Below are 57671 nucleotides of genomic sequence, written 5' to 3' on the forward strand. Positions count from 1 at the left end.
GGGGAGGATCCTGGTGTACTCGGAGATGTCGTAGCCGCCGTCTTTGAGCGGTGACTGGTAGATGGGCAGCAGCCACAGGCAGTCGACGCCGAGCCATTCCAGATGGTCGAGTTTGGAGATGAGACCGCGCAGGTCGCCGTAGCCGTCGTTGTTGGAGTCGCAGAACCCGCGCACCGACACCTCGTAGAACACCGCCGTCTTGAACCAGTGCGGGTCGCGGGGCGTCTCGGGGCTGAATGCGTCGGGGACGGGCTCTGACGGCGAATGGATGGCGTCGGGCGGGATCTCGGTGACGGGTTCGTCCCGGGGCACCGGCCCAGGAGTGGGGCCGGGCGTCGGGGAGGGTGCCTGGGGCTCGTTCGGTCCGCTCAACTCTCGCTGCTCCGGAACGTGAAGATGTGCGCCGGTCGTGTATGCGGGTCCAGGTAGACGTAATTGGACTTGCGCCAGGTGTAGGTCGCGTCGTCCAGTTCGTCATGGACGGTGAAGGGTCGGTCGGGGTCGTTGGGAAGGCCGAGCGCGGCGAGGTCCAGATGGACGGTCGCCTCGCGCGCCTGGTGCGGATTGAGATTGACGACCGCGAGCACCACGTCGTCCATATGGCGTTTGGAGAACGCGAGCAGCTCGGGCTGGTCGATGGGATGGAAGTGCAGATTCCGTAGTAGCTGGAGTGCGGGGTGGGCGTTGCGAAGTGTGTTGAGCCGGGTGATCAGCGGGGCGATGGTGGTGTTGTCGCGGTCGGCGGCCTCCCAGTCGCGGGGGCGGTACTGGTATTTCTCGGAGTCGCGGTACTCCTCGCTGCCGGGCCGCACGGGGGTGTTCTCGCACAGCTCGTAGCCGGAGTAGATCCCCCAGGTGGGCGACAGCAGCGCGGCGAGGATGGCGCGGATCTCGAAGGCGGGACGGCCGCCGTGCTGGAGGTATTCGTTCAGGATGTCGGGGGTGTTGGTGAAGGCGTTGGGCCGCATGTAGGCGGCGGCGTCGCCGGCGAGTTCGGTGAAGTAGGCGGCGAGTTCGTCGGCGGAGTTGCGCCAGGTGAAGTACGTGTAGGACTGGTGGAACCCGATCTTGGCCAGGGTGTGCATCATCGCCGGGCGGGTGAACGCCTCGGCCAGGAACAGCACGTCGGGGTCGGTGGCGTGGATGTCGGCGAGCAGCCGTTCCCAGAAGTCGACGGGTTTGGTGTGGGGGTTGTCGACGCGGAAGATCCGAACCCCGTGGTCCATCCAGTGGTGGACGATCCGTTTGACCTCGGCGTACAGCCCCTCGGGGTCGTTGTCGAAATTCAGGGGGTAGATGTCCTGGTACTTCTTGGGCGGGTTCTCGGCGTAGGCGATCGTGCCGTCCGCGCGGGTGGTGAACCATTCGGGATGCTCGGTGACCCAGGGGTGGTCGGGGGAGCATTGCAGGGCCAGGTCCAGGGCGACTTCCAGGCCGTGGTCGGCGGCGTAGGCGACGAAGGCGTCGAAGTCGGCCAGGGTGCCGAGGTCGGGGTGGACGGCGTCGTGACCGCCCTCGGGCGAGCCGATCGCCCACGGGGAGCCGGGGTCGTACGGGCCGGCGTCCAGGGTGTTGTTGGGGCCCTTGCGGAACGTGGTCCCGATCGGATGGACCGGGGGCAGGTAGACCACGTCGAAGCCCATGTCGGCGATCGCCGGGAGCCGCTTCATCGCGGTTCGGAACGTTCCCGAAATCGGGCCGCGGCGGCCCAGCGGGTCGAAGGTGGCGCCCTCGGAGCGGGGGAAGAACTCGTACCAGGCGCCGTACAGCGCGCGTTGCCGGTGCACCACCAGCGGGTACCACTCCGAGACCGTCAGCAGGTCCCGCAGCGGATGCCGCTCCAGCACGTCGGCCACGTCGGGATCGGCCGCCGCCTCCATCCGGTCGCCGGCGGGGACCGTCTCGTCGCCGAGGCACTTGGCCAGCCGGGTCAGGGTCGGGCGGTCCTTGCTCGGCACCGCCTCGGCGGCGCGGGCGAACAGCCGCGCCCCCTCGGTGAGCATGAGCTCGACGTCCTGGCCGCGCGGGATCTTGATCTCCGCGTCGTGCCGCCAGTGCGCGATCGGGTCGCCCCACGCCTCGACGCGGAACGACCACTCGCCCATCTGCGTCGGGGTGACCCGGGCCGCCCAGCGGTCCAGGCCCGTGCCGACCTCGGCCATCGGCTCGCCGGGCTGCTCGGTGCCCTCCGGCGACCGCAGCACCACCGCCGCGCCCAGCATCTCGTGCCCCTCGCGGAACACCGTGGCCGACACCTCGACCGTCTCGCCCACCACCGCCTTCGCCGCCCACCGGCCGCCGGACACCACCGGCGCCACGTCCAGGATCGGGATCCGCCCGAGCCTCGGAATATCGGTCTTCTTGGACGTTCCGGACTCGACTTGCATGTGCCCACCCCTACCCGATCGAGACCTCCGAAACGTCCATGCCCGGGATGCGGCGTCACCCGTCATCCTCTTTCCGATAACTTTGCGCGACCTTCCGGACAACGCTCCGCGACCGTGAAGCGATCTTCCTGGGGCTTCGGGCCCGGCGCCTGACCGGGGAACCGGAGGGCGCGAACCCGGCGCGGCGGCGAATCGTTGAACCGGCGTGCCCGATCATGTCCCCATGGAGGTGGTGCGCCCGTTGGCGCTCTGGGTCGTGATCGCGCTGTCGGTGGCCCTGCTGTGGCGGCCGGTCGCGCGGCGGACCGGGTGGGCGCCGCTGCCGGCGCTGGCGCTGCTCGCGTGGACGGGCCTCGTGCTGGCGATCACGCTGCCGGCCGACGTCGCGCCGGGCGCGGGCGCGCGGCTGGAGCACTGCGTCGCGACCCCGGTGTCCGACATCGCCTGGTCGCTGCGCATCTTCGGATCGCGCGGCTTGGAGGATGTCATGAATGTCGCCTTATGGGTGCCTCTGGGGTTTCTCGGGGTCCTGCTGACGCGCCGCCCCGTCGCCGCGCCCGCCGTCTTCTCGGCGGGGTTCGTTCTGGTCGAGTTCTTGCAAACTCTCGATCCGGGCCGCGAATGCGATCCCGGCGACATGGCCTACAACACGCTGGGCGTGGCCGCGGGAGCCCTTACCGCATCGGGGTTCCTGCGCCTGCGGGCGCTCGCGGCCGACCGGTCCGCGAGGTGACGAAACCCCTCCCGGCTGTCGCGTCATCGCATCGCATTGCATAGCGTGACGTTGCGTGAAGGCAATCCGACGATTCACGGTTCGCACCGTCCTCCCGGAGCCGCTCCGGCAGCTCGAGGAGCTCGTCCTCAATCTGCGCTGGTCATGGCACCACGAGACGCTCGACCTGTTCCGCGCCGTGGACCCGGCGCTGTGGGAGGCCGTCCACCACGACCCCGTCCGGCTGCTCGGCGAGGTCGCGCCGGAACGGCTGGCGCAGCTCGCCGGCGACCGGCGCTTCCTGCGCCGGCTCCAGGACACGGCAGAGGACCTGCACGAGTACCTGACCGCACCGCGCTGGTACCAGTCGCTGACCGGCGCCCCATCGTCCATCGCCTACTTCTCGCCGGAGTACGGCATCACCGCGGCGCTGCCGCAGTACTCCGGGGGCCTCGGCATCCTGGCCGGCGACCACCTCAAGACCGCAAGCGACCTCGGCGTGCCGATCATCGCGGTCGGCCTGCTGTACCGGCACGGCTACTTCTCCCAGTCGCTGTCGCCGGACGGCTGGCAGCTGGAGCGCTACCCGCCCATCGACCCCAACGGCCTGCCGCTGACCCTGCTGCGCGAGGCCGACGGGACGCCGGTCCGCGTCGCGATCGGCCTGCCCCCCGCGGCCGGACGCGGCAACGGCAGCGGCGAGCAGGGCGCCGGACCCCCCGAGTTGCGCGCGCAGGTGTGGCTGGCCAGAGTCGGCCGCGTCCCGCAACTGCTGCTCGACTCCGACGTCGAGGACAACGACCCGGCCGCGCGCGACGTCACCGACCGGCTGTACGGCGGCGGCGGCGACCACCGGCTGCTGCAGGAGATGCTGCTCGGCGTCGGCGGCGTGCGCGCCATCCGCGCGTACTGCCGCATCGCCGGGCACCCGGCGCCCGAGGTGTTCCACACCAACGAGGGCCACGCCGGGTTCCTCGGCCTGGAACGCATCCGCGAACTGGTGTCCGAGCACGCGCTGACCTTCGACGAGGCGCTGGAGGCGACGCGGGCGGGCACCGTGTTCACCACCCACACCCCGGTCCCGGCCGGCATCGACCGGTTCCCGCGCGACCTGATCGCCCGGTACTTCGGCGGCCCCAACGAGGACCCGCACGTCCCCGTCGAACGGGTCCTCGCGCTCGGCGCCGAGGACTATCCCGGCGGCGACCGCACGGTGTTCAACATGGCCGTCATGGGGATGCGGCTGGCGCAGCGCGTCAACGGCGTCAGCGAGCTGCACGGCGAGGTCAGCCGCGAGATGTTCGGCGGCCTGTGGGGCGGCTTCGACACCGCCGAGGTGCCCATCGGGTCCATCACCAACGGCGTCCACGCCGGCACCTGGGTGGCCCGCGAGATCCTGGAACTGGCCGCCCGCGAGATGCCCGCCCTGATGACGTCCGGGCGCGGCTGGGAAGGGGTCCGCGACGTCCCCGACGGAGAGATCTGGCGGATCCGCGGGCTGCTGCGCGAGCGGCTCGTGCTGGACGCGCGGCGCCGGCTGCGCGAGTCGTGGCTGCAGCGCGGCGCCAGCGAGGCCGAGGTCTCCTGGATCGACGACGCCCTCGACCCGAACGCGCTGACCATCGGGTTCGCGCGGCGCGTCCCGTCCTACAAGCGGCTCACGCTGATGATGAGCGACCCGGACCGGCTGCGCCGGATCCTGCTCGACCCGGACCGCCCGGTGCAGATCGTCATCGCCGGGAAGGCGCACCCGGCCGACGAGGGCGGCAAGCGGCTCATCCAGGAGATCGTCCGGTTCGCCGACGAGGAGGACGTCCGGCACCGCATCGTGTTCCTGCCCGACTACGACATGGCGCTCGGGCGGCTCATGGTGCAGGGCTGCGACGTGTGGATGAACAACCCGCTACGGCCGCTGGAGGCCTGCGGCACGTCCGGGATGAAGGCGGCCCTGAACGGCGGGCTGAACCTGTCCATCCGGGACGGCTGGTGGGACGAGTGGTACGACGGCCAGAACGGCTGGGCGATCCCGTCCGCCGACGGCCTGGCCGCCCCCGAGCGGCGGGACGCGCTGGAGGCCGCCGCGCTGTACGAGCTCATCGAGGACCACGTCTCGGTCACCTTCTACGACCGCGACTCGGCAGGCCTGCCGCGCCGCTGGCTGGAGATGGTCAAGCACACCATCGCCACGCTCGGCCCGAAGGTGCTCGCCGGCCGGATGGTCCGCGACTACGTGCAGGACCTGTACACCCCGGCCGCCGCGTCCGAGCGCGAGATGGTCGCCGACAAGTACGCCGGCGCCCGCGCGCTGGCCGGCTGGAAGCAGCGGGTCGCCAAGGCGTGGCCCGGTGTCGCCATCGAGCACGTCGAGTCCAACGGCGAGGAGAGCCCGCAGGTCGGGGCGCGGCTGACGGTGAAGGCCGTCGTCGCGCTCGGCGGCCTCGACCCCGACGACGTCGCCGTCGAGGTCGCCTACGGCCGCGTCGACGACGCCGACGCGCTGATCGACCCGTCGTACGCCGAGCTGGGCGGCGCCGAGCCGGCGGGTGACGGGCGGCTGCGCTACACCGGGGAGGTCCCGCTCGGGCGCAGCGGCGCGTTCGGGTACGGCGTCCGGGTGGTGCCGAGCCATCCGATGCTGTCCGGCCGGGCCGAGATGGGCCTGGTCGCGCTGCCGCCCGCGCCGCACGGGATGACGAACGGCGACCTGCGCTAGGCGCCGTCCTCCTCGTCCTCGTCGTCGGGCGGCGGATCGGGCAGCCGCCACCCGGCGACGAGGACGGGCAGCAGCATGTGCGTCTCGAACAGCGCGACCACGCCCACGACGACGGCCGCCATCGGGACGCGGTCGGTGCCGCTCGCCATCACCGCGACCACCACGGCGACGAGCACCCCGAGCATGATCCGGTGCGCGGCCGTGAAGGCGCGCAGCCGGTCGGCGACCTGCCGCTCGTCCAGCCGGTGCTCGGCCAGCGACATCGTCCCGCGGGTGGCGATGTTCAGCAGCGACACCACCGGCAGCGTGACCGCCACCGACACGGCCAGCAGCGTGACCGTCACGACCATGGCGGTGTCGCTCGGCGCCAGGTGCCACGACACGACCGTGCCCGCCCAGATCATGGCGAGCCCGGCCAGGCCGGCGGCCGCCAGCCCGCGCCGCCGGCGCCGGGTCGCGTACCAGGACGGCAGCAGGTCCGACTCCAGGACCTCCTCCCGGTGCCGCGACCACCGTTCCCACATTCCGCGAGCTCCCCTCTCCGGCACGGGCATCAGGCGCTCCCCAGGCGGGGGAACGGAGTCAGCGAGAACACGACCTCGACCGGCACCTCGAAGAAGGCGGCGATCCGCAGCGCGAGGTGCAGGCTCGGGCTGTACTCGCCGCGCTCCAGGTAGCCGATCGTCTGGTAGTGGACGCCCAGCGCCGTCGCCAGCTCGCGCCGCGACACCCCGCGCTCGGCGCGCAGCACCGCGATCCGGTTGTGGACGTGCTCCTTGTCGGCCTTGCCGCCCGTCCTGCCGTCCGCCACCGGCCCAGTCTCCCGCACCCGCGGGTCAGAACGCGCCCTGGGCGGCGCGGCGCTCCCGGCGCTCGGCCAGCCGCGTCCCGGACTCGCGCCGCGTCGCGCGCAGCAGCAGCCACGGCGCGGTCAGCAGGCCCGCGACGGCCCACGCGCCGAGCACCGCCGCGGTCTCCAGCGGGCGCCAGCTCCCGCCGATCTCTCCGGCGAGCATCGCGTCCGGCAGGAACGCCGACCGCAGCCCGAGGCCCTCCCAGTACAGCGGGAACGCCTGGGCGATCCACTGCACCTGCTCCGGCAGCGAGGTCACCGGGAACAGCACCCCGGAGACGACCATCAGCCCCATCACCGGCAGCGACAGGATGCTCGCGGCGTTGCGCGGCCCCGGCAGCAGCGCGCCGAGCGCCGCGCCGAACGGGACGACCGCGAGGGTCCCGAGCGCCGACACCCACAGCAGCGTCAGCCACCGGCCAGGGTCCGAGGGCAGGTCCAGGCCCGCGAACGCCATGCCCGCCACCAGCATCAACGCGATGTACGTGACGATCTGCAGCAGCACCGAGACGGCCCGTCCGACCAGGTAGGCGGGGACGCCGCCGGGCACGGTGCGCAGGCGCAGCAGCGTGCCCTCCTCCCGGTCCGCCGCGATCATCATCGCGAGGTTCATCAGCCCGGTCGAGAACACGCAGAACGCGACGAACCCGGCGGCGAGCAGCAGGCCCTGCGGCACCCGCGTCCCCTCCGCGTCGTGGCCGCCCTGCCAGCGCACCATCAGCACGAAGACGCCGACCGTCCCGACTAGCCCGGAGAGCAGCTCCCGCCGGTTCCGCAGGGTGTGCACGTGCTCGGCCCAGCCGCGCCGCGCCCCGATCCCGATCGCCCTGGTGTTCACGCCGCCGTCCTCTCCTCGGCCACGGCCGCGCCGGCGACCAGGTTCAGGTAGCTCTGCTCCAGCGTCGGACGCCGGATCTCCAGGCCCGGGACCGGGCCGCCGAACCGCGCGTGCAGCTCGTACGCCAGCCGCGACGGATCCGGCGTCCGCTCGGTGCGGGGCGCGCCGTCCTCCAGCCACCGCACCTCCGACGCGGCCTGCACGACCGACGCCAGCCCGGACGGGGTGCCGCTCACCGTGACCTCGCCCCGCACCAGGATCGCGATCCGGTCCGCGAGCCGCTCGGCCTCCGCGAGGTCGTGCGTGGTCAGCAGGATCGTCATGCCGTCGTCGCGGGCGAGCCGCGCGACCAGCTCGTGGAAGTCGCGGCGCGCCTGCGGGTCGAACCCGGCCGTCGGCTCGTCCAGGAACAGCACCTCGGGGCGTCCTACGATGCCGAGCGCGACGTCCAGCCGGCGGCGCTGCCCGCCCGACAGCCGCGCGACCGCCTGCCCGGCCTGCGCCGTCAGGCCCATGACCTCCAGCAGCTCGTCGGGGTCGCGCGGCCGGTCGTAGAACCCGGCGATGTGCGCCAGCAGCTGCCGGACGCCCCAGCGCGGGTGGTCCTGCCAGTTCTGCAGGACGATCCCGAGCCGCGCCCGCCACGCCGCGCCGCCGGTGCCGGGGTCGGCGTCGAGCACGCTCACCTCGCCGGACGACCGGCGCCTGAACCCCTCCAGGATCTCGATCGTGGTCGTCTTGCCCGCGCCGTTCGGGCCGAGCAGCGCGGCCACCTCGCCCGCCCCGACCTCCAGGTCCACGCCGCGCAGCACCTCGGTGCGGCCGTAGCGCATCCGCAGGTCGCGCGTCCGGATCACCGGCTCGTCCATGCGCCCCCCATCCGTATCGGAGCTTCGTTCATTGATAGTAGAAGTACTACATCTCATCGCAGAGTCGCAAGGCTGGCAGGATGGGGTCGTGCGCGCACCAGCCCTCGCCCGGGACCGTGCCGCGACCGCGCTCCGGTGGCCGCGCGGCCGCCTCGCCGACGCCCTCCTCGGCGCCGCCTGCTTCGCCGTCCTGGCCGCGATCGCCCTGATCGCGACCTACGCGCTGCATCGCGGCACCCTCGCGTACTACGGCTGGGCGCTGCTGCTGGTCGCGTGCGGCGCGCTGGCCTTCCGCCGCAGCCACCCGCGCACCGCCGCGCTCGTCACCTTCGCCGCCTGCGCCGTCTACTACCCGGTCAGCTCACCTGACGGCCCGATCATCATGACCTTCGTCATCGCGCTCTACACCGCGGCGGCCGAGGGCCACATCGCGACGGCGTCCGCGCTCGCCGCGGCGGCGATGGCCGCCACGCTCTACGGCAACGACAGCGACAAGATCAACCACCTGGCCGACGCCGCCACCTTCCTGCTCGCCGGCTGGTTCGTCGCCGTCATCGCCATCGGCGGCCTCGCCCGCAACCGCCGCGCCTACCTGCGCGAGGCCGAGCGGCGCCTCGCCGCAGCCGAACGCTCCCGCGAGGAGGAGGCCCGCCGCCGCGCCATCGAGGAGCGCCTCCGCATCGCCCGCGAACTGCACGACGCGCTCGGCCACAACATCTCGCTGATCCACGTCCAGGCCACCGCCGCTCTGCACGTCCTGCCCCGCGAGCCCGGCCGGGCCGAGGACGCGCTCACCGCGATCAAGGACGCCAGCAAGGACACCCTCCGCGAACTGCGCGCCACCCTCGGCGTGCTCCGCCAGGTCGACGCCCCCGCCCGGCCCGGCCTCGCCCGCCTCGACGACCTGACCGGCGGCATCGCCGCCTCCGGCCTCACCGTCCGCACCGAGACCGAGGGCGCCCCCCGCCCGCTGCCCCCCGACGCCGACCACGCCGCGTACCGCATCGTCCAGGAGGCCCTCACCAACGTCACCCGGCACTCCGGCGCGTCCTCGGCCGTCGTCCGCGTCCGCTACACCGGCGACGCGGTCACGATCACCGTGGACGACGACGGCCGCGGCACCGCGCCCGCCGCCGGGGACGGCAGCGGCATCCGCGGCATGCGCGACCGCGCCGAAGCCCTCGGCGGCACCCTGGAAGCCGGCCCCCGCCCCACCGGCTTCCGCGTCCGCGCCACCCTCCCCACCTGAAACCATGACCCCATGAAGGTCTTCGTCTCCGTCGACATGGAGGGCTCACTCATCCCGGGCGTGCAGCTCACGGCCTCCCGCACCACCGAGTTCACCTCCACCGACTACGCGGAGATCGTCGGCCTCCTCGGCATCTGCGCCACCCTTTCCGGAGAGATCGGCTGCACCGGCCGCCACTACGGCTGACGGCCGTACTGCTCCCGCAACCCGAGGGACTCCATGAGCAACTCTTCGAGCCGGGCTGCCGCCGCCCGGTAGGCGTGCACCCGTCCCACGCAGACCCCGGCAAGCTCTGACGAAGCATCCATGGCCGAGCCGGCGATCCGGAGGTCTAGGGCGTGTTTCGGAAGTCCGGGTTGCCGTGGCCGGTGGTTGATGGCGGCGATGTGGTGCGTGGCCGATGGGCCCGGACGTCCACAGGGCGGCCATCGGGATCGCGCACCGTCATCGTCCATTGAGTGGGGAGTGTCTCGATCTGTCCGACCGGCCACCCGGCGGCCTGTATTTGTTCGCGAAGCTCACATAGCTGCGCGTGGGTGCCAACGCGCAGTCCCCAGCCCGCCCGGCCCAGGGGGTCGAGATCAGTGGTGGGAGTGGTGGCGGTTTCGACGATCATCAGGTGGTCGGCCCCGCCGACATCGATGACCGCGACCCGAGGATCAGCAGGGGTTGCAGCGCGCTCGAACGCGAGCGTGGCTCCGAGCAACTCCGTGTAGTACGCCACGAGCCGGTCGAGGTCGGTCGTAGACAGTGTCAAATGGTTGATTCCGTGCAGTTCGAGCATGGTCATCCGAGCGTAGTCGAAGAGTACGGGGTGGAGGAGCTCGGCTGGGGTGAGGACGGGGTTGTCGGTGACGTGGATGCGTAGGAAATCGGCGCCGTTGGTGTTGAGTGGCGCTGGGTCACTCGGATGGCTTGGTGGCTAGGGCTTCGTAGGCGGGGAGTAGGGCGTCGGGGAGGGGGCGGCGGCGGATTTTCACTGGGGGCGGGGTTGCCACCTGGAGGATGAAGCCGGGTGGGACGGGAGGTGCGGGTGGGCGGTCGCGGAGGCGGGCGAGGCCGGACGGGGTCGTCCAGAAATCGGTGGCCGACAGGGGCTCGTCTTCCATTTCCAGGGGGTCGGGGGCCGTGGTGGAGCCGCGGCGCAGGGCAGTGAGGAGCTGGTCGCGGCTGCGGCCGTTCCATTCGAGAATGAGGAACGGGTCGTCGTCGAACGCCTCGGCGAGGAGGTAGAGGACGGCGGCGGTGTGCTTGCAGGGGTCGCCCCAGTCGGGGCAATCGCACATCAGGTGCAGGTCGGAGGCCGTGTTGGGGAAGAGGGCGAGGCCGAGTTCGGCGAAGACCCATTCGATTTCCGGGGGCATTTCACCGGCGAGGAGGCGGGCGCGGAAGACGGCGCGGGACGCCAGCTCCTTTTCGGCGCGGCGCCAGTTCGCTGTGTCGATTCCTTCGATGCCGAGGGCCACGTCGTAGGGGTCGGGACGTGAGCCCCTGACTTTCGCGGTGACCTCGTACGGGGTGACGCGCAGGTCGTAGACCTGGCCTTTGCGGGCGTAGGTGCGGCCGCGGGAGAGGCGGCCCTTGTCGGCGAAGGACTCCAGGAGGTCGATGAAGCGGCGCGACCACCATTGCGCGCCGATCGAGCCGCGTTTGGTGCGGGCCTTGAGGCCTTCCTCGTCCATTTAGTCGCTCACCGCCTCGGGGGACAGCCGCAGGACGTCGCGGAGTTCGGCGACGGAAAGTTCCGTCAGCCATTCCTCGCCGGTGCCGACGATCGATTCGGCGAGCGCCTTCTTGCGCTCGATCATCTCGTCGACGCGCTCCTCCATCGTGCCGACGCAGATGAACTTGCGGACCTGCACGTTGCGGGTCTGGCCGATGCGGAACGCCCGGTCGGTGGCCTGGTCCTCGACGGCGGGGTTCCACCATCGGTCGACGTGCACGACGTGGTTGGCGGCGGTCAGCGTGAGGCCGGTGCCGGCGGCCTTGAGGGACAGCAGGAAGATCGCCGGTCCGGCGTCCCGCTGGAAGTGCTGGACGAGGTCGTCGCGGGCCTGCTTGGACGTGCCGCCGTGCAGCCAGAGCACGGGCCGTTCGAGCCGGGCCGCGAGGTACGGCTGGAGCATCGAGCCGAACTCGGCGTACTGGGTGAAGACGAGCGCCTTCTCGCCCTGGTCGAGGACCTCGGCGCAGATCTCTTCGAGGCGCTCGAGCTTGCCGGAGCGGCCCGGCAGGCGGGAGCCGTCCTTCAGCAGGTGCGCGGGATGGTTGCAGACCTGCTTGAGCTTGGCCATCGTCGCCAGGACGAGCCCGCGCCGCTGCTTGTCGTCGGCCTCGGCGATCTGCTCCAGCATGTCGTCCACGGTGGCCCGGTAGAGCGACGCCTGCTCGGTGGTCAGGTTGCAGTAGACCTTGATCTCCTGCTTCTCCGGCAGGTCCGAGATGATCGACTTGTCGGTCTTGAGGCGGCGCAGGATGAACGGCTGCGTCGCGCGCTTGAGGGCGAGCGCCGCCTGCTCGTCGCCCTCCTTCTCGATCGGGACGGCGAACCGCTGCCGGAACGCGGATCGCGGCCCGAGCAGCCCCGGGTTCGCGAACTCCATGATCGACCACAGCTCGGTGAGGTGGTTCTCGACCGGCGTACCGGTGAGCGCGATCCGGCTGCGCGCCGGGATGCTCCGCACCGCCCTGGCCTGTCGCGTCCCGCTGTTCTTGAGGGCTTGTGCCTCGTCGCAGATGATCCGTTCCCACTCGACGGGCGAGAGCATTTCCGCATCGCGGGTGGCCGTCCCGTAGGTGGTCAGGACGAGGTCGGCCGCCGCGGCGGCCTTGAGCAGCTCCTCGCCGCGGTGGCGGCCCGTCCCGTGGTGGACGTACACGCGCAGCTTCGGCGTGAACCGCGCCGCCTCCCGCTGCCAGTTCCCGACCAGCGACATCGGCAGGATCGCCAGCGTGGGGCCGGGCCGGGCGCCATCTTCGCGTTCGTGGACGAGAAGGGACAAAACCGAAATCGTCTTACCAAGCCCCATATCGTCCGCGAGCAGGGCGCCGAGACCGAGGTCGTTCATGAAGGTCAGCCAGGCCAGGCCGCGTTCCTGGTAGGGGCGCAGCTCGGCGTCCAGGTCGTCGGGCGTGCGCATGGGGGTGAGGCGGCGGTCGGCTTCGCCGGACAGGAGGTCGCCGAAGGTGCCGTCGGCGTCGACGGAGGTCAGCGGGAGGGCGTCGTCGCCCGCGTGGACGATCGCGCGGATCGCCTCGGCGGCGGCCATCCGGCCCTGGCGCGGATGGCGCAGGAAGTCGAGCGCGGCCTCCAGCTGCTCCTCGTCCAGCTCGACCCACTGGCCGCGCAGCCGGACCAGCGGCGTCTTCAGCCGGGCCAGCTCCTCCAGCTCGGCCTCGTCGATGGTCTCGTCGCCGATGGCGAGGTCCCATCGGAAGTTGATCATGCCCTTGAGGTCGAAGCCGGACGGCGATGCGGCGCCCGACGACGCCTCGGGGTCGTCGCTCCGGGTCGTCAGCTTCATGCCGAGCTTGGCCTTGCCCGCCCACTGGGGGAGCAGGACGCCGAACCCGGCGGCGGCCAGCATCGGCGCGGCCCGCCGCAGGAAGCGGAACGCGCCGGCGGTGTCGAGGGGCAGCCCGGCGGGGGCCGGGCCGTCGAGCGCGGGCGCCATGTCGGGGAACAGGCGCAGCGCCCGGCCGAGGCCGGCGAGGAGCGTCTCCTCGGCGTCGGGGATCGAGGTCGCCTCGCCGTCCCACACCATCGCGGCGGGCACGTAGAGGCTGGGGTCGTCGGTGCCCTGGAGGGCGAACTCGACGCGCCAGGCGTCCCCGGATTCCTCGGGTTCTTCGGGGTCCTCGGATTCGGCGGCGGGGTCGGCGGCGAACTCCTCGGCGCCCGGTTCGGCGAGGCGGAAGCAGACGCGCAGCGGCCCGGACGGGCGGCGCGCGGCGGCGGCCCACGCGTCCAGCTCCGCGATCAACTCGTCCGGGTCGTCGCCGGGTTCCCGCGCGACCTCGGCGGACGGCCCGGTCAGCGCCTCCGCCCAGCGCTCGGCGAGCGGCAGCCGGTCGGGGACCTTGCCGCGCCGCGGCGGCAGCAGCGGATGCGGGACGACGCCCCGGACCGCGGTGTCGACCAGCCCCGACAGCGCCTCCCGCAGCACCTGCGCGGCGGGACGCCCCCCGTCGGCGGCGCGGCACGCGGCGGGCATCGCGCGGGCCAGCGCGCGGAACCGGACCGGGTCGTCCAGGACGGGGCGCCAGCGCGCGACGAGGTCGCCGTCCTCGCGCAGCAGCGCCGGCAGCACCTGGCCGCGCCCGGCGAGGTGCACGGCCTCGTCCGCGAGGACGCACAGGAACCGCAGGTCGGAGCCGGGGACGACGTCGCCGCTGTGCTCGGCGGACTGCAGCAGCGCCATCGCGGGGAACGGCTCCAGCACCAGCGCCGGGACCCGCCACGGCCGCAGGCCGGGCTCCCCGGGCACCGGTTCGGGGCCGAGTTCGGCGGACGGCAGCGGATGGTCGCCGTGCGTCGGCAGCGACAGGGTCAGCTCGACCCGGAACGCGCCCCGCAGCAGCGGCTCGTAGGACGTCCCGGTGAAGTCGCGGGTCGCGAACGGGTGCGCGTCGCCGCCGGGCGGGTCGTGGGGGCCGGTGCGCTCGGCCCACACGCACAGCGCCCCGCCATGCCATGCGGCATGGGCGACCAGCATCCGAAACCCCCGGGTGACGTGCGATGTGACTGCCGGGCCCGAAGCTACCAGTGGGGTCCGACAGCCGGGCGGCCGTGCCGGGGCGCCGGGACGGGTTGTTAGGTTCGGGGGCGTCGGTCGACCGGAGGATCTTGGAGGCGTTCGTGGGCGAGTTCGTGCGGGTGGAGACGGAGGACGGCGTCGCGACGATCAGGCTGGACCGTCCGAAGATGAACGCCCTGAACGCGCAGATGCAGCGGGAGCTGATCGACGCGGCGCGGCAGGTCACCGAGGACGACGAGGTCGGCGCGGTGGTGCTGTACGGCGGGGAGCGGGTGTTCGCGGCGGGCGCCGACATCAAGGAGATGGCGCCGATGGCGTACGCGGAGATGGCGGCGGGCCACTCGCGGCTCCTTCAGGACTTCACCCGGGCGCTCGCCGCGATCCCGAAGCCGGTGATCGCGGCGATCACCGGGTACGCGCTCGGCGGCGGGCTGGAGGTCGCGCTCACCGCCGACCTGCGGGTCGCGGGAGAGGGTGCGAAGGTCGGGCAGCCGGAGATCCAGCTCGGCATCATCCCGGGCGCGGGCGGCACGCAGCGGCTCGCGCGGCTGGTCGGCCCGTCCAGGGCCAAGGACCTGATCTTCTCCGGACGGCACGTCAAGGCCGATGAGGCGCTCGCCATGGGGCTGGTGGACCGGGTCGTTCCCGACGCCGACGTCTACTCGGCGGCCAAGGAGTGGGCGGCGACGTTCGTGGGCGGGCCCGCCATCGCGCTGCGCGCCGCCAAGCAGGCGATCGACTCCGGGCTGGAGGTGGACCTCGCCACCGGGCTGGAGATCGAGCGGACGCAGTTCGCCGCACTGTTCGCCACCGAGGACCAGAAGAACGGCATGAAGTCCTTCGTGGAGGAGGGGCCGGGGAAGGCGAAGTTCACGGGCCGCTGAGCGCGCCGTCCGACACCGCGCGTTCCTGCGCGTCCAGGACGTCGGCGGCGTAGCGCTCGGTCCAGCGGCCCAGGGCATTCAGGGGTTCGAGCATCCCGCGCCCCGGGCCGGTCAGCTCGTACTCGACGCGCGGCGGCGCCTCGGCATAGCGGCGGCGGACGACCAGGCCGTTGTGCTCGAGGCGCCGGAGCGTCTCGGTCAGCACCTTGTGGCTGATGCCGCCGATGCGGTCCTGGAGTTCGCGGGGACGCAGCGGGCCGTGTTGCAGCGTCCACAGCACGACGCCCGTCCAGGTGCCGGACAGGAGGTCGAGGCCGAGCCGTGTCTGGCAGTCGGCGATGAACTCCAGATCGTCCATTCTGCCCCTCCCGATACGCACCGGATGGTGCGGAACGAACCGCTTAGCGTCCCGTCCGACGGTAATCGACACGGGAGGCAGATATGCGGATCGGTGTGCTGGGTGCAGGGAACATGGCGGACGCGCTCGCCACGCAATGGGCGGGCAAGGGGCACGAGGTGCGGATCGGGGCGCGGACGCCGGAGAAGGCGATCGCGCTAGCTGGACGCATCGGCCACGGAGCGGAAGGCGGGACGCTCCGGAAGGCGGCCGAGTTCGGCGATGCGGTCCTGCTGGCGGTCGCCCATGAGGGCGTCGAAGACGCGCTGCGCGAGGCGGGGCCCCTCACAGGACGCGTCCTCATCGACTGCACGAACCCGATGGAACCGCCGTTCGAGCGGATGAAGACCGGCGGCGGCCCTTCGGCGGCGCGCCGCATCGCCGACCTGACCGGCGCGCGGGTGGTGAAGGCGTTCAACACCTGCCCGGACCCGGTGTGGCGGATGACGCCGCCGGCCTTCGGCGGGCGCCCGCTCGGCGTCCCGCTGTGCGGCGACGACCCCGACGCGCTGGCCGTGGTGCGCCGCCTGGTGACCGACCTCGGCTGCGTCCCGATGGACGGCGGCGGCCTGGAGCGGGCGGCGCTGCTGGAGGCGGCGACCGCGTTCCTGGTCGGGCTGTGGACGGCCGGCGAGGACCCGCTGACGATGCTGCCCCCGGCCGGCGTCGTCATGGCCCGGGCGCCGCAGCGGACGTCCGAACCCGCCCGCTGACGGGGCGCGCGGCGGGCCCGGGGCCGCCGCGCACCCCGCGAGGCACCCCCGTGATGGTCCTCTTCGTGCCATTTGTGAAGCGTTTTCGGCGAGTGCCGCCGGGCGCGGCCAAGATCACCGCTAGCATCTGCCGCCATGCGACACGCGTACCGAACCGCGCTGGTGACCGGCGCGTCCAGCGGGATCGGCGAGAGCTTCGCCCGCATCCTGGCCGCCCGCGGCACCGACCTGGTGATCGTGGCCCGCCGCGGCGACCTGCTGGACGGGCTCGCCCGCGAGCTGGTCGAGCGGTACCGGGTCGCGGTCGAGGTGCTGGCCGCCGACCTCACCGACCCGGGCCAGCGCGCCGAGATCGAGCGCCGGCTGCGCGCCGAGCCCGTCGAGCTCCTGATCAACAACGCCGGCCACGGCGCCTTTGGAGCGTTCGCGGAGCTGCCCGTCGAGGACCACCTCCGGCAGCTGGAGCTGAACGTCACCGCGCTGGTGCGGCTCACCCACGCCGCCCTCCCCGGGATGCTCCTGCGCGGACGCGGCGGAGTGCTGAACGTCGCGTCCATGGCCGGGTTCACCCCCTCGCCCGGCAGCGCGACCTACGGCGCGACCAAGGCCTACGTCGCGTCCTTCTCCGAGAGCCTTCACGCGGAGGTCGCGTCCAAGGGCGTGCACGTCACCGCGCTGTGCCCCGGCTTCACCCGCACCGAGGACGACGCGCCGACCAGCCTGCTGTGGCTGCGCCGCGACGACGTGGCCAGGGCGGGACTGGACGCGGTGTCGGCCGGACGCGCGCTCTCCGTGCCCGGCGTCCAGTACAAGGCGGCGCTGCCCGCGCTGAAGCTCGTCCCGCGCCCCCTGCTCAGGGCCGCGGTGAACCGGATGTGGCACCAGGCGGCCGACACGCAGTGACAAAAACGGACCACCGGTTTCGCTCAGATCTACAAAACACTCCCGGGGCGGATTGTCACGGGGGTGACTTGACGCGGGTCGTGCCGACTGGCGACCATCGAACCTACGCTTGAGTAGGTTAGAACGGCCTGCTGGGCGCCCCACTCCGTGCCGCGGGCGCGGCGGCACCGTCCGGCATCCCGACACGTCCAGCGAAGGAAGCGCATGTCCGTGACCCCCGAAGAGAAGTTCCAGACCGAACTCCTGCTCGACCTCGAGCCGGTGGTCGAGAAGGAGCTCGACCGGCACATGTCCATGGCCAAGGAGTGGTTCCCGCACCAGTACGTGCCGTGGAGCGAGGGCCGCGACTTCGACGGTCCGCTGGACGGCGAGCCGTGGTCGATCGAGCAGTCGAAGGTGACCCCGGAGGCGCGCGAGGCGCTCATCGTCAACCTGCTCACCGAGGACAACCTGCCCGGCTACCACCGGGCCATCGCCACCGTCTTCGGCCGCGAGGGCGCCTGGGGCACCTGGGTCAACCGGTGGACGGCCGAGGAGAACCGGCACGGCATCGTCATCCGCGACTACCTCACCGTCACCCGCGCCGTCGACCCGGTCGCGCTCGAGCGGGCCCGGATGCGGCACATGGAGGCCGGCTACGAGGCCGACCACGGCGACTCGTTCCTGCACGGAACCGCGTACGTGGCGTTCCAGGAGCTCGCCACCCGCGTGTCGCACCGCAACACCGGCCGGGCGTCCGGCGACCCGCTCTGCGAGCAGATGATGGCGCGCGTTGCGGCCGACGAGAACCTGCACATGATCTTCTACCGGAACCTGATGGCCGCCGCGCTGGAGGCCGCGCCGAACGAGACGATGCGGGCCGTCACCGACGTCGTCAAGTCCTTCCAGATGCCCGGCCACAGCATCGACGGGTTCCTGCGCAAGTCCGTCGTCATCGCCAACGCCGGCATCTACGACCTGCGCCTGCACCACGACGACGTGCTCAACCCGGTGCTGCGCAAGTGGGGCGTGTTCGACCGCACCGACCTGACCGGCGACGGCGACAAGGCCCGCGAGGAGCTCGCCGAGTTCCTGGAGCAGCTCGACGCCGCCGCCACCAAGTTCGAGACCCGCCGCGAAGAGCGCCGCGCCCGCCAGGAGGCCCGCAAGGGGTGACTCGCCCCCCCGGGGCGAGGTTCGTGGGGGGTCGCCAGGAACGAGTGGGTGATTCCCGGCGTCTCAGTGTTCATGGGGACTCATCGGCGGCTGGGCGAGTATCGGTTGCTGGACGAGATCGGCCGGGGGAGCACCGCGGTGGTGCATCTGGCCCTGGACTCCCAGGGCCGCGAGGTCGCGGTGAAGGAGCTGTGCCCGCAGGTCGCGGGCGAGCCGGAGGCGCTGGCGCGGCTGGCCCGCGAGCTGGCCGTGCAGGCGCGCGTGAACAGCGCCTACGTGGCGCGCCTGCTGGACGGGCGGGTCTCGGCGGAGCGGCCGTACGTGGTGATGCAGTACGTCCCGGGTTGCCCGCTGAACGACCTGGTCCGGGCGTACGGGCCGCTCGGCGGGGGGCGGCTCGTCCGGTTCGCGCGGCGGCTGGCGCTGGCGCTCGGCGACGTGCACGACGCGGGGGTGCTGCACCGCGACGTCGCGCCGGGCAACGTGATCGTGCTGGGCGACCGGCCCACGCTGATCGACTTCGGCATCTCCCACCAGGCGGGGATGGAGCAGATCACCCGGCGCGGGATGGTCGTGGGGACGCCCGCCTACCTGGCGCCGGAGCTGATCGAGGGGGAGCGCGCCACCACCGCGTCGGACGTGTTCTCGTGGGGCGCGAGCGCGGCGTTCGCGGCGACGGGCCGCCCGCCGTTCGGGCGCGGCTCGCTGCACGGGGTGTGCTTCCGGATCCTGCGCGGCGAGGCCGACCTGGACGGGGTGCCGGAGCCGCTGCTCGGCGTGGTGCGCCGGGCGCTCGCGCGGGACCCGGCGGCGCGCCCGTCCGCGCGCTGGATCGCGGGCGCGCTCGCGCAAAGTGACGACCCTACCACGGTCCACGGCCGGTTCGCGGCGGCCTGAGATGACCGTTGGATCCTTCCGCCGGGGGCGGCGAAGGTAGGGTTTCGGAAACGATGGAGGGAGCAGTCACGTCCGGGGACCGTATCGGCCACTACAGCGTGCTCCAGACCCTCGGGGAAGGGGGCATGGGCGTCGTCTACCTCGGCGCCGACCCCGAGGGGCGCAACGTGGCCATCAAGGTGCTGCGGCCCGCGGTGGCGGGCGACGCCACGGCGCGCCGCCGGCTGGCCCGCGAGGTCGACTCGATGCGGCGCGTGCACAGCCCCCACGTCGCGGAGATCCTCGACGCCGACGTCACCGCCGACCAGCCGTACATCGTCACCCAGTACGTGCCCGGCCGCACGCTGGAGGAGGTCGTCGAGGAGAACGGCCCCATCTACGGGCAGGGCCTGCAGCGGCTGACGGTCGGGCTGGCGTCGGCGCTGTCGGCGATCCACGGCGCCGGGATCGTGCACCGCGACCTCAAGCCCGGCAACGTGATGATCGTGGACGGCGAGCCGGTCGTCATCGACTTCGGCATCGCGCAGGGCGCGGACGCGACCCGGCTGACCGCCACCGGCATGGTCATCGGCACCCCCGGCTACCTCGCCCCGGAGATCATCGAGGGCGAGGACGCGGGCCCGCCGTCCGACGTGCACGCGCTCGCCGGCACCGTCGCCTACGCCGCGACCGGGCGCCCGCCGTTCGGCTCCGGCACCTTCGAGTCGATCTTCTACAAGATCATGCAGGGCACGCCCGACCTGGACGGCGTGCCGGAGGCGCTGCTGCCGCTGCTGCGCTCGGCGATGGCCCGCAACCCGGCCGAGCGGCCCACCGCGGTCACGCTCGTGCAGCTGGCGCGGCGCATCCACCTCGAGGCGACGATCACCGACCAGACGCGGGTCGACCAGCACTACACCCGCCCGGACGGGACGGCCCAGCCGGTCGCCGAGCGGCCGGCCCCCGACCACGCCCGGCAGTTCGCCATGCCGCCGAGCGAGACCACCGGCCGCACGGAGGGCCGCACCGGCGGGCGCACCGCGACGCCCGCTCCGGCGCCGCTTCCGGCGCCCGCGCCCGTCCCGGCGCAGCCGAAGGACTTCGTCGGGCAGCTGCCCCCGGCCGCGCCGCCGCCCGTCCCGCCGCCCGCGCCCGGCCCCTACGACGCCGCGCCGCGGTACGGGGCGCAGAACTACGGGCAGCAGGGCACCTACCCGCCGTCCGCCTACGGCCCCTACAACCAGCCCACCCAGCCGCCGACCCAGCCGCCGCCGAACGCGTTGCAGCGCGGCCCGCAGCAGGGCGGCCCCTACGACCCGCGGCAGGACGCGCAGCGCCGCCGTCCCGAGCCCGCCCGCGACGACCGCGACAAGAAGGAGGCCCGCAAGCCCTACGGCTGGTACCGGGTCCTCGGCTTCATCGTGCTGGTGGCGCTGCTCGGCTTCGCCAACATCGCGCCGCTGCTCGCGGTCGGCGTCACGATCGTGGGCGTGCTGGTGCTGCGCAGCGCCGACAAGGCCGCGCAGGGCATGGAGGGCAAGCGGACCCGGCGCGGCCCGCGCTCCGGCGACGTCGTCGCGGCGGCGTTCCGCACCCCGCTGCACCTGCCGGGCGCGGTGATGGTCACCGCGCTGCTGTCGGCGCTCAGCGTGTTCGCCGGCCTGGTCCTGCTCGGCGTGCTGATCTTCACCAAGTCCGACATGACCGCGTCCCGGGCGATCGCGTACTCGGCGATGGCGGTGATCGGGCTGCTGTGCCTGGCGCCGGGCAGCGGCGCGCCGCGCCGGCAGCTGGCCCGGATCTGGGGCGCGCTGCTCCCGCGCACCGAGGCCGCCCTCGTCGCCGCCCTCATCCTGGGGATCTTCGCGGCCGTGCTGGTCGGCCTCTCCCAGAAGCAGCCACCCGACACCACCCCGCTGGACGGCATGAGCCAGAACCTGGAGAGCCTGCGCAGCGATGTCCACGACCTCGTCACCGGGTTCCCGTTCGCCTGACGGAGCCTGGGTCCCCCCGCCGCCAGGGCCGACCGGGCCGCCCGACGGCCCGCCGCCGTTCGCGGCCGCCCCCGCCCCCGCGCCGCCGCTCCCGCAGGACGCCCTCCCGGCCGACGACCCGCGGCGCGCCGACCCGCCGGTGGACGGGGAGCGGGCCGAGATGATCGGCCCGTACCGGCCGGTGGAGCTGATCGGCTCCGGCGGCATGGGGCAGGTGTTCCGCGCCCGCGACCCGCGCGGCGGGACGTTCGCCGTCAAGACCCTGCACCCGCACCTGGTCGACGCCGGCGACTCGCGGGCCCGGCTGCGCCGCGAGGTCGAGACGATGGGCCGCGTCACCAGCCCCCGCGTCGCCGAGGTCGTCGAGTTCGACGTCGACGCCCGCGTCCCCTACATCGTCACCCGGTACGTCGAGGGGCGGCCGCTCCTGGACGAGGTCCGCGGCGGCGGCGCGATCACCGGCGCGGCGCTGTGGCGGATCGCGGTCGGCACGGCCGAGGCGCTGGAAGCGGTGCACCGGGCGGGGGTCGTGCACCGCGACATCAAGCCCGGCAACGTGCTGCTGGAGGCCGGCGAACCGGTCGTGATCGACTTCGGCATCTCGCAGGGCGTCGACGACACCCGGCTCACCCACACCGGCGGCGGGCGGTCCGGTACCTGGCGGTATCTCGCGCCCGAGCTGCTGGAGGGCGCGGACGCGGGCCCGCCCGCCGACGTGTTCGCCTGGGCCGCGACCATCGCGTTCGCGGCGACCGGCGTCGACCTGTACGACGCGCCGAACGACGCGGCGGTCTGCGTCCGGATCATCCGCGGCGACCACGACCTGAGCGGCGTCCCCGACGAGTTGCGCCCCCTGCTGGCCGACGCGCTCGCCGCCGATCCGTCCGCCCGCCCGTCCGCGGAGGCGCTGGTGCGGCGGCTGCGGGCGCTGCGCCCCGACTCGGCCGGGCTGCGGGTGTCCAGCGGCAGCGGCCCCGCCGTGTCCACCGGGGGACGCATGCCGGACGGGCGGCCCCGCCCGCTCGCGCCGATCGGCCCGTACCGTCCGCTGCAGCGGCTCGGGCGCGGCGGCATGGGCGACGTCTTCCTCGCCCGCGCCGACGACGGCCGGATGATCGCGATCAAGACGCTGCACCCGTTCCTGCCCGCCGAGTTCCAGGCCAAGGACCGGCTGCGCCGCGAGGTCGAGGCGATGCGCCGGATCCGCAGCCGCAACGTCGTCGAGCTCGTCGACCACGACGTGGACGGCGAACCGCCCTACATCGTCACCCACTACGTCGAGGGCACCTCGCTGCTGGAGACGGTCAAGGGCCGCGGCCCGCTGCCCCGCGACGGGCTGCTCCGGCTGGCCGGCGGCCTGGCCAACGCGCTCGCCGCCGTGCACGAGGCCGAGAGCGTCCACCGCGACGTCAACCCGGGCAACGTGATGCTGGTGGCGGGCGAGCCGATCCTGATCGACTTCGGCATCGCCTATCTCTCCGGCGCGTCGCGGCTGACCCAGGGCCCCGTCGGCACGCCCGGCTACGTCTCGCCCGAGGTGCTGGAGGGCAAACCCGCCGGCCCGCCCACCGACGTGTTCGGCTGGGCCGCGACGATCGCCTACGCCGCGACCGGGCGCCGCACCTACGAGGCGACGAGCCCGGCGGCGTTCGTCCGGCGCGTCCTGACCGGATGGCCGGACCTCGCCGGGATCGACCCCGACCTGCGCGAGGTGCTGGAGGACGCGCTCGCCCGCGACCCGGACCTGCGACCGGACGCCGCCGAACTGGCCGCGCGGTTCGCCAACCCCGGCTCGATCGCGCCCCGGCTGAAGCTCAAGCCCGAGCCGAAACCGGAGCCGCCTCCGCCGCCGCCCGAGCCCGAGCCGCCCGCCGACCGGGTCGTGGCAGGCCGCGCCGCGTTCGCGCAGGCCGGGTTCGCGCTGACCGTCTCGGTGATCGAGGTGTCGCTCGCCGAGGCCAAGCGGGAGCTCGTCGCCGCCGAACGCAGCCACGCCATCGGCGGGACCTGGTCGGAGCACACCGCCGGCTACGCCCGCAAGTCGCTCGCCGCCGCCACCCGCGCCGCCCGCGACGCGCAGACCGGCACCGGCGTCCCCGCCAACGGCCCCCGCCTCGCCGAGATCTACCGCGCCGCGGGCCTGTACGCCCGGCACGCGCAGGGCCTCCTGCAGGGCCATCCGGTGATGCCGGGGCAGCTCGCCGACGTCCGCCGCGTCGTCGCCCTGCTCGGCACCGCCCGCTTCACCCGCGCCCGGTTCAAGGAGGGCTACGACCCCGCCGAGGTCGACGGCTTCGTCGGCCGCGTCCGCGCCTGGCTGGTCGGCGACCGCCGCGCCCTCGCCGAGGTGATCGGCGCCGACGACGTCCGCGCCCGCTCCTTCACCCTGCGCCGCCTCCGCGAGACCTACGACAAGGACGAGGTCGACGCCTTCCTCGCCGCCCTGGAGACCGAACTCCGCCGCACCGGTTACGTGTGAGCCCGGAGCGCTGCGGGAGGGCGGGGGCGGTCGGTAGGGTGGCGGGCCATATGAGCGGCGAGACGAGCCACCAGGAGCACATCGGTCCGTACCGGCTGCTGACCCGGCTGGGCGGCGGGACCGGCGTGCACCGCGCCACCGGGCCGGACGGCCGCGACGTGGCGATCAGGCTGCTGCCGCCGGGCGCCGCGCCCGACATCGAGCGGATGCGCGCGGTGCTCAGCCCGTACGTGGTGGACGTCCTGGACGGCGAGTCCGGTGTGCGGCGGCCGTACGTGGTGTCGCGGTTCGTGCCGGGGCGTCCGTTGGCGGAGGTCGTCGCGGAGCAGGGGCCCATGTCCGGCGACGCGCTGCGGCGGATGGCGGTCGGGCTGGCGAAGGCGCTGGCCGCCGTGCACCGGGCGGGGCTCGCCCACGGGGAGCTGGGGCCCGAGACGGTGCTGGTGGTCGACGGCGCTCCCATCGTGGTGGATTTCGGCCTGTCCGCCGGGGCGCACGGGCCCGGTGACGTGCGCGCGTGGGCGGCGACGGTGACGTTCGCGGCGACCGGACGGCACGAGGTGCCCTTGGACGCGCTGCCCGCCGATCTGCGTCCGCTGGTGGCGGCGGCCGCGGACGCCGATCCGGCGGCCCGGCCCGATGCGGAGCGGTTGGCGGAGGCGGCGTCCCGGCTGGAGGTGCGTCCGGTGCGGGCCGTCCCGGCGCCCGCGCCGCCGGTGGAGGAGGAGGCCGGGCGGGCGGCGGTGCCCGCGCCGGTCCGGGAGCCGGTGGAGACGACCGCGCGGGCGGCGGACGCGCAGGACCTGGCGGTGGCGCAGGGGTGGGCGCGGCTGCTCGCGGCGATGGTGGTGGTCATCGGCGTCGGCATCGCGGTGATGATGCCGATCGTCGGGCTGCTGCTGACGCTGGTGGCGGTGACGCTGCTGCGGGCGGCCATGTCCCGCACGGTGACGGGCTGGGCCGGGGCGCTCGGCCGGACCGCCCTGACCGTTCCCTACGCGGCGGCGCTGACGGCGGCGGTGCCGCTCGCGCTTGCGGCGGCGTCGGTGATCGGCGGGGAGATCGACTCGCTGGGGGCCTGCGCGTTCGGCGCGGGGGCGGGCGCGGCGGTGCTGTGGACGGCGCCGGGCGTCAGCGCGCCGCGCCGTCAGCTGGAACGGATGTTCCTGGCGGTCGCCGGCAACCCCCGGCACATCGCGGTCGCGGGCGTGGTGCTCGGGGTCCTGGCGCTGCTCGCGGTGGTCGGGGCGATGTCGCTGAGGCCGAGCTTCGCGCCGATGTACGGGCTGCAGAGTTCTCTGGAGCGCTCGATCGACCGGCTGCAGAACGCCATGGACCGGATGTGAGTATGAACTGCGTCACGCGGCCCGCTGGACGGGATCGGACCCGTAAACCCGGCGGTCGCGTGGGTAAGGTCTCACGAACTGGGATTTGCCAGTAGGCTACCGATGAGTAACATTTGTCGTGCACGGCCGAACCGGGGACCCGGCTCCGAAGCACGTTCGGGTGTTTGGCAGGCTGTGACTGCGAAAGCGCATGTCCGCGCCGACCCGTCAGGGGCGGCGCCCCTCTGTCCGCTTACCCCAGCGGCCAACTGAGTGCAGGGAGGTCGGCCACCGGCCATGAACATCGTCGTCCTGGTGAAGCAGGTTCCCGATACGGAGAGCCCGCGCAAGCTGAAGTCCGATGACAGCACGCTCGACCGCGCTGCCGCGGACGGTGTCATCAACGAGCTCGATGAGTACGCCATCGAAGAGGCGCTGCGCATCAAGGAGGCCCAGGGCGGCGAGGTGACCGTTCTGACCATGGGCCCCGACAAGGCCACCGACTCCATCCGCAAGTCGCTGGCGATGGGCGCCGACAAGGCCGTCCACCTCGTCGACGACGCCCTCGCCGGCTCCGACGCGCTGCAGACCTCCTACGCGATCCAGCAGGCCCTCGGCCGCACCGGCTTCGACCTGGTCATCCTCGGCTCGGAGTCCACCGACGCGCGCACCGGCGTGCTCGCCGCGATGCTCGCCGAGCGGCTCGGCGTGCCGCAGGTGTCGCTGGCCAACAAGGTCGAGATCGACGGCTCGTCCATCAAGGCGCAGCGGGTCACCGACTACGGCTTCGACCGCGTCGAGGCGACCCTGCCCGCGGTGGTCTCCGTGGTCGAGAAGATCAACGAGCCGCGCTACCCCTCGTTCAAGGGGATCATGGCGGCCAAGAAGAAGCCGGTCGAGACGCTCGGCATCGCCGACGCCGGCATCGACGCCGCGCAGGTCGGCCTGGCGAACGCGGCCACCGAGGTGGTCGACTTCGCCGAGGCGCCGCCGCGCGCGCAGGGTCAGATCGTCACCGACGAGGGCGACGGCGGCGCGAAGATCGCCGAGTTCCTCGCGTCGAAGAAGTTCGTCTGACCGAGGAAGGGGATTAGAGAACAATGGCTGAGATTCTCGTCCTCGTCGACCACGTCGACGGTGAGGTCAAGAAGGTCACCCTCGAGCTGCTGACGCTGGCGAACAAGCTGGGCGAGGCCGCCGCGGTATGGGTCGGCCCCGGCGCCGACGGCGCCAAGGACAAGCTCGGCGAGTACGGCGCCGCCAAGCTCTACGTCGCCGCCGACGAGGAGCTCACCTCCTACGTCGTCGCGCCGAAGGCCGCGCTGCTGGCGCAGCTGGTCGCCGACAAGTCCCCGGCGGCGGTGCTCGTCTCCGCGACCGCCGAGGGCAAGGAGGTCGCGGGCCGCCTGGCCGTCAAGACCGGCTCCGGCGTGCTCACCGACGTGGTGGACGTCGCCGACGGCTTCGTCGCCGAGCACTCCATCTTCGGCGGCGGGATCATCTCGCACGCCAAGGTGAAGACCGGCACGCCGATCATCGCGGTGCGGCCGAACTCCGTCGCGCCCGAGGCGTCCGCGGCCACCCCGGCCGAGGAGGCGGTGCAGGTGACGCTGTCGGACACCGACAAGGGCACGAAGATCGTGGAGAAGGTCGTCCAGGAGAAGGGCGAGCGCCCGGACCTGACCGAGGCCGCGATCGTGGTCTCCGGCGGCCGCGGCGTCGGCGGCGCCGACAACTTCAAGATCATCGAGGACCTGGCCGACTCGCTCGGCGCGGCCGTCGGCGCCTCCCGCGCCGCGACCGACGCCGGCTGGTACCCGCACTCGTTCCAGGTCGGCCAGACCGGCAAGACCGTGTCGCCGCAGCTGTACGTCGCGGTCGGCATCTCCGGCGCCATCCAGCACCGGGCCGGCATGCAGACCTCGAAGACCATCGTCGCCATCAACAAGGACCCCGAGGCGCCGATCTTCGAGCTCGTCGACTACGGCATCGTGGGCGACCTGTTCCAGGTCGCGCCGCAGCTCACCGAAGAGATCAACAAGCGCAAGTGACCTCTCGCCGGACGCCCCGTCCCCGGAACGCTCCGGAGGCGGGGCGTCCGGCGTCTCACGACCGCGCGGGCGACGGGTACGGGACGGCCTTCAGCAGTTGCGGCTTGAGCATGTCCGCGACCTCCGCGTAGGGGACCGTCGTGTCCTCCTCGCCGCACGCGGAGGCGTAGCCCAGAACTGAGCCGTAGAAGGCCACGCGGAGCCCGGTCGGTGTCAGGGCCATGCTGACGTCCCCGGACTTGACGAACTTGGACGGGTTGTCGGTGCCGTGCGGCTGGATGGGGCCGGTCCCGGGGTCGACGTCGCTGTAGCAGTACGTGCCGTGCGGCAGGTGCGCCTTGATCTTCTTGTCCAGCGGTTCGAGGCCCTGCTCGGTCGGGACGCGGAACAGGTCGAGCGGCTGATAGGCCGCGCCGGTCTGCAGATCGACGGTCACGGCCTGCGAGTGGTCCCAGCCCGTTCCGCGCTCTCCCTGCAGGCTGACGGTGTACCAGACCGACAGCAACCGGTCGTTGCGCAGGAGAATCGCCGGTTTCACGACGTCGGTGTAGCCGCCCCTGCCGATGTCGGCCAGGCCCTTGCGGGTCTTGGCCCAGCGGTCCTCGAGCGGCGCCCGCAGCGCCTGGTCGATCTTCCGGACGAGCGCGGGCCGCCCGCCCGTGACCGTGACGACCTGGCCCCGCGCCTGGAAGGTCATCCCGCGGCCGAGGTCCCGCTGCGGTTCGTTCAGCGCGGCGAGCGAGGCCACGATCGGCTTCGGCTGGGGCTTGTCCTTCGCCTCGGCGACGTACACGGCCGCGCCTGCGCCCGCCGCGACCACGGCCGCGCCGCCCACGGCTGCCGCGGCCCCCTTCGCGCCGAGCGCGCCGATGACGCCCTTGCCCGCCGTGGCCGTCCCGGCGGTTCCGGCGCCGCCCGCTGCGCCGGCGCTTCCTGCCGCCCCCGCGCCTGCGCCTGCGCCGCCTGCCGCCGCGCCGGCTCCGATGCCGCTCGAGCCGAGGCCGAGCGCCGTGAGCGGGAAGAGCATCGAAAGCGCCGCTGCGGCACCGGCCAGTGTGCGGACGCCCATCGTCTCCCAGTTGGCGCCGTAGGCACCGGACGCGGCGGACTCCAGCTCGGACACGAACGCGGCGGCGCCCAGCGGCCGATCCCAGGCGCTCTTGGCCAGGCCGCGTTCCATCAGCGGCCGCAGCGGCTCGGGGACGTCCTGTACGGGGATCGGTGCGGTCAGGTGGCGGCCCATCAGCCCGGCCTGGTCTTCCGCGGTGTAGGGGCGCCTGCCGGTCACGCATTCGTAGAACACGCACGTGGCGGCGTACACGTCGGTGGCGGGGGAGGCGGGTTCGCCGCGCCACTGCTCGGGCGCCATGTAGACCGGCGTGCCCGACCGGTCCGCCTCGCCCGCCTCGGCCGCGATCCCGAAGTCGATGAGCTTGCTCAGGCCGTCGGCGCGCACGATCACGTTGGCGGGCTTGTAGTCGCGGTGGACGATGCCGAGGTCGTGCGCGGCGGCCAGGCCCAGCAGCGAGCCCTTGAGCACCGCCAGCGCGGCCTCGGGCTGCAGGGGGCCGCGTTCCGCCAGGACGGCCTTGAGCGACGCCCCGTCCACCGCCTCCATGACGATCGCGGCGCCCTCCGGCGTCTCGACCAGCCCGTACAGGCGGGCGACGAACGGATTGTGCAGCCGCCGCAGCAGGTCGGCCTCGCCGCGGAACCGCTCGCGGAACTCCGCGTCGGCGATGAGCGACCCGGCGAGGTACTTGATCGCGGCCGGTCGGCCCGTCCCGTCGTGCGCGGCCAGGACGACCCGGCCCTGCGCGCCCTCGCCGAGCACCCGCAACTCGCTGTACCCCGGCACTCGCCAGCCGCTCATGCACTGCCCCGTTCGTAGGTCCAAGGGCGTTATATACCGGACGGACCGCCGCACGTCAGGACGCCACGGCGGGAGTTATCCACAGTTGCGCGAACTGCTTTCGGAGGCTGATCCGGGCGTCGCAGACTGTGTCCATGCCACGACTGACAGCATGCATCGACCACCGTTCCGCCCGTCGATCCCGCGCTCTCGGCCGTGAGCCGAGAGCGCGGGACGGGGTGGCGTCCGTGTTGGGCGCCACCTTCCGCACGCGGCGGCGGGAGCACGTTCCGCCGCCCCCGTTCGGGCGGAGCGGTCCCGGCTCAGGCCGCGACGGGCTGGGGACGCGTGTCGTTCGGGTCGTCGCGGGACGGGCCGCCCGGCGTCTCGGCGGCGGCGACCGGCGCCTCGGGGGAGTGCGCCGAGATGTCGGACGACGTCCGGAGCGGGACGAACCGGGCACCGGCCGCGATCAGCAGCGCCAGCACGACCACCACGCCGACGCCGAGCCGCAGCGACGTCGCGTCCGACAGGAAGCCGACCACGACCGGGCCGAGCAGCAGACCGCCGTAGCCCATCGCGCCGACCTGCGCGACCGCGGCGGCCGGACGCCCCGGCGCGGCGGTGCCCGCCAGCGAGATCGTCGTCGGGACGACCGTGCAGACCACCAGCCCGGTCACGAAGAACCCGGCGATCGCGACGGGCGCGGTCGGCGCCAGCACGACGACCGTCATGCCGAGCGCGGTGCCGATCCCGGCGCCGGTCAGCAGCCGGCGCGTGCCGACCCGCATCCGGACCCGGTCGCCCACCAGCCGGCCGAACAGCATCGCCAGCTCGAACATCGGGTAGCCGAGGGCCGCCAGCGCCTGCGAGGCGTGCAGCTCGTCGTGCAGCAGCAGCCCGCTCCAGTCCGCGATCGACCCCTCGGTCATGAACGCGATGAACGCCAGCACGCCGATCAGGTAGACGGCGAGCGGCAGTCGCCGCGCCGCCCGCCCCGTCCCGGAGCCGGCGGGCAGCTCGGCGGCGGGGACGGCGCCGATGTCGATCGGGTAGGTGTCGGGCAGGTAGGTGCGGCCGAGCAGCAGGCCGAGCGGCACCGCGGCCAGCGCGGCGATCAGCACCGTGGCGGTGAACCCGAGCCCGGCCGCCGCGGTCGCGACGCCGTACAGGCCGCCGCTCATCGCGCCGACGCACCAGCCGGCGTGCATCCCGCTCATGATCGACCGGCGGTATCCCTGCTCGACCACGCTGCCCTGGGCGTTCATCGCGATGTCGGTGATCCCGAAGGTCATGCCGAACAGCGCGACGGCGCCGAGCAGCAGCCCGTAGGTGGGGGCGAGCGCCACGGCGGCGTACGACAGCGCGGTCAGCGGCAGCGCGACGCGCAGCACGTTGCGGCTGCCGGCCCGGGCCATGACCCCGCGGAGCACCTGCATGGCGACGATCGCGCCGAGACCCCAGACGAGGACGACGATGCCGATCTCGCCCTCGTTCGTCCCGAACTTTCCGGCCAGCGCCGGCATCCTGGCCACCCACACTCCGGTGAGCAGGCCCGCCAGAGCGAAGGTCAGGAACGTTCCCGAACGGGCGCGGAACAGCATGGTTCACCTCTTTCTCGGCTCGGTGGGACCCGTGCCGGACCGGCCGGGCACGGGCCCCGATGTGAAGAACAGGTCGTGCGCACGCGAGTGCGCGGTGGTTCGTCCGTGACGGAGATCCGGGCGTCGCCGAGCGCTCCAGGCCCGGGCCGGGCCCCGAGGGGTTCAGACGATGCCGGTGGCGGCGCCCGTGTCAGCGGGGCGCGGCCGCGCGTCGTCGGCGCATTCGGCGCCGCGGGACGCTTATGGCAGCAGCGCCAGCAGCCGCCGTTTCAGCGCCTCGAGCTGCTCCCCGTCGTACAGCTCGGGCGCATGGCTCACCACTTCCCACAGGCCCTCGGCCGCCAGCCGGACGACCTGCGCGGCGCCCGGGTCCGGGTCGTCGGCGGGAGCCCGGCCGTGCCAGCGCCGCATCGCCTCGTTCAGCGGCTCGGCCTGCTCCGGATCCGCCGCCGCGGCCGTGATGGCCGACCATCGTCGGTACGCGCGGGCCTCCCCGCCGAGGATCTCGAACGTGGCCTCGACGTAGGCCCGCGTATAGGACCCGGGCGTGCCGTCGTCGTGGGAGGCGATCAGGCCGTCGAACTCCTCGATGACCCGCGCCACCATCGCCTTGACGAGCGCTTCCTTGGTGGGGAAGTGGTAGAGCAGCCCGCCCTTGCTGACCCCGGCGCGGTCGGCGACCGCGGCGAGCGTCAGCGCCTGCGTGCCGTGCTCGAACAGCACGGACTCCGCGGCGTCCAGGAGGGCTTCTCGTTTCATGACCATTCCACTGTACCGGCCGGACGGTATACCCACCAAACCGCAGCTCCAGCCGCCCTATTCCCACCCCGCCCCACCCCTCACCGCCAGGCCCGCTCGAGCTCGGGGTGCCCGGCGGCGGGCACGGGTGATGGCGGCTGCGGGCGCATTGCCTGGGTGATGCGCTGGGGTGCGGCGGGGGTAGGCCGATTCGCCTGTGGCGGCGGGCGTGGGAGGCGGGCGGGGGTGGGGAACAGGGGGCGCGCGGATACTGTTGACCGCGTGGTGACCTACCTCGACCATGCGGCGACGACCCCGATGCTGCCCGAGGCGATCGAGGCGATGACCGCGGAGCTGCACGAGCTCGGCAACCCCTCGTCGCTGCACGCGGCGGGCCGGCGCGCCCGCCGGGTCGTCGAGGAGTCCCGCGAGATCATCGCCGAGGCGTTCGACGCCCGGCCGAGCGAGGTCGTGTTCACCTCCGGCGGCACCGAGGCCGACAACCTCGCGGTCAAGGGCCTCTACTGGGCGCGGCGCGCCGCCGGCCCGGCCCGCGTCCGGGTGCTCGCCGGCGCCGTCGAGCACCACGCCGTCCTCGACGCCGTGACCTGGCTCGGCGACCACGAGGGCGCCACCGTCGAATGGATCCCGGTGGACGGCCTCGGCCGCGTCCGGCCCGACGCCCTCCGCGAGGCCCTCGGCACCGGGGACGACGTGGCGCTCGTCACCGTGATGTGGGCCAACAACGAGGTCGGCACCGTCCAGCCCGTACCGGAACTGGCCGCCATCGCCCGCGAGTGCGGCGTCCCGCTGCACACCGACGCGGTGCAGGCCGCCGGCCACCTGCCCGTCCGGTTCGCGGCGAGCGGCGCACAGGCCCTCACGATCACCGGCCACAAGCTCGGCGGTCCTGTCGGCGTCGGCGCGCTCCTGCTCGCCAAGCCGAAGGAGCCGCTGTACCTCGATCCGGTGCCGTTGCTGCACGGCGGCGGCCAGGAGCGCGACGTCCGGTCCGGGACCCTCGACACCCCCGCGATCGCCGGGTTCGCCGCCGCCGTCCAGGCGTCGGTGGCCCGCCGCGACGCCGAGGCCCACCGCCTCGCCGAGCTGCGCGACCGGCTGATCGAGGCCGTCCGCGCCGCCGTGCCCGACGCGATCCTCAACGGCGACCCGGACGACCGGCTCCCCGGCAACGCCCACTTCTCCTTCCCCGGCTGCGAGGGCGACGCCCTGCTGATGCTCCTCGACGCGCGGGGCATCGCCTGCTCCACCGGGTCGGCGTGCTCGGCCGGGGTGTCCCAGCCGAGCCACGTCCTGACAGCGATGGACACCGGCCCCGAGCGCGCCCGCGGCTCGCTGCGCTTCACCCTCGGCCACACCTCCACCGAGGCCGACGTCAAGGCGCTCGCCGACGCGATCGGCCCCGTCGTCGAGCGCGCCCGCCGCGCCGGGCTGTCCTAGAGACGCCCCGCAATGGTCGGCCTCCGCGGCATGGGCCGCTCCCTCAGGGGCACCCTGGTTTGGCCATTCCTTGAGCGGGGACAGGCCAGCCGGTTAAGGAAGGCGACGATGGCAGCGAGGGACGCGGCGCGCGACATCGGGCGGCGCGCGGCCGGACATCCCTGGTTCCGCCACCTCTCCCGCGCCGGGCTGGGTGCGCGCGGCTTGCTCTACCTGCTGATCGGCTGGCTGGCATTGCTGATCGCACTGGGGCACGGCAAGGAGGAGGCCGACCGGAAGGGCGCGCTGCGGACCGTCGCGGCCACCCCGGGCGGGTGGATCGTTCTCCTCCTGCTCGCAGTGGGTTTCGCCGGGCTGGCCCTGTGGCAGTTCGCCGAGGCCCTGTACGGTCGGCCCCTGCCGAAGGGGAGGCGCAAACGGATGCGTTTCCCCGCCCTGTTCCGCGCGCTCACCTACGTCGCGGGATGCGTGGGGACGATCGCTTTCCTGTTCGGGCAGAGCGGCGCCTCCAGCGACCAGCAGTCCAGGGCCCTGTCCGCGCGCGCGATGGCCGAGCCCGGAGGACGGTGGGTGGTCCTCGCCGCCGGTGTCGGCTTCCTCGTCTGGGGCGGTATCACGCTCGTCAACGCGGCCCGGCGCGCTTTCCGGGACGAGCTGAAGACCGGCGAGATGGGGACGGCGGTGCACTGGATCGTCCAGCCGCTCGGCGTGATCGGCAATATCGCGCGCGGACTGATCGGCGGGGCCGTCGGCGCCTTCCTGGTCTATGCGGCGATCTCCTTCGCGCCGGATCGGGCGGAGGGTCTGGACGGCGTGCTGCGCGAGTTCGCCGCGACCCCGGTCGGCGGTTGGGGGCTGGTGGCGATCGCCGCGGGGCTGGTGACCTTCGGGCTCTACTCCTTCTGCGAGATCCGGTGGCGCAAGATCAAGGACGTCGAGCCGCTCGAGGGTCGCGACGGCGGCGCTTGAGCTGCGCTTTGCCGGAGTTTGACCCGTTCGCTGTGGGGCACAGCTCTGCCGTCCACGACGAGAAGGGGCGGCAATGACCTCCAATGTGGCCGAGGGCGGTGTGCGCCGCGCGGGGCGCCGGGCGGCGGGAAACTCGGCCTTCCACATGTTGTGCCGGTCCGGCCTGGCGGCCCGGGGCGTGCTGTACCTGCTGATCGGCTGGCTGGCCGTGCAGATCGGGATCGGCGAAGGCGGCCAGGAGGCCGACAAGAAGGGCGCGCTCCAGACCGTCGCGGAGAAGCCCGGCGGCACGGTGATGCTGTGGGTCCTGGCCGCTGGCTTCGCCGGGCTGGCCCTCTGGCGCTTCTCGGAGGCGGCCTTCGGGCAGCCCGTCGCCGACGGCCGCAAGGCCCGCAAGCGACTCGCGTCGTTCGGCCGCGGCGTGTTCTACACCGGCGGTTTCATCACCATGCTGAACTTCGTGCTGGGCCAGGGCGGCAGTTCCAGCAACGAGCAGTCGAAGACCTACACGGCGCGGGCGATGGAGCATCCCGGCGGGCGCTGGCTCATCCTGGCGATCGGCCTCGGCTTCGTGGCCTGGGGGATCGGCAACGTCGTCGGCGCCGTCCGGCGCAAGTTCCTCGAACGGCTGAACACCGGCCAGATGGGGCGGCGCACCCGCAGCGTCGTCCAGACGCTCGGGGTCGTCGGACGCGCCGCCCGCGGCATCGTCTTCGGCGGCGTCGGGGTCTTCCTCGTGTACGCGGCCGTCACCTTCGACGCCGACAAGGCCAAGGGACTGGACGGCACGCTGCGCGAGTTCGCCGGGACCCCGGCCGGGCCGTGGCTGCTGGTCGTCGTCGCAATCGGGCTGCTGGTCTTCGGCGCCTACTCCTTCTGCGAGGCGCGCTGGCGGAAGGTGGAGGCCGTCCGGGGCGGCTCGCGCGGCCGGACGGGCCGCGGCGGCATGCGGCGGCTGCTGCCCCAGGGCCGGTAGCCCTCAGGGCCGCCTCAGGGCCGGTGCCTCGGCCGGTGCCTCGGAGCTGGTAGGTCTGCCTCAGGGCTGGTAGGGGGCGAGGGCCTTCCAGCCCGGGTCGGCGGTGGAGGCGACCTTGGCCTTGCCCTCGCTCCAGCCCGCGGCGAGCTGGTCGAGCTCGGCGATCACCCCGGAGTCGGGGTCGGCGTACAGGTGGAACACCCGCAGGCCGTCGCCGGTCTCGCGGACCGCGAGGACCGCGCGGTCGCCGAGCTTGGTGAGCTTTCTCTCGAACGCGCGCAGCGCCCCCGCCGAGGGCTCGACCGGGAGCCGGTCGGGGTTGGAGTTGGCGTACGGCACGGTGATCGCCACGTGCAGGTCGCAGAGCGGGTAGTCCTGCCGGTGCAGCGGGAACCGGGCGCCCAGCCGGGCGGGGTGGCCGCGGGGCGTGCGGCCCTCGCCGGTCAGCCAGGCGGGCTCGCCGAACGGCTCGGCGACCTGCTCGACGACGGCGGACAGCATCGAGGGCGGCAGCGAGTCGATCGGCGTCTCGGTCGCGATCGTGACGTCGCCGATCCAGCGGGCGACGTCGTCCTCGCCGAGGGCCCAGTCCAGCACGTGCAGCGCCACCGCGACCTGCTGCTCCTCCGACACGAACAGGAAGTCGGGGTGGTAGGCGGTGATGTGCACCCGGGCACGGTCGGTGTCGGCGCGCATGCCGAGCCGGACGTACTCCAGGTCGAACTCGTGGTCGCCGAGCACGAGGTCCTGCGAGAGCATCTCCAGGTCGGCCTGGCGGGCGGGGTGGAACTTCCAGCCGCCGGCCGCGGCGCCGGACGGCGCGGCCCGGAACCAGCGCTCGGCCAGCCCGCGCAGCTCGGGGTCGCCGGCGCCGGTGACCGTCAGCGACGGCGTCCCGTCGGCGCCGCCGATCTCCCATTGCAGGTCCGCGTGGATCTTGTGGACGCGCCGGGACAGCTCCTCGATCGCGTCCGCCGACAGCCCCTCGCCGGGCACCGGCCCGCCGGACTCCTCCGGCTCGGCCCCGGAGGCGGCCAGCGACGCCTCGATCGTCGGGCGCGCCTGCGCCCACCATTCCCAGAACTCGCTGATCGCGGGCGGTGTCGCGGCGGAGGTCTCGCGAGGGCGGCGGAAGATTCCCATAACCCGCCTCATCGTACGCGGAATTGACAACGGCCGACCCTGCGACGGCGCGTACGCTCGGAGGCACTATGACTTTGCGCGTACTCGCCGCCATGTCGGGCGGCGTCGACTCCGCGGTGGCCGCGGCCCGCGCCGCCGAGGCGGGGCACGACGTCACCGGCGTCCACATGGCCCTGTCCAGCAACCCCCAGTCGTACCGGACCGGCGCGCGCGGCTGCTGCACCCTGGAGGACTCCCGGGACGCGCGCCGCGCCGCCGACGTGATCGGCATCCCGTTCTACGTGTGGGACCTCGCCGAGCGCTTCCACCGGGACGTGGTGGAGGACTTCGTCAGCGAGTACGCGGCGGGCCGCACCCCGAACCCGTGCCTGCGCTGCAACGAGAAGATCAAGTTCGCGGCGCTGCTGGACCGGGCGATGGCGCTCGGCTTCGACGCGGTCTGCACCGGGCACTACGCGCGGCTGGACGGCGGCGTCCTGCGGCGCGGCGTCGACGAGGGCAAGGACCAGTCGTACGTGCTGGCGGTCTGCACGCCCGAGCAGCTCGCGCACGCGATGTTCCCGCTCGGCGACACCACCAAGGCCGACATCCGGCGCGAGGCGGAGCGGCGCGGCCTCCAGGTCGCGGACAAGCCCGACAGCCACGACATCTGCTTCATCGCGGACGGCGACACCCGCGGGTTCCTCGCCGAGCGGCTCGGCTCGGCGCCGGGCCCGATCGTCGACGCCGACGGGACGCGCGTCGGCGAGCACGACGGCGCGTACGCGTACACGATCGGGCAGCGCAAGGGCCTGCGGCTCGGCGTCCCCGCGCCGGACGGCAAGCCCCGCTACGTCCTGGACATCTCGCCGGTCACCAACACCGTCACCGTGGGCCCGCGCGAGGCGCTGGACGTCCACGAGATCGTCGGCGAGCGCCCGGTGTGGCTGGGCGAGGCGCCGGACGGGCCGTTCGCCTGCCACGTCCAGCTCCGCGCGCACGGCGAGGTGTACGCCTGCACCGCCGAGCCGGACGGCGACGCGCTGCGCATCCGCCTCGCCACCCCCGCACGCGGTGTCGCGGCCGGCCAGGCCGCCGTCCTGTACGAGGGAGACCGCGTCCTCGCGTCCGCCACGATCGCCGAGACCGCCCGCGTCCCCGCCTGACCCGCCCTGACCTGTGTTGGCGCGGGCCATGCCATGAGCGCGCGTTCATTTGCGGCGAGTCGTCGTCATCCCGCCCGCCATAACGACGACTCGCCGCAAGTCGACGTCCTGCGGTGGGGTTAGGGTCGTCGGTGATCTGCGCTTGGAGGGTGCTGTGGAATTCGGTGTGTCGACGTTCGTGACGGACGACGGGATCGGGCCGGCCGCGTTGGGGCGCGGGCTGGAGGAGCGCGGGTTCGGGTCGCTGTTCGTGGCCGAGCACACGCACATCCCGGTCAAGCGGGAGTCGCCGTGGCCGGGCGGGGACGAGCTGCCCCGGCACTACTACCGGACGCTCGACCCGTTCGTGACGCTGACCGCCGCAGCGACGGCGACCGAGCGGCTGCGGGTGGGCACCGGCATCGCGCTGATCGTCCAGCGCGACCCGATCGTGCTGGCCAACGAGGTCGCCTCGCTCGACCTGGTCTCCGGCGGACGGGCCGTGCTGGGCGTCGGCGCGGGATGGAACCGGGAGGAGATGCGCAATCACGGCACCGAGCCGAAGACCCGGATGCGGCTGCTGCGCGAGCGGGTGCTGGCGGTGAAGGAGCTGTGGACCAAGGAGCAGGCCGAGTTCCACGGGGAGTTCGTCGACTTCGACCCGGTGTTCTCCTACCCGAAGCCGGTGCAGGACCCGCATCCGCCGGTGCTGGTCGGCGGGTCGGGGCCGACGACGTTCGACCGGGTGGTCGAGTTCGGGGACGGCTGGATGCCGATCTTCGGGCGGGGCACCGACGCGCTGGCGGCGCAGATCGCCGAGCTGCGGGAGCGGGCCGGGCGCCGCGTCCCGGTGACGCTGTTCGCCGTCCCGCCCAAGCCCGAGGTGATCGAGAAGCTGGAGGGCGCCGGCGTCGACGAGATCCTGTTCAACCTGCCGACCGAGCCGGAGGACGGGACGCTGCGGCGCCTCGACCGGCTGGCGGAGCTCCTCTGAGTCCGGGGAGCGCCGCCGCCGGGATTCGGGCGGTCGTTTCGTCGGTAGGGTTCCGTCCGTGACGAGCGAGCATCCGTGGCAGGCGGGGACGGCGACCGGGATCGGGTCGTATCCGGGGGACGACCCGGAGGAGGCGCTGCGGGTCGTGCTGGGCGAGCTGCCCGAACTGCCGCATCTGCCGGAGCTGCCCGCGCGCGGGCCCGGCGCCGACCTGACCGGGCGGACGGCCGGGCTGCTGGTGGACCTGCCGGTGCGGGTGGAGCCGTCCGGCTGGCGGTTCTCCGACCGGCCGGGCCGCGACACGCTGCGCTCCCACGACCATCTCACGCGGGACCTCGACGTCCTGGAGGAGGTCGCGGGCGGGCACGACGGACCGTTCAAGATCCAGGTGTGCGGGCCGTGGACGCTGGCGGCGACGATCGAGCTGCGGCACGGCGACCGCGCGCTGAAGGACCCGGGCGCCGTCCGCGACCTGGTCGCGTCGCTGGCCGAGGGGGTCGCCGCGCACGTCGCGGACGTCCGGCGGCGGCTGCCGGCGGCGGAGATCGTCCTGCAGCTCGACGAGCCGGGCCTGCCCGCCGCGCTCGCCGGGACCGTCCCGACGGCCAGCGGGTTCTCGCGGCTGCGGGCCGTCGAGGCGCCGGTCGCCGAGGACGCGCTGCGACAGGTGATCGAGGCCGCGGACGCGTTTCCGGTGGTGCACTGCTGCGCCCGGAACGTCCCGTACGGTCTGCTCCGCGCGGCGGGCGCCAAGGCGATCTCGGTCGACCTGAGCCTCGTCCCGAGGCGCGACGACGACGCAGTAGGGGAGACGATCGACGCGGGTGTCGGGCTCTTCCTGGGCGCGGTGCCCGGAACGGACGCCGCGCTGCCGTCCCTCCAGGCGACCGCGGCACCGGTCAAGGAGCTGTGGCGCCGGTTCGGGTTCCCGCCCGCGCGCCTGGCGGAGCAGGTCGTGATCACCCCGGCGTGCGGGATGGCGGGCGCGTCGCCGCGCTACGTCCGCGACGCCCTGAAACGCTGCCGCGACACGGCGAGAATGCTGTACGAAGCCGCCGACTGACGTCCGCAACGGAGCGCCAGCGGAGTGGAGGACGGCAGTCGGCCGCTTTGCCGGGGGGTGTGGGGGGTCGTTCCCCCACAAGGTGACCGACTGACGTCCGCAACGGAGCGCCAGCGGAGTGGAGGACGGCAGTCGGCCGCTTTTGCCGGGGGGTGTGGGGGGTCGTCCCCCCGCAAGGTGACCGACTGACGTCCGTAACGGAGCGCCGGCGGAGTGGAGGACGGCAGTCGGCCTCTTTGCCTGCGGGCGGCGGAGTGGCTGGTGGGCGGGCGTGCCGGGCGTCGGATTGTCGGTGGCAGCGGCGAGAATAGGCGCATGACCACCAGCGAGGGCGTTCCGACGGAGGCCGCTCAGCGGCACCTGGAGCTGAGCGAGCAGATCGACGAGGCCAACTACCGCTACTACGTGCTCGACCAGCCGACGGTCACCGACGCCGAGTACGACGGGATGATGCGCGAGCTCCAAGCGCTGGAGGCCGAGCATCCGGAGCTGGTCACGCCGAACTCGCCGACGCAGCGGGTGGGCGCGCCGATCACGACCGACTTCGCGACCGTCGAGCATCTGGAGCGGATGCAGAGCCTCGACAACGCGATGAGCGCCGACGAGCTGCTGGCATGGGACGAGCGGGTGGTCCGGGAGGTCGGCGAGGTCGCCGGCTACCTGTGCGAGCTGAAGATCGACGGGCTGGCCATCGCGGTGACCTACGAGAAGGGGCGCCTGGTGCGCGGGGTGACCCGCGGCGACGGCCGTACCGGCGAGGACGTCACCAACAACGTCCGCACCATCGACGCGCTGCCCGACCGGCTGGCCGGCGAGGGCTGGCCCGACCTGCTGGAGGTGCGCGGCGAGGTCTTCCTGCCCGTCGAGGGGTTCGAGCAGGTCAACACGGCCCAGGTGGAGGCCGGCAAGGACCCGTTCGCCAACCCGCGCAACGCGGCGGCGGGGTCGCTGCGGCAGAAGGACCCGCGCGTCACGGCGCACCGCCCGCTGAGCATGCTCGTCCACGGGTTCGGCGCGTGGGAGGGCGGCAAGCGGCCGGAGAGCCAGTCCGGGGCGTACGAAACGATGCGCGGGTGGGGGCTGCCGGTCAGCGACCGCTACAAGGTCGTCGACGGGCTGGACGCCGTCCGCGAGTACATCGACTTCTACGGCGAGAACCGGCACGACCCGGCGTACGAGATCGACGGCGTGGTGGTGAAGGTCGACCAGTTCTCGCTGCAGCGACGGCTCGGGTCGACGAGCCGCGCGCCGCGCTGGGCGATCGCGTGGAAGTACCCACCGGAGGAGGTCAACACCAAGCTCCTCGACATCAAGGTCGGCGTCGGCCGGACCGGGCGCGTCACGCCGTACGGCGTGATGGAGCCGATCAAGGTCGCCGGGTCGACGGTGGAGCGGGCGACCCTGCACAACGCGGGCGAGGTGAAGCGCAAGGGCGTGCTGATCGGCGACACGGTCGTGCTGCGCAAGGCCGGCGACGTGATCCCGGAGATCGTCGCGCCGGTGACCGCGCTGCGCGACGGCTCGGAGCGCGAGTTCGAGATGCCGACGCGCTGCCCCGAGTGCGGGACGGAGTTGGCGTACGAGAAGGAGGGCGACGCCGACATCCGCTGCCCGAACGCGCAGTACTGCCCGGGCCAGCTGCGGGAACGGGTGTTCTTCGTGGCCAGCCGCAACGCCCTCGACATCGAGGCGCTCGGCTACGTGGCGGCGACGGCGCTGACGCAGCCGCTGGAGCCGAGCGACCCGCCGGTGAGGAACGAGGGCGATCTGTTCCACCTGACGGTCGAGCAGCTGCTGCCGATCCGGAGCCATGTCCTCGACCAGCGGACCGGGACGACCAAGACCGATCCGAAGACCGGCGAGCCCAAGGTCGTGTCGTTCTTCGCCAACAAGGAGGGCGAGCCGAAGAAGACGGTCGAGATCCTCTTCCAGGAGCTGGAGAAGGCCAAGCGGCAGCCGTTGTGGCGGGTGCTGGTGGCGCTGTCGATCCGGCACGTCGGACCGTCCGCCGCGCGCGACCTCGCCCGCGAGATGCGGTCGATGGACGCGATCGCGAACGCGACGGAGGAGGAGCTGGCGGCGGTCGACGGCGTGGGCCCGACGATCGCCGCGTCGATCAAGCGGTGGTTCGAGGTCGACTGGCACCGCGAGATCGTGGAGAAGTGGCGGGCCGCGGGCGTGCGGATGGAGGACGAGGGCGCGGCGGGCCCGCGCCCGCTGGAGGGCGTCACCGTGGTGATCACCGGGTCGCTGGAGGGATTCAGCCGGGACTCGGCGACGGAGGCGGTGCAGCGGCTCGGCGGGAAGGTGTCGGGGTCGGTGTCGAAGAAAACGGGCTTCGTGGTGGTGGGCGACAGCCCGGGGTCGAAGTACGACAAAGCCGTCAAACTCGGCGTACCGGTCCTGGCGGAGGAGGGCTTCCGGGTGCTCCTGGCCGACGGGCCAGATGCGGCCAAAAATGTAACTTTGCGCGCGGACGGATGACCGGGCGTGGTTAAGCGCCCCCTCACCAGTGTCGCGTTACTCAGGGGTACACTTCAGCTACCGTCGGGTGAGGGGCCGGTATGGAAAGGGCATAACGGAACGTACGCAACCGGTTTCGCGAAGTTGAGCAAAGGCCGTACTCTCCCTGACATCACGACCCACCTGAATCTCCGGACGCACCACCCGGGAGGAGTCCCCCGAGGTCCGGCACGTCCGGTGCCGGGGGACGGCCCCCCGAACCCCCCGAGGATGTGATGAAGGACCCGAACAACACGCGGAACACGGCCCCGCGCCGCGGCTCCCCGTTGTGGATCTACTTCGTCGTCGTCATCCTGCTCGGCGTCACCGCGTGCGCCGTCGCGTTCGCCGGGCTCAGCGGCGCCGACCTGGACGCGCTCGCCGGCAATCCGGTGTTCTGGATCCTCGGCTGCTTCATCGTCTTCGGCGAGCTGCGCCCCATCATCACGCCCGGCTCCACCGAGAACAACGGCGCGACCACCTCCACCACGTTCGCCTTCGCCGCGCTGCTGTACGCCGGGCTCCCCGTCGCCGCCGCGCTCCAGGCGATCGCCGTGGTCACCTGCGGGGTGTTCCGCGGCCGCACCCCGCACCGCATCGCCTTCAACGCCGCCCAGTACACCCTCAGCCTCGGCGCCGCGCAGCTCGTCCTCGCCCTCTTCGGCGACCTCGCCACCCCGTCCGGCACCTGGGTGCCCGACGGCTCCGACCTGCCCGCCATCGCGCTCGCCGGCGCCGTCTACTTCGTCTGCAACGACACCCTCGTCGGCTCGGCCGTCGCGCTGCACGAGCGGGTCTCCCTGGTCAAGGCGCTGCGCTGGGACCTCGCCTACCAGGTGCTGGTGCACCTGGCGCTGCTCGGGCTCGCCCCGATGATGGTCATCGCGATGGACCGCTCCGCGCTGTTCGTCCCGCTGATCCTGCTGCCGTTCATCGCCGTCTACCTGAACGCCTCCGTCGCCGTCCGGCGCGAGCACCAGGCCCTGCACGACGGCCTGACCGGCCTTCCCAACCGCAAGCTGCTGATCGTCCGGACCGAGGAAGCGCTCGCTGAGGCGCGCGGCGCGGAGAAGCGCAGCGCGGCCCTGCGGCGCGGCGCGGCCTCGATCAAACCGCCGCGGCGCCGCGCCGCGGTGGAGGAGCGCGATCAGCGCGCCGGGCTGTTCCTGCTCGACCTCGACCGGTTCAAGGAGGTCAACGACACCCTCGGGCACCCGACCGGCGACCGCCTGCTGCAGCTGGTCGCGCACCGGCTCACCCACAGCGTCCGCCCCGGCGACCTGGTCGCCCGGCTCGGCGGCGACGAGTTCGCGGTGCTGCTGCCGTCCGTGCGCGACGAGGCCGCCGCCCGCGAGGTCGCCGCCCGGCTGCGCGCCGCGCTCGGCGAGCCCGTCCGCCTCGACGGCATGTCGTTCGACCTGGAGGCCAGCGTCGGGATCGCGCTGTTCCCCGACCACGCCCCCGACTTCGAGCTGCTCCTGCAGCGCGCCGACGTGGCGATGTACAACGCCAAGGAGGGCCGCACCGGCGTCGAGGTCTACTCGCCCGCCAACGACCGCAACTCACCGGAGCGGCTCACCATGCTCGGCGACCTGCGCCGCGCCATCGACCGCTCCGAGCTGGAGCTGTTCTACCAGCCGAAGGTCTCGCTGCGGGACGGCCAGCTCGTCGGCATGGAGGCGCTGCTGCGCTGGCGCCACCCCGACAAGGGCCTCCTCGAACCCGAGGCGTTCCTGTCGATCGCCGAGCAGACCTACCTGATGCGCTCGATCACCCATCACGTCGTCGAGGCCGCCCTCGCCCAGACCGCCGCCTGGTGGCGCGAGGACCTCGCCGTCCAGGTCGCGGTGAACGCCTCCGGACGCGACCTGCTCGACACCGGCCTCACCGAGACCATCGAGGAGGGACTGCTCGCGCGCGGGCTGCCCGCCGCCGCGCTCCAGCTCGAGATCACCGAGCGGATCCTGATGAGCGAGCCGGCCTACGCCTCCGACACCGTCGCCAAGCTCGCCGAACTCGGCATCCCGCTCAGCCTGGACGACTTCGGCACCGGCTACTCCTCGCTCGTCCGGCTCAAGCGGCTCCCGGTCGAGGAGATCAAGATCGACTCCTCGTTCGTGGGGCGGCTCACCGACTCCACCGACGACGCGGTGATCGTCCGCTCGATCGTCGACCTCGTCCGCACCCTCGGCCTGCGCTCGGTCGCCGAGGGCGTCGAGAACCCGCAGACCGCCCGCATGCTCCGCGAGATGGGCTGCGACGCCGCCCAGGGCTGGCACTTCGGCCGCCCCATGGACGCCGACACCGCCACCGACTGGCTCCGCCGCCACGTCCAACGAGCCCCCGAACCGGCGGCGTAGTTCATTGCAGTGCCCTAGGCGTCAGGCGCTGGAGCGCCTTCCTTCGGCGGGCACTGCGTGCGATCGCTGCATCGCTCCGACTCGGCCCTGGGGGCCTCGCTGCGCGATCGGATTCTCGCAAGCTCGAATCCGGCTTCGCTCGCGATCGCGACGGTCGAGGCGGTCGCGTGGCCGGGCCGGTGGCTGAGCCATGCGCGGGGATGCCTTCCGCGCCGGGGAAACCGCGTGGGCTTCCGCGTCGGTGTTCGGACGCAATCAGATCAGTAGCGGCGGCGGGGCTCGTAGGGGTCGTCGTCGTAGTAGTGCTCTTCGCGGATCGCCGCGGGCGGGCGGCGCGCGACGGTACGGCGCGCGGAGACGATCCGGACGATGCCGACCACCAGCCCGATCAGGCCGCCGACCATCAAGATGACGCCGACCAGCCGGATGTCGATGCCGCTGAACTGGTAGTTGACCGCGTATGCCAGGATCGCGCCGATGATGATCAGGGCGATGCTGCCGCCGATGGTCACGGCGGACTCCTCTCGTCGTCCCGGGGGTGGACGACAACAGCCTTCCCCGCATGCGGATCTGAAACGGCGCGCCGCCCGAGCGGGCGGGGGCGGGTGCTCTTCCCCGGCCACGTGCGGGCCTGAACCGTCGCGATCGCGAGCGAAGCCGAGTTCGAGCTTGCGAGAACTCGATCGCGCAGCGAGGCCCCCAGGGCCGAGTCGGAGCGATGCAGCGATCGCACGCAGCGCCCGTTGAAGGGAGGGCGCCCAGCGCCCGACCGCCGAGGGCGGTGCAATGAGCTCGGCGCGGGGGGAAACCGTTCGGGTGGTGGGGGCGCGGCCAATAGGATGGCGGGTAACCCATTCTCACCGCAGGAACGGTTTCTCATCATGTCCGCCATCACCCGTGACGAGGTCTCGCACCTCGCCCGGCTGTCCCGGCTGGCGCTCGGCGACGATGAGCTCGACCATCTCGCCGCCCAGCTCGACCAGATCATTTCCGCGGTCGCGCGGGTGCAGGAGGTCGCCGCGGAGGACATCCCGCCCACCTCGCACGCGCTGCCGCTGACCAACGTCTACCGGCCGGACGAGGTGCGGCCGTGCCTCGCGCCGGAGCAGGCGCTCGCCTGCGCCCCGGCCAGCGAGCAGCAGCGCTTCCGCGTACCGCGGATCCTGGACGAGGAGGCGTGATGGGCGAGCTGTTCCGCAGGAAGGCCGCGGAGCTCGGGGAGCTGCTGGCGGCCGGGGAGGTGTCCGCGGTCGAGGTCGCGCAGGCGCACCTGGACCGGATCGCCGCCGTCGACGGGCAGGTGAACGCGTTCCTGCACGTGGACGCGGAGACGACGCTTGCGCAGGCGCGGAAGGTGGACGAGCGCCGCGCGGCGGGGGAGGAGCTCGGCCCGCTGGCCGGCGTCCCCATCGCGCACAAGGACGTGTTCACCACCACGGACATGCCGACCACGGCCGGATCGAAGATCCTCGAGGGCTGGCGGCCGCCGTACGACGCGACGGTGACCAAGCGGCTGCGCGAGGCCGGCCTGGTGATCCTCGGCAAGACGAACATGGACGAGTTCGCGATGGGCTCGTCCACGGAGAACAGCGCGTTCGGGACCACGCACAACCCGTGGGACCTGACGCGCATCCCGGGCGGGTCGTCCGGCGGGTCGTCGGCGGCGGTCGCCGCGTACGAGGCGCCGCTGTCCACCGGCACCGACACCGGCGGCTCGATCCGGCAGCCCGCGGCGGTCACCGGCATCGTCGGCACCAAGCCGACCTACGGCGGTTCGTCCCGGTACGGGATCATCGCGTTCGCGTCGTCGCTGGACACGCCGGGCCCGTTCGCCCGCAACGTGCTGGACGCGGCGCTGCTGCACGAGGCGTTCAGCGGCCATGACCCGATGGACTCGACGTCGATCGACCGTCCCGTCCCGTCCGTCGTCGAGGCCGCGCGCAGCGGTGACGTGGACGGCCTGCGGGTCGGCGTCGTCAAGGAGTTCGCCGGCGACGGGTACGAGTCCGGCGTGTCGGCCCGCTTCACCGAGGCAGTCGAGCTGCTGGAGTCGCTGGGCGCGAAGGTCGTCGAGGTTTCGTGCCCGCACTTCGCCTACGCGCTGCCCGCCTACTACCTGATCGCGCCGTCGGAGGCGTCGTCGAACCTGGCCCGGTTCGACGCGATGCGGTACGGGCTGCGCGTCGGCGACGACGGCTCCCGCAGCGCCGAGGAGGTCATGGCGCTGACGCGCGCGGAGGGCTTCGGCCCCGAGGTCAAGCGCCGCATCATGCTCGGCACCTACGCGCTGTCGTCGGGCTACTACGACGCCTACTACGGCAAGGCGCAGCAGGTCCGCACTCTGGTCAAGCGCGACTTCGACACCGCGTTCGAGCAGGTGGACGTGCTGGTGTCGCCGACCACGCCGACCACCGCGTTCCCGATCGGGGAGCGCGCCGACGACCCGATGGCGATGTACCTGGCCGACCTGTGCACGATCCCGGCGAACCTCACCGGCAACGCCGCGATCTCGGTGCCGTGCGGCCTCGCCGACGGCCTGCCGGTGGGCCTGCAGGTCATGGCGCCCGTCCTCGGCGACGACCGCGTCTACCGGGTGGGCGCCGCCGTGGAGCGGGCCCTGGAAGAGCGCTGGGGCGGCCCGCTGCTGGCCAAGGCCCCCGAACTGGCGGAGGCGAAGTGAGCACCCCGACACTCATGCCGTACGACGAGGCGCTCGCCAAGTACGAGCCCGTCCTCGGCCTGGAGACGCACATCGAGCTGGGCACCGCGTCGAAGATGTTCTGCGGCTGCCCGACGGCGTTCGGCGCGGAGCCGAACACGCAGGTCTGCCCGGTCTGCCTGGGCCTGCCCGGGTCGCTGCCGGTGACGAACCACGCCGCGATCGAGGGCATCATCAAGATCGGCCTGGCGCTGAACTGCACCATCGTCGAGTGGTGCCGGTTCGCCCGGAAGAACTACTTCTATCCGGACATGCCGAAGGACTTCCAGATCTCCCAGTACGACGAGCCGCTGTGCGTCGACGGCCACCTGGAGGTCGAGGTCGAGGGCGAGACGTACCGGATCGAGATCGAGCGCGTCCACATGGAGGAGGACACCGGCAAGTCGCTGCACGTCGGCGGCAGCACCGGCCGCATCCACGGCGCCGACTACTCGCTGGTCGACTACAACCGTGCCGGCATCCCGCTGGTGGAGATCGTCACCAAGCCGATCGCCGCGACCGGCGACAAGGCCCCGCTGGTGGCCCGCGCCTACGCGACCGAGCTGCGCGAGCTGGTGCGCTCCCTCGGGGTTTCGGACGTCCGCATGGAGGAGGGCTCCATGCGCTGCGACGTGAACGTGTCGCTGATGCCGCGCGGCGCGTCGGAGTGGGGCACCCGCACCGAGACCAAGAACGTCAACTCGCTGCGCTCGGTGGAGCGCGCCGTCCGGTCGGAGATCGAGCGGCAGGCGGGCGTGCTGGACGCGGGCGGACGGGTGATCCAGGAGACCCGCCACTTCAGCGAGGACACCGGCCGCAGCACCAGCGGGCGCAGCAAGGAGGAGGCGCAGGACTACCGCTACTTCCCCGAGCCCGACCTGGTGCCGATGGCGCCGTCGCGGGAGTGGGTGGAGGAGCTGCGGGCGTCGCTGCCGGAGCTGCCCGCCGCGCGCCGCCGCCGCGTCCAGGGCGAGTGGGGGCTGTCGGACCTGGAGCTGCGGGACGTCGTCAACGCCGGCGCCGTCGACCTCATCGAGGCCACGATCGCGGCGGGCGCCGACGCGGGCGCGGCCCGCAAGTGGTGGATGAACGAGCTGTCGCGCCGCGCGACCGAGCAGGGCGTGGAGCTGGCCGAGCTGCCGATCACGCCGGAGCAGGTCGCGCGGATCCAGGCGATGGTGGCGGCCGGGGAGCTGAACGACAAGCTGGCCCGCCAGGTGTTCGAGGGCGTCCTCGCGGGCGAGGGCGGCCCGGACGAGGTCGTCGCGGCCCGCGGCCTGAAGGTCGTCAGCGACGAGGGCGAGCTGGCCGCGATCATCGACCAGGTCATCGCCGACAACGCCGCCGTGGCCGACAAGGTCCGCGCGGGCAAGGTCGCCGCCGCCGGAGCCCTCGTCGGCGCCGTGATGAAGGCCACCCGAGGCCAGGCCGACGCCGGCCGCGCCCGCGAGCTGATCCTGGAGAGGCTCGGCGCCTCCTGACCGGCTCCGCCGTCCCGCGGGCACGCCCGCGGGACGGCGGAAATCCGCTCGCCACGGAGCCGTCCCCTTGTTGGCTTCGCGCGGGTGATCTACGAGCATCCGCTGGCCTACCTGCTCGGCCTCGAAGGCGTCGCGCTGCTGCGCGGCTTCGCCGGGGAGCACGACCGGGAGTTCGTCGACGCCCGCATCGCCGAGGTCCGCGCGCTGCTGGACGACCCGTCGCTGGCGGACGCCGCCGTCCACACCGAGCGCGTCGACCCGGCGCCGGGTTACCGCGCCTGGGCGCGCACCTACGACGACGAGCCGAACGGCGCGTTCGCCATCGACGCGCCGATCGTCGCGGAGATCCTCGACACGCTTCCCGCGGGCGACGCGCTGGACGCCGCGTGCGGCACGGGATGCTTCTCGGCGGTCCTCGCCGAGCGCGGCCACCGGGTGGTCGGCGAGGACGGTTCCGCCGACATGATCGACCGGGCCAGGGCGCGCGTGCCGGACGCGGAGTTCCGGACCGGCGACCTGGGCCGCCTGCCGGTGGCCGGCGGATCCGTTGACCTGGTCGTCTGCGCGCTCGCGCTGACCCACGTCCCCGCCCTCCCGCCGGTGCTCGCGGAGTTCGCCAGGGTGCTGCGGCCCGGCGGGCATCTGGTGATCTCCGACGTCCATCCGGAGCGGGTGCTGCGCGGTTCGGTCCCCTCGGTGCGCGACGCCGCGGGCCGTCCAGGCAGCGAGCGCTGCCGTTTCCGCCATGCTCATCTGGCATTTCCAGTACCACCGGCCGCAACGGGGCTGAGTCCGGCGACCTGCTCCTTGTCGGAGGCGTCCGCTAGTTTCCGGGGGCATGGTGGAGAGTGCTTTTCCCGCGCTGCCGTCCGGGTTGCCGCCCGGGCGGTTGGTCGCGCCCGAGGAGGGGCCCGAGGGCGCGGTGGCCCTGTGGGTGTCCGACGAGCCGCACGCCGGTCTGGGCGAGCTGTGGTGCCGGTTGTACGACGAGCGGGCGAAGACGGGGCTGTACCCGCTGCTGCTCGACACCCTGAGCGGCGAGCCGACGCGGCCCTGGCACGACGGGGAGCTGTACAACGAGGAGTCGGTGGCCGACATCGACGCGCTCGACGTCGAGGCGGTGCTGCTCGGCCACCGGGACGGCGCCGAGTCCGAGGACGAGGAGGCCGCGCTCGGCCCGTGGCCCGGGCTCGCCGCGCCCGGCGACGGGACGGGGGACGCGGACGAGTACGCGCGGGAGTCCGCCGTGCTGGGCGCGGAGGACACCGGGTTCCTGCTCGGGCTCGTGCCCGCCGTGCGCGGCGCCGACGCGTTGACGGCGATGAGGTGGTCCGGGCCGGCCAACCACTCCGGGACGGCGGAGATATCGGCGGTGGTGCGGTCGTGGGAGGAGCGGTTCGGGGCGCGGGTGGTCATGGTCGGCTTCGCCGACCTGGGGCTGTCGGTGGCCGCGCCGCCGCGGACGCTCGAGCATGCCCGTGCGGTGGCCGCCGAGCACGAGGCGTTCTGCCCCGACAACATCTGGCAGGGCGTCGGCGACATGGACGAGTACGCCGCCGGGCTGGTGGACTGCCCGCGCTGGTCGTTCTGGTGGGACTAGCGGAGCGGGACGGTGATGATGCGGTCGTCGGTCCTGGCGGGCTCGCCGCGGCCGTCGCGGTTGCTGGTGGTGAGCCAGAGCGAGCCGTCGGGGGCGGGGACGGCGGCGCGCAGCCGCCCGTAGTCGCCGGTGAAGCGGGCGACGGGGCGGCCGGCCTTGCCGTCGGCGGACAGCGGGACCTGCCAGAGGCGTTCGCCGCGTAGCGCGGCGGCCCACAGGGAGCCGTTCGCATAGGCGAGCCCGGACGGGGACGCCTCGGACGTCTTCCAGGTCAGCAAGGGGTTGGTGAAGCCCTTGCGCTTTCCGAAGCCCTCGACGTCGGGCCAGCCGTAGTTGCGGCCCTTCTGGATGAGGTTGATCTCGTCGAAGCGGTCCTGGCCGAACTCGGTGGCGTAGAGGCGGCCTTTCGAGTCCCAGGCGAGGCCCTGGACGTTGCGGTGGCCGTAGGTCCAGACGCGGGTGCCGAACGGGTTGCCGGGCGCGGGCTTGCCGTCGGGGGTGACGCGCAGGATCTTGCCGGCGAGGGAGCCCTTGTCCTGGGCGGGTTCGCCCTCGCCGGTCTCGCCGGTGGTGATGTACAGCATCCGGTCGGGGCCGAAGGCGAGGCGGCCGCCGTTGTGGATCTCGCCCTTCGGGATGCCGGTGACGATCGGCCGCGGGGCGCCGAGCCCGCCGTCGTAGGTGATGCGGGCGACGCGATTGTCGCCGGACGCGGTGTAGTACACGAAGATCTGGTGGTCGGCGGCGTAGCCGGGGGAGACGGCGACGCCGAGCAGCCCGCCCTCGCCGCCCGGCCGGACGCCGGGAACGGTCCCGACGGCCGTCGTCCTGCCGGCCGGGGTGACGCGCAGCAGCCGCGCGGAGTCACGTTCGGTGACAATCGCATCACCATTGGGTAGGAACGCCATCGCCCAGGGGATCTTCAGGCCGGTGGCCAGAACCCGGGGCGCTCCGGGCGCCGCGGTGCCGCTCGACGGCAGCGGCGGCGGGGTGCGGGCACCGCCCGTGTCCTCGTCCGGGGACGACGAGCAGCCCGCGAGGAACAGCGCGACAAGGACGATCAGGTGCTTTCGCATGAGAACGCCTCCCGACCCCAGGATGACACTCCGATGCCGCGAGGATCACGCGGTCCCCCACAGCGGACGGCGGGGGACAACGGGCGCACCGGGCCGCTCGGCCCCCGAACGCGGTCACTCAGCGTGATGCCGGGCAAGGCGCCGATTCGGTGACGATCGCGTTTCGGCCGTCCCAAACGGATCGCCGACATGGCGCTTCGTCGCCATGAGGACGCCCGGTCTCAATCGGTCCGTGACCTACGGAACGTACATTGAGCATCACGGTGATCCCGCAGTGCAGCAACGTCGCTGATCTCCGGCCGGCGCAGCCGATGCGCCCGCCGCCCCGCGCCGACCCTGCGCGGGGCACGATCCACGACCCTCCGGGCGTTATCCCTGCGACCGGTGAGGTCTCCGGACCCAAGTACCCTCTGGCGCGCCGCCGCGTCCGCGAGGGACCGGCAGCTCCCAGCGGGGCAGGAAGGGACACGGCGCGATGAGCGGCGAGAACGCCAGGCGGATGCCGCCGCGGGCGGTGCCGGTCGCCATGGCCGCGATCGTCGGCGTGCTGTACGCCACCGGGTCGCTGCTCGGCTGGGGCGGCACGGCCTTCATCGCCTGGACCGAGGCGGTCGCCGCGGGCACCGCCGCGGTCTCGCTGCTGATGTCGGCCGGGCGGCCGAAGGGCGCCGCGGCCGACGCGGCCGGAACCGGTGACGCCGGGATCGTCCGGCGGGTGTCCTCGGGCGCGGTCTGGCGCGCGTCGTGGCGCTGGTACGGGGTGGCGGCCGCCGGGTGGTTCGCGGGCGCGGTCGGCAGCGCGGTCGCCGACAACGTCTCGCGCAGCGCGCTGTCGCTGTCGGTGCCGGACCTGTTCTACCTGCTGGCCGTGGTCGCGCTGGTCACCGGCCTGATCGTGCCGGTGCGGCTGTCGCGCGACGTGGGGATGTGGCTGCGCTACCTCGCCGACACCTACGTCTGCGCGTGCGCGGTGTTCGTGCTCGGCTGGGTCGCGATCTTCGGTTCGCTGTACCACCAGTCGGGGGAGTCGGCGTCGGAGTACCTGCTGGAGCTGCTGTACCCGCTGATCGACGTGGTGCTGGTGTGCGGGGCGCTGCCGTTCGCGCTGGGCGCGGCGCGCGGGCACCGGCGGCTGGCGTGGATGGGGTTCGGGGCGCTGACGGCGTTCGCGACCGCCGACGTGGTGACGACGTTCGTCCGGCTGGACGGCGGCGGGCCGTCCGACGACCCGTCCGACATCCTGCGGCTCGCCGGGCTGCTGCTGCTCCTGCTCGTCCCGTGGACGGGGCCCGCGCCCGAGGCCGAGGCGGACGGCCCGTCCGACGACATCCCCGACGACGTCCCGCAGGCCGCCGCGCCCGAGCGGGAGGAGCGCGGCCGGATGATCGGCCCGGGGCTGGCGCCGGCGGCGGTCGCGGCGGCGGCCTCGCTGTTCGTCGCCGGGCACTCGCTGACCGGCCGCGACGGGCTGGAGCCGGTGGTGTCGATCGTGGCGGGCTCGGCGGCGCTGGTGCTGCTCGCGCGGCTGGCCGGGCTGCTGCGGGAGAACGACCGGCTGCGCCGCGCCGTGGAGACGGGCGAGGAGCACTTCCGGGCGCTGTCGGAGAGCAGCAACGACGCGGTGCTCATCTGCGACCTCGACGCGACCGTCCAGTACGCGAGCGCGGGTGCGCTGCGCACCTACCACTACACGCCCGAGGAGCTGCTCGGACGGCCGCTGCACGAGATCATCCACCCGGAGGACCTGCCGCGCGTCCAGGAGGCGTTCACCGAGTTCCTCGAGGAGGAGGACGCCGCCGGCGCGGACCGTCCGGGCGCCACCGAGTCGCTGCGGGTGTCGTGCCGGGTGCGCGCGGCGGACGGCACCTGGCTGCCGACCGAGTCCACGATCTCCCGGTACGCGGGGACGGGCGAGGCGCCGGGCCGGCTGCTGGTCACCACCCGCGACCTGAGCGAGCAGGCGGCGCTGCAGCGGCAGGTCGCCCACCTGACCTTCCACGACGGGCTCACCGGCCTGCCGAACCGGTCCTACTTCGAGGAGCGGACCCGGGAGGTGCTGGCGCAGCAGCGGCCGGGCGGCCGGGTCGCGGTGGTGTTCGTCGACATGGACGGCTTCACCGACGTCAACGACTCGGCGGGCCACGCGGCGGGCGACCAGGTGCTGGCGCAGGCGGCGCGGCGGCTGCGCTCCAACGTGCAGGCCGACGACACGGTGGCGCGGTGGGGCGGCGACGAGTTCGCGGTGCTGGTGCAGCTGCCCTCCGACGACCGGGAGACCCAGGCGGCGGTGGAGCTGGCGGGGCGGCTGCTGCGGGTGCTGTCGGTCGACCCGTACCAGGTGGGCAGCAAGCAGATCGTGCTGACGGCGAGCGTCGGGATCGCGTTCGCCGGGGACGAGGAGCCGCCGGCGGGCCCCGCGATCGGCCCCGGCGCGGACGCGGGGCGCCGGCTGCGCCGCACCGCCGCCGACCTCATCCGCAACGGCGACCTGGCGATGGCGCGGGCGAAGGAACTGGGCGGCGGGCGCGTCGAGGTGTTCGCGCCGCACATGCACGCCGACGTGGTGCGGCGGCTGGAGCTCGGCAGCGACCTGCAGCGGGCGCTGGCCGAGGAGCAGTTCGCGGTGGAGTTCCAGCCGGTGGTGGACCTCGCGACGTCCCGGGTGACCGGGGTGGAGGCGCTGCTGCGCTGGTGGCGGGGCGGCGAGTCGGTGCCGCCGGAGGAGTTCATCGGCCCGGCGGAGGAGTCCGGCCTGATGATCCCGCTCGGCGACTGGGTGCTGCGCGAAGCGTGCCGCGAGGTGGCGCGGTGGCGCCGCGACTCCTGGGACGTCGGCCTGTCGGTGAACTTCACCGCCCGGCAGATCGCCGCGCCCCGGTTCGTGGAGTCGGTCGCGGCGGCGCTGGAGGACACCGGGCTGCCGCCGCAGGCGCTGACGCTGGAGGTGCGCGAGGAGGTGCTCGTCGAGGACGGCGGGCAGAACGTGGCGCGGCTGTCGGAGCTGCGCGACCTCGGCGTGCGCCTCGCGATCGACGACTTCGGCACCGGGTACGCGTCGCTGGCCTACCTCGGCCAGCTGCCGGTGGACGTCATCAAGATCGACCCGTCGTTCGTGGCGGGCCTCGGCTCGGACGAGACGCTGTCGCTGCTGACCCGGACGATCGTCCGGCTGGGCCGCGACCTCGGGCTGACCGTGGTGGCGGAGGGCATCGAGCGGCCCGAGCAGCTGGAGCTGCTGCGCGCGATGGACTGCCCGCGCGGGCAGGGGTTCCTGGTGGCGCGGCCGATGGCGGCCGGGCGGGTGGAGTCGCTGGTCCGCACGAACCTCGCCGCGCAGGACCTGTCCGGCGATCTTCCGCTGCCGCTGCCGGGCTGACCCGGCGCGGCTTTGCCGTCTCATATGACGAGATTTATTGTCCACGGATTTGACGGTGGGCCCGATCTCGGCGAAAGTGGCTGCGTGCAGAACACCATCAACGGCATCCTCGTAGTACTTGGTCGGCGCGCAGGCTGACCAAGCTCACCGACCTGCGCGCCTCCCCTCGACCGCTTCCGGCGGCGGGGGTTTTTTGTTGCCCCGGCGAGCCCAGACCCTCTCTCCCAAGGACACTCAGATCATGACGACCGAACAGATGACGGGAGCCCAGGCGCTGGTCCGCGCCCTGGAGAACGTCGGCGTCGACACCGTGTTCGGCATCCCGGGGGGCGCGATCCTCCCGGCCTACGACCCGCTGTTCGACTCGAACAAGCTGCGCCACATCCTCGTCCGGCACGAGCAGGGCGCCGGCCACGCCGCGCAGGGCTACGCGATGGTCACCGGCAAGGTGGGGGTCTGCATGGCCACCTCCGGCCCCGGCGCCACCAACCTCGTCACCGCGATCTCCGACGCCTACATGGACTCGGTGCCGATGGTGGCGATCACCGGGCAGGTGGCGACCTCCCTCATCGGGACCGACGGCTTCCAGGAGGCCGACATCGCCGGCATCACGATGCCGATCACCAAGCACAACTTCCTGGTCACCCGGGCCGAGGACATCGCCCGCACCATCGCCGAGGCGTTCCACATCGCCGGCACCGGCCGCCCCGGCCCGGTCCTGGTCGACATCGCCAAGGACGCCATGCAGGCCACGGTCGAGTTCCAGTGGCCCGTCCAGATGCAGCTGCCCGGGTACCGCCCCGTCACCCGGCCGCACTCCAAGCAGGTCCGCGAGGCGGCACGGCTGATCGTCGAGGCGGAGCGCCCGGTGCTGTACGTCGGCGGCGGCGTGCTGAAGGCCGGCGCGGCCGCCGAGCTGAAGGTGCTCGCCGAGCTGACCGGCGCGCCCGTCGTCACCACGCTGATGGCCAAGGGCGCGCTGCCCGACAGCCACCCGCTGCACATGGGCATGCCGGGCATGCACGGCGCGGTCGGCGCGGTCGGCGCGCTGCAGCGCTCGGACCTGCTGGTCGCGCTCGGCGCCCGGTTCGACGACCGGGTCACCGGCAAGCTCGACGGGTTCGCCCCGCACGCCAAGGTCGTGCACGCCGACATCGACCCCGCGGAGATCTCCAAGAACCGGCACGCGGACGTCCCGATCGTCGGCGACGCCCGGGAGGTCATCGCCGACCTGATCGTCGCGGTGCAGAACGAGCACGAGAACGGCCGCAAGGGGAACTACGAGGACTGGTGGCGCCAGCTCAACGCCTGGCGCGACACCTACCCGCTCGGCTACGACACCCCCGAGGACGGCACGCTGTCCCCGCAGTACGTCATCGAGCGGATCGGGCAGATCGCCGGCCCGGACGCCTACTACGTCGCGGGCGTCGGCCAGCACCAGATGTGGGCGGCGCAGTTCATCAAGTACGAGCGGCCGGGCGCGTTCCTGAACTCCGGCGGCGCCGGGACGATGGGGTACTCGGTCCCGGCGGCGATGGGCGCCAAGGTCGGCGCCCCCGGCAGCACGGTCTGGGCGATCGACGGCGACGGCTGCTTCCAGATGACCAACCAGGAGCTGGCCACCTGCGCGATCGAGGGCATCCCGGTCAAGGTCGCCGTGATCAACAACGGTAACCTCGGCATGGTCCGGCAGTGGCAGACGCTGTTCTACGAGGGGCGGTACTCCAACACCGGGCTGCAGCCCCGCGCCGGGCACGCGGTCAAGCGCATCCCCGACTTCGTCAAGCTCGCCGAGGCCTACGGGTGCGTGGGCCTGCGCTGCGAGCGGGCCGAGGACGTGGACGCGGTGATCGCCAAGGCGATGGAGATCGACGACGCCCCCGTCGTGATCGACTTCGTGGTGCACAAGGACGCGATGGTCTGGCCGATGGTCGCCGCCGGCACCACCAACGACGACATCAAGATCGCGCGGGACATGGCGCCCGAGTGGGAGAACGGAGACTGACCGCGATGAGCTCGCACACCCTCTCGGTCCTGGTGGAGAACAAGCCGGGCATCCTGGCGCGGGTCGCGGCCCTGTTCTCGCGCCGCGGCTTCAACATCGAGTCCCTCGCGGTCGGCACCACCGAGCACCCGGACATCTCCCGGATGACGATCGTGGTCAACGTCGCCGAGCTGCCGCTGGAGCAGGTCACCAAGCAGCTCAACAAGCTGATCAACGTGCTGAAGATCGTCGAGCTGGAGCCGTCGGCGTCGGTGCAGCGCGAGCTGGTCCTGGTCAAGGTGCGCGCGGACGCCGAGACCCGTTCGCAGGTCCTGGAGACCGTCACGCTGTTCCGTGCCAAGGTGGTGGACGTGGCGCCCGACGCGGTCACGATCGAGGCCACCGGCAACCGCGACAAGCTCGACGCCTTCATCAAGGTGCTGGAGCCGTTCGGCATCAAGGAGCTGGTCCAGTCCGGCATGGTGGCGATCGGGCGCGGCGCCCGGTCCATCACCGACCGCTCGCTGCGCGCCATCGAGCGCAGCGCCTGAGGCGGTGCCCGGACCCGGGCGCCCCGACCGGGCGCGCGGCCCGGCCCGAGACGTACAAACCATCGAAGAAAGGCAACAGCACTGTGGCTGAGATGTTCTACGACGACGCCGCCGACCTGAGCGTGATCCAGGGCCGGCACGTCGCGATCATCGGGTACGGCAGCCAGGGGCACGCGCACGCGCTGTCGCTGCGCGACTCCGGCGTCGACGTGCGGGTCGGGCTCCGCGAGGGGTCGGCCAGCCGGGAGAAGGCCGAGGCCGAGGGGCTGCGCGTGGTCACCCCGGCGGAGGCGGCCGAGGAGGCCGACCTCGTGATGCTGCTGGCCCCCGACCACCACCACCGCGAGATCTTCGAGAAGGACATCAAGCCGGCCCTCGTCGAGGGCGACGCGCTGTTCTTCGGGCACGGCTTCAGCATCCGCTACGGGCTCGTCCAGCCGCCGGAGGGCGTGGACGTGGCGATGGTCGCGCCGAAGGGGCCGGGCCACCTCGTCCGCCGCCAGTTCGTCGCGGGCCGCGGCGTCCCGGTGATCGTGGCGGTGGAGAAGGACGCCTCGGGCAACGCGTGGCCGCTGGCGCTGTCGTACGCCAAGGGCATCGGCGGCCTGCGCGCCGGCGGTATCCGGACGACCTTCACCGAGGAGACCGAGACCGACCTGTTCGGCGAGCAGGCCGTGCTGTGCGGTGGCGCGTCCGAGCTGGTCAAGGCCGGTTTCGAGGTGCTGACCGAGGCCGGCTACCAGCCCGAGGTCGCCTACTTCGAGGTGCTGCACGAGCTGAAGCTGATCGTCGACCTCATGTACGAGGGCGGCATCTCCAAGATGTACTGGTCGGTGTCCGACAACGCCGAGTACGGCGGCTACAGCCGCGGCCCGCGCGTGATCACGCCGGAGACCAAGGCCGCGATGAAGAAGATCCTCGGCGAGATCCAGTCCGGCGCGTACGCCAAGGAGCTGGTGGAGGA

Annotated in this window: 46 protein-coding genes and 1 pseudogene (1 of these 47 running past the window's edge); 31 read left to right on the plus strand and 16 right to left on the minus strand. The window is 73.0% G+C overall.

The window, feature by feature from the left end:
- On the minus strand, positions 1–312 hold a 312-nt coding region (locus tag QP089_RS31015; RefSeq protein WP_446474101.1), incomplete at its 3' end, for an alpha-amylase family glycosyl hydrolase.
- Between the two features lie 56 nt (positions 313–368).
- Positions 369–2387: an alpha-1,4-glucan--maltose-1-phosphate maltosyltransferase gene (locus QP089_RS31020; RefSeq protein WP_285916320.1), complete on the minus strand. Its 2019-nt coding sequence runs from the start codon at positions 2385–2387 to the stop codon at positions 369–371.
- Between the two features lie 223 nt (positions 2388–2610).
- On the opposite strand from QP089_RS31020, the gene QP089_RS31025 reads away from it, so the two are divergent.
- Together QP089_RS31025 and glgP are read left to right on the plus strand one after the other, a co-directional pair.
- Positions 2611–3120: a VanZ family protein gene (locus QP089_RS31025; RefSeq protein WP_285916321.1), complete on the plus strand. Its 510-nt coding sequence runs from the start codon at positions 2611–2613 to the stop codon at positions 3118–3120.
- Between the two features lie 55 nt (positions 3121–3175).
- The gene (glgP, locus tag QP089_RS31030) at positions 3176–5812 is read left to right on the plus strand and encodes an alpha-glucan family phosphorylase (RefSeq protein WP_285916322.1); all 2637 of its coding nucleotides are present in this window, start codon (positions 3176–3178) and stop codon (positions 5810–5812) included.
- On the opposite strand, the gene QP089_RS31035 is transcribed toward glgP, so the two are convergent.
- The 4 genes from QP089_RS31035 to QP089_RS31050 are packed head-to-tail and all read right to left on the minus strand — an operon-like array spanning position 5809 to position 8372.
- Positions 5809–6336 carry a hypothetical protein gene (locus QP089_RS31035; RefSeq protein ID WP_285916323.1) on the minus strand — a complete coding sequence of 176 codons (528 nt, stop codon included), beginning with the start codon at positions 6334–6336 and terminating at the stop codon, positions 5809–5811. The genes glgP and QP089_RS31035 overlap by 4 nt on opposite strands.
- A 29-nt stretch (positions 6337–6365) precedes the next feature.
- On the minus strand, positions 6366–6623 hold the full coding sequence (locus QP089_RS31040) for a helix-turn-helix transcriptional regulator (protein WP_285916324.1): 258 nt from the start codon (positions 6621–6623) through the stop codon (positions 6366–6368).
- Between the two features lie 25 nt (positions 6624–6648).
- Entirely contained in the window at positions 6649–7503 is an 855-nt protein-coding gene (locus tag QP089_RS31045; protein ID WP_285916325.1) for an ABC transporter permease, read from the minus strand.
- Positions 7500–8372, minus strand: a complete 873-nt coding sequence (locus QP089_RS31050) for an ABC transporter ATP-binding protein (protein ID WP_285916328.1) — start codon at positions 8370–8372, stop codon at positions 7500–7502. Before QP089_RS31050 ends, QP089_RS31045 begins: the two co-directional genes overlap by 4 nt.
- Positions 8373–8460: 88 nt before the next feature.
- Between QP089_RS31050 and QP089_RS31055 the strand changes: the two genes are divergently transcribed.
- Together QP089_RS31055 and QP089_RS31060 are read left to right on the plus strand one after the other, a co-directional pair.
- The gene (locus tag QP089_RS31055) at positions 8461–9621 is read left to right on the plus strand and encodes a sensor histidine kinase (RefSeq protein ID WP_285916330.1); all 1161 of its coding nucleotides are present in this window, start codon (positions 8461–8463) and stop codon (positions 9619–9621) included.
- A 12-nt stretch (positions 9622–9633) separates the two neighbouring features.
- On the plus strand, positions 9634–9807 hold the full coding sequence (locus QP089_RS31060) for a hypothetical protein (RefSeq protein ID WP_285916332.1): 174 nt from the start codon (positions 9634–9636) through the stop codon (positions 9805–9807).
- A 145-nt stretch (positions 9808–9952) separates the two neighbouring features.
- Here the strand turns inward: QP089_RS31060 and QP089_RS31065 are convergent, their stop codons facing one another.
- The 3 genes from QP089_RS31065 to QP089_RS31075 all read right to left on the minus strand — a co-directional run bounded on the left by QP089_RS31065 (position 9953) and on the right by QP089_RS31075 (position 14336).
- Positions 9953–10411, minus strand: a complete 459-nt coding sequence (locus QP089_RS31065) for a VOC family protein (RefSeq protein WP_285916334.1) — start codon at positions 10409–10411, stop codon at positions 9953–9955.
- A 112-nt stretch (positions 10412–10523) separates the two neighbouring features.
- A complete protein-coding gene (locus tag QP089_RS31070) occupies positions 10524–11303 on the minus strand; it encodes an SWIM zinc finger family protein (RefSeq protein ID WP_285916336.1) in 780 nt (259 codons plus the stop codon).
- On the minus strand, positions 11304–14336 hold the full coding sequence (locus tag QP089_RS31075; protein ID WP_285916338.1) for a DEAD/DEAH box helicase: 3033 nt from the start codon (positions 14334–14336) through the stop codon (positions 11304–11306).
- A gap of 143 nt (positions 14337–14479) precedes the next feature.
- Between QP089_RS31075 and QP089_RS31080 the strand changes: the two genes are divergently transcribed.
- Entirely contained in the window at positions 14480–15262 is a 783-nt protein-coding gene (locus tag QP089_RS31080) for an enoyl-CoA hydratase/isomerase family protein (protein ID WP_285916339.1), read from the plus strand.
- On the opposite strand, the gene QP089_RS31085 is transcribed toward QP089_RS31080, so the two are convergent.
- A complete protein-coding gene (locus tag QP089_RS31085) occupies positions 15249–15620 on the minus strand; it encodes a winged helix-turn-helix transcriptional regulator (protein WP_285916341.1) in 372 nt (123 codons plus the stop codon). The genes QP089_RS31080 and QP089_RS31085 overlap by 14 nt on opposite strands.
- Positions 15621–15703: 83 nt before the next feature.
- Between QP089_RS31085 and QP089_RS31090 the strand changes: the two genes are divergently transcribed.
- The 9 genes from QP089_RS31090 to QP089_RS31130 all read left to right on the plus strand — a co-directional run bounded on the left by QP089_RS31090 (position 15704) and on the right by QP089_RS31130 (position 27155).
- Complete coding sequence (locus QP089_RS31090) at positions 15704–16372, plus strand: NADPH-dependent F420 reductase (protein WP_285916343.1); 669 nt, start codon at positions 15704–15706, stop codon at positions 16370–16372.
- 135 nt (positions 16373–16507) lie between these two features.
- Positions 16508–17275 carry an SDR family NAD(P)-dependent oxidoreductase gene (locus QP089_RS31095; RefSeq protein WP_285916344.1) on the plus strand — a complete coding sequence of 256 codons (768 nt, stop codon included), beginning with the start codon at positions 16508–16510 and terminating at the stop codon, positions 17273–17275.
- Between the two features lie 204 nt (positions 17276–17479).
- Positions 17480–18430 carry an acyl-ACP desaturase gene (locus QP089_RS31100; RefSeq protein ID WP_285916346.1) on the plus strand — a complete coding sequence of 317 codons (951 nt, stop codon included), beginning with the start codon at positions 17480–17482 and terminating at the stop codon, positions 18428–18430.
- A gap of 72 nt (positions 18431–18502) precedes the next feature.
- Positions 18503–19327, plus strand: coding sequence for a serine/threonine-protein kinase (locus QP089_RS31105; protein ID WP_285916347.1), 825 nt, complete (start codon positions 18503–18505; stop codon positions 19325–19327).
- Between the two features lie 53 nt (positions 19328–19380).
- Entirely contained in the window at positions 19381–21300 is a 1920-nt protein-coding gene (locus tag QP089_RS31110) for a serine/threonine-protein kinase (protein ID WP_285916349.1), read from the plus strand.
- The gene (locus tag QP089_RS31115; RefSeq protein ID WP_285916351.1) at positions 21263–23779 is read left to right on the plus strand and encodes a protein kinase domain-containing protein; all 2517 of its coding nucleotides are present in this window, start codon (positions 21263–21265) and stop codon (positions 23777–23779) included. Before QP089_RS31110 ends, QP089_RS31115 begins: the two co-directional genes overlap by 38 nt.
- Before the next feature lie 50 nt (positions 23780–23829).
- The gene (locus QP089_RS31120; RefSeq protein ID WP_285916352.1) at positions 23830–25125 is read left to right on the plus strand and encodes a protein kinase domain-containing protein; all 1296 of its coding nucleotides are present in this window, start codon (positions 23830–23832) and stop codon (positions 25123–25125) included.
- Positions 25126–25401: 276 nt separating this feature from the next.
- Positions 25402–26181, plus strand: a complete 780-nt coding sequence (locus QP089_RS31125; protein WP_285916353.1) for an electron transfer flavoprotein subunit beta/FixA family protein — start codon at positions 25402–25404, stop codon at positions 26179–26181.
- A 23-nt stretch (positions 26182–26204) separates the two neighbouring features.
- The gene (locus QP089_RS31130) at positions 26205–27155 is read left to right on the plus strand and encodes an electron transfer flavoprotein subunit alpha/FixB family protein (RefSeq protein ID WP_285916354.1); all 951 of its coding nucleotides are present in this window, start codon (positions 26205–26207) and stop codon (positions 27153–27155) included.
- A 55-nt stretch (positions 27156–27210) separates the two neighbouring features.
- On the opposite strand, the gene QP089_RS31135 is transcribed toward QP089_RS31130, so the two are convergent.
- The 3 genes from QP089_RS31135 to QP089_RS31145 all read right to left on the minus strand — a co-directional run bounded on the left by QP089_RS31135 (position 27211) and on the right by QP089_RS31145 (position 31370).
- Positions 27211–29028, minus strand: coding sequence for a serine/threonine-protein kinase (locus tag QP089_RS31135; protein ID WP_285916355.1), 1818 nt, complete (start codon positions 29026–29028; stop codon positions 27211–27213).
- A gap of 302 nt (positions 29029–29330) precedes the next feature.
- Positions 29331–30611 carry an MFS transporter gene (locus tag QP089_RS31140; RefSeq protein ID WP_285916358.1) on the minus strand — a complete coding sequence of 427 codons (1281 nt, stop codon included), beginning with the start codon at positions 30609–30611 and terminating at the stop codon, positions 29331–29333.
- Between the two features lie 240 nt (positions 30612–30851).
- Positions 30852–31370 (minus strand): TetR/AcrR family transcriptional regulator, encoded by a 519-nt coding sequence (locus QP089_RS31145; RefSeq protein WP_285916360.1) that lies wholly within the window; start codon positions 31368–31370, stop codon positions 30852–30854.
- 264 nt (positions 31371–31634) lie between these two features.
- Between QP089_RS31145 and QP089_RS31150 the strand changes: the two genes are divergently transcribed.
- From QP089_RS31150 to QP089_RS31160, 3 genes are all read left to right on the plus strand, one after another.
- Complete coding sequence (locus QP089_RS31150) at positions 31635–32810, plus strand: cysteine desulfurase family protein (RefSeq protein ID WP_285916747.1); 1176 nt, start codon at positions 31635–31637, stop codon at positions 32808–32810.
- Positions 32811–32918: 108 nt separating this feature from the next.
- The gene (locus QP089_RS31155) at positions 32919–33779 is read left to right on the plus strand and encodes a DUF1206 domain-containing protein (RefSeq protein ID WP_285916362.1); all 861 of its coding nucleotides are present in this window, start codon (positions 32919–32921) and stop codon (positions 33777–33779) included.
- Between the two features lie 73 nt (positions 33780–33852).
- Positions 33853–34755, plus strand: coding sequence for a DUF1206 domain-containing protein (locus QP089_RS31160; protein ID WP_285916364.1), 903 nt, complete (start codon positions 33853–33855; stop codon positions 34753–34755).
- A 60-nt stretch (positions 34756–34815) separates the two neighbouring features.
- Here the strand turns inward: QP089_RS31160 and QP089_RS31165 are convergent, their stop codons facing one another.
- Positions 34816–35898 carry a DUF695 domain-containing protein gene (locus QP089_RS31165; protein WP_285916366.1) on the minus strand — a complete coding sequence of 361 codons (1083 nt, stop codon included), beginning with the start codon at positions 35896–35898 and terminating at the stop codon, positions 34816–34818.
- 68 nt (positions 35899–35966) lie between these two features.
- Here QP089_RS31165 and mnmA point away from each other — a divergent pair, with 68 nt between their 5' ends.
- From mnmA to QP089_RS31190, 5 genes are all read left to right on the plus strand, one after another.
- Positions 35967–37043 (plus strand): tRNA 2-thiouridine(34) synthase MnmA, encoded by a 1077-nt coding sequence (mnmA, locus tag QP089_RS31170; RefSeq protein WP_285916368.1) that lies wholly within the window; start codon positions 35967–35969, stop codon positions 37041–37043.
- 154 nt (positions 37044–37197) lie between these two features.
- Positions 37198–38016 carry an LLM class F420-dependent oxidoreductase gene (locus QP089_RS31175; RefSeq protein ID WP_285916370.1) on the plus strand — a complete coding sequence of 273 codons (819 nt, stop codon included), beginning with the start codon at positions 37198–37200 and terminating at the stop codon, positions 38014–38016.
- 58 nt (positions 38017–38074) lie between these two features.
- Entirely contained in the window at positions 38075–39079 is a 1005-nt protein-coding gene (locus QP089_RS31180; protein ID WP_285916371.1) for a methionine synthase, read from the plus strand.
- Positions 39080–39394: 315 nt separating this feature from the next.
- Positions 39395–41563, plus strand: a complete 2169-nt coding sequence (gene ligA, locus QP089_RS31185; protein ID WP_285916374.1) for an NAD-dependent DNA ligase LigA — start codon at positions 39395–39397, stop codon at positions 41561–41563.
- A 254-nt stretch (positions 41564–41817) separates the two neighbouring features.
- The gene (locus QP089_RS31190; RefSeq protein ID WP_285916376.1) at positions 41818–43941 is read left to right on the plus strand and encodes a putative bifunctional diguanylate cyclase/phosphodiesterase; all 2124 of its coding nucleotides are present in this window, start codon (positions 41818–41820) and stop codon (positions 43939–43941) included.
- A 260-nt stretch (positions 43942–44201) separates the two neighbouring features.
- Here QP089_RS31190 and QP089_RS31195 read toward each other — a convergent pair whose 3' ends face one another.
- Positions 44202–44453: a DUF6458 family protein gene (locus QP089_RS31195; protein ID WP_285916378.1), complete on the minus strand. Its 252-nt coding sequence runs from the start codon at positions 44451–44453 to the stop codon at positions 44202–44204.
- A gap of 369 nt (positions 44454–44822) precedes the next feature.
- Here QP089_RS31195 and gatC point away from each other — a divergent pair, with 369 nt between their 5' ends.
- The 5 genes and pseudogenes from gatC (at position 44823) to QP089_RS31220 (ending at position 49720) form a co-directional block, all read left to right on the plus strand.
- Entirely contained in the window at positions 44823–45122 is a 300-nt protein-coding gene (gene gatC / locus QP089_RS31200) for an Asp-tRNA(Asn)/Glu-tRNA(Gln) amidotransferase subunit GatC (RefSeq protein ID WP_285916380.1), read from the plus strand.
- Positions 45122–46621, plus strand: a complete 1500-nt coding sequence (gatA, locus tag QP089_RS31205; RefSeq protein ID WP_285916381.1) for an Asp-tRNA(Asn)/Glu-tRNA(Gln) amidotransferase subunit GatA — start codon at positions 45122–45124, stop codon at positions 46619–46621. The genes gatC and gatA overlap by 1 nt, the downstream gene beginning before the upstream one ends.
- Positions 46622–46635: 14 nt before the next feature.
- Positions 46636–48120: an Asp-tRNA(Asn)/Glu-tRNA(Gln) amidotransferase subunit GatB gene (gene gatB / locus QP089_RS31210; protein ID WP_285916749.1), complete on the plus strand. Its 1485-nt coding sequence runs from the start codon at positions 46636–46638 to the stop codon at positions 48118–48120.
- A gap of 375 nt (positions 48121–48495) precedes the next feature.
- A pseudogene (locus QP089_RS31215) lies at positions 48496–48732 on the plus strand (class I SAM-dependent methyltransferase); the annotation flags it as partial.
- 226 nt (positions 48733–48958) lie between these two features.
- Positions 48959–49720, plus strand: coding sequence for a DUF4253 domain-containing protein (locus QP089_RS31220; RefSeq protein ID WP_285916383.1), 762 nt, complete (start codon positions 48959–48961; stop codon positions 49718–49720).
- Here the strand turns inward: QP089_RS31220 and QP089_RS31225 are convergent.
- Positions 49717–50796 (minus strand): PQQ-dependent sugar dehydrogenase, encoded by a 1080-nt coding sequence (locus tag QP089_RS31225; protein WP_285916384.1) that lies wholly within the window; start codon positions 50794–50796, stop codon positions 49717–49719. The genes QP089_RS31220 and QP089_RS31225 overlap by 4 nt on opposite strands.
- A 475-nt stretch (positions 50797–51271) precedes the next feature.
- On the opposite strand from QP089_RS31225, the gene QP089_RS31230 reads away from it, so the two are divergent.
- From QP089_RS31230 to ilvC, 4 genes are all read left to right on the plus strand, one after another.
- Positions 51272–54172 (plus strand): putative bifunctional diguanylate cyclase/phosphodiesterase, encoded by a 2901-nt coding sequence (locus QP089_RS31230; RefSeq protein WP_285916385.1) that lies wholly within the window; start codon positions 51272–51274, stop codon positions 54170–54172.
- A gap of 196 nt (positions 54173–54368) precedes the next feature.
- On the plus strand, positions 54369–56177 hold the full coding sequence (locus tag QP089_RS31235) for an acetolactate synthase large subunit (protein WP_285916386.1): 1809 nt from the start codon (positions 54369–54371) through the stop codon (positions 56175–56177).
- Positions 56178–56182: 5 nt separating this feature from the next.
- Positions 56183–56707, plus strand: a complete 525-nt coding sequence (gene ilvN, locus QP089_RS31240; protein ID WP_190865099.1) for an acetolactate synthase small subunit — start codon at positions 56183–56185, stop codon at positions 56705–56707.
- Positions 56708–56799: 92 nt separating this feature from the next.
- A protein-coding gene (gene ilvC, locus QP089_RS31245; protein WP_285916388.1) for a ketol-acid reductoisomerase crosses the window boundary here: on the plus strand, positions 56800–57671 show its 5' portion. 112 nt of this gene lie beyond the right edge of the window; only the first 872 of its 984 coding nucleotides appear in the window; its start codon is at positions 56800–56802; its stop codon lies off the right edge, out of view.

Origin of the sequence: Actinomadura opuntiae (assembly GCF_030283205.1) — a bacterium.
Taxonomy (GTDB): Bacteria; Actinomycetota; Actinomycetes; order Streptosporangiales; family Streptosporangiaceae; genus Spirillospora.

Coding starts and splice junctions, on each gene's coding strand:
- QP089_RS31020 (WP_285916320.1), bottom strand. CDS start 2,387: ATGCAAGTCGAGTCCGGAACGTCCAAGAAGACCGATATTCCGAGGCTC.
- QP089_RS31025 (WP_285916321.1), top strand. CDS start 2,611: ATGGAGGTGGTGCGCCCGTTGGCGCTCTGGGTCGTGATCGCGCTGTCG.
- QP089_RS31035 (WP_285916323.1), bottom strand. CDS start 6,336: ATGTGGGAACGGTGGTCGCGGCACCGGGAGGAGGTCCTGGAGTCGGAC.
- QP089_RS31050 (WP_285916328.1), bottom strand. CDS start 8,372: ATGGACGAGCCGGTGATCCGGACGCGCGACCTGCGGATGCGCTACGGC.
- QP089_RS31060 (WP_285916332.1), top strand. CDS start 9,634: ATGAAGGTCTTCGTCTCCGTCGACATGGAGGGCTCACTCATCCCGGGC.
- QP089_RS31065 (WP_285916334.1), bottom strand. CDS start 10,411: ATGACCATGCTCGAACTGCACGGAATCAACCATTTGACACTGTCTACG.
- QP089_RS31070 (WP_285916336.1), bottom strand. CDS start 11,303: ATGGACGAGGAAGGCCTCAAGGCCCGCACCAAACGCGGCTCGATCGGC.
- QP089_RS31075 (WP_285916338.1), bottom strand. CDS start 14,336: ATGCTGGTCGCCCATGCCGCATGGCATGGCGGGGCGCTGTGCGTGTGG.
- QP089_RS31085 (WP_285916341.1), bottom strand. CDS start 15,620: ATGGACGATCTGGAGTTCATCGCCGACTGCCAGACACGGCTCGGCCTC.
- QP089_RS31090 (WP_285916343.1), top strand. CDS start 15,704: ATGCGGATCGGTGTGCTGGGTGCAGGGAACATGGCGGACGCGCTCGCC.
- QP089_RS31095 (WP_285916344.1), top strand. CDS start 16,508: ATGCGACACGCGTACCGAACCGCGCTGGTGACCGGCGCGTCCAGCGGG.
- QP089_RS31100 (WP_285916346.1), top strand. CDS start 17,480: ATGTCCGTGACCCCCGAAGAGAAGTTCCAGACCGAACTCCTGCTCGAC.
- QP089_RS31105 (WP_285916347.1), top strand. CDS start 18,503: ATGGGGACTCATCGGCGGCTGGGCGAGTATCGGTTGCTGGACGAGATC.
- QP089_RS31110 (WP_285916349.1), top strand. CDS start 19,381: ATGGAGGGAGCAGTCACGTCCGGGGACCGTATCGGCCACTACAGCGTG.
- QP089_RS31115 (WP_285916351.1), top strand. CDS start 21,263: ATGTCCACGACCTCGTCACCGGGTTCCCGTTCGCCTGACGGAGCCTGG.
- QP089_RS31120 (WP_285916352.1), top strand. CDS start 23,830: ATGAGCGGCGAGACGAGCCACCAGGAGCACATCGGTCCGTACCGGCTG.
- QP089_RS31125 (WP_285916353.1), top strand. CDS start 25,402: ATGAACATCGTCGTCCTGGTGAAGCAGGTTCCCGATACGGAGAGCCCG.
- QP089_RS31130 (WP_285916354.1), top strand. CDS start 26,205: ATGGCTGAGATTCTCGTCCTCGTCGACCACGTCGACGGTGAGGTCAAG.
- QP089_RS31135 (WP_285916355.1), bottom strand. CDS start 29,028: ATGAGCGGCTGGCGAGTGCCGGGGTACAGCGAGTTGCGGGTGCTCGGC.
- QP089_RS31140 (WP_285916358.1), bottom strand. CDS start 30,611: ATGCTGTTCCGCGCCCGTTCGGGAACGTTCCTGACCTTCGCTCTGGCG.
- QP089_RS31145 (WP_285916360.1), bottom strand. CDS start 31,370: ATGAAACGAGAAGCCCTCCTGGACGCCGCGGAGTCCGTGCTGTTCGAG.
- QP089_RS31155 (WP_285916362.1), top strand. CDS start 32,919: ATGGCAGCGAGGGACGCGGCGCGCGACATCGGGCGGCGCGCGGCCGGA.
- QP089_RS31160 (WP_285916364.1), top strand. CDS start 33,853: ATGACCTCCAATGTGGCCGAGGGCGGTGTGCGCCGCGCGGGGCGCCGG.
- QP089_RS31165 (WP_285916366.1), bottom strand. CDS start 35,898: ATGGGAATCTTCCGCCGCCCTCGCGAGACCTCCGCCGCGACACCGCCC.
- mnmA (WP_285916368.1), top strand. CDS start 35,967: ATGACTTTGCGCGTACTCGCCGCCATGTCGGGCGGCGTCGACTCCGCG.
- ligA (WP_285916374.1), top strand. CDS start 39,395: ATGACCACCAGCGAGGGCGTTCCGACGGAGGCCGCTCAGCGGCACCTG.
- QP089_RS31190 (WP_285916376.1), top strand. CDS start 41,818: ATGAAGGACCCGAACAACACGCGGAACACGGCCCCGCGCCGCGGCTCC.
- gatC (WP_285916380.1), top strand. CDS start 44,823: ATGTCCGCCATCACCCGTGACGAGGTCTCGCACCTCGCCCGGCTGTCC.
- gatA (WP_285916381.1), top strand. CDS start 45,122: ATGGGCGAGCTGTTCCGCAGGAAGGCCGCGGAGCTCGGGGAGCTGCTG.
- gatB (WP_285916749.1), top strand. CDS start 46,636: ATGCCGTACGACGAGGCGCTCGCCAAGTACGAGCCCGTCCTCGGCCTG.
- QP089_RS31220 (WP_285916383.1), top strand. CDS start 48,959: ATGGTGGAGAGTGCTTTTCCCGCGCTGCCGTCCGGGTTGCCGCCCGGG.
- QP089_RS31225 (WP_285916384.1), bottom strand. CDS start 50,796: ATGCGAAAGCACCTGATCGTCCTTGTCGCGCTGTTCCTCGCGGGCTGC.
- QP089_RS31230 (WP_285916385.1), top strand. CDS start 51,272: ATGAGCGGCGAGAACGCCAGGCGGATGCCGCCGCGGGCGGTGCCGGTC.
- ilvN (WP_190865099.1), top strand. CDS start 56,183: ATGAGCTCGCACACCCTCTCGGTCCTGGTGGAGAACAAGCCGGGCATC.